The following is a 56,905-nucleotide window of genomic DNA, read 5'->3' on the forward strand; positions in this document are numbered from 1 at the left end:
CTGCAGCTGTATGCCGAGCTGCCAGACATTGCCGAGCAGTTCTTTGCGGTCACGCTCCAGCGCCACTTTGGCCTTGGCATTCTGGATGAACTGCTGAATCCGTCATGATTGTTAGAGATGAAATATCAACCCGATCTCTAATGTCATTGGGTCCTGGTTCATTCACAAATACTTAACGGCCGCTTCTGGAACTTTTGAGCCAAACTATGCCCTCCAAAACTGAAATGATTTGCAAAACTTGAGTGATTGAGAAGGTCCACACACACCTCTAGATTCGCGTCCGCAACGCCGGGCCCCTCTGACAGCTAACCGCTGCCATGTCGGAGTTGCAGTTTGTACAACTTCGACACTTAGAGGAGGGGCTCATGACTGCCCTAGAACCGTTCTTCCTAGCCGAGTTCCTCGGCACCGCCACCTGGTTGTGGCTCGTTTTTATCAGCATCGTCATCAGCCTGTTGGTCTTCGACCTCGGGGTGCTGCACCGTGAGCATCGAGAAATCGGCGTTCGCGAAAGCCTGTTGCTGTCCGCCGGCTATATCAGTGCCGGTTTGCTTTTCGGCCTGTGGGTCTGGCAGGTCAAGGGCGGCGACGCCGGCATGGATTTCTACACCGGCTTTCTGATCGAGAAATCGTTGTCGATGGACAACGTATTCCTCATGGCGATGATCTTCAGCTTCCTGGCCATCCCGCGTAAGTACCAGCACGAGGTGCTGTTCTGGGGCATCCTCGGGGTGATCGTGCTGCGCGCGATCATGATTGGCTTGGGTGCGGCGCTGATCGCCGAGTTCAGCTGGATTCTCTACGTGTTCGGCATCTTCCTGCTGCTGACTGGGGTGAAGATGCTGTTCAGCAAGGTCGATGCCCACCCTGACCTCAGCGAAAACCCACTGGTAAAGTTCCTGCGTAAACACATGCGGGTGACCGATCGTTTGCATGAAGGGCGGTTCTTCGTCCGCCAGGCGGATGCCAATGGTAAATCCGTGCTTTGGGCAACGCCGTTGTTCCTGGCCCTGGTGCTGATCGAGTGTGCCGACTTGGTGTTCGCGGTAGACAGCGTGCCGGCGATCTTCGCCATTACCCAGGATCCTTTTATCGTCTACACCTCGAACATCTTTGCCATCCTTGGTTTGCGTGCTTTGTACTTCGCCTTGGCGGCGATGATTCACCGCTTCGCTTACCTCAAGTACGCACTGGCGTTAGTGCTGGTGTTTATCGGCGGCAAGATCTTCCTGGTTGGCATCATCGGCAAAATTCCAGCTGTCATTTCCTTGAGCGTGACTCTGGGCCTATTGCTGGGCGGTGTGCTGCTTTCACTATGGAAAACCCGTGGTCAGCCCCCAGCTAGCCCGCAGGTGTGAATCCATATGGGTGGCGGCCGTCAGTCGGCTGCCACCATCGAATTGGATAGCCACTGATTTAAAGGCACCAGATGACCGCTTTTGGCCGGTTTCTGCCTGTCACGACCGCCCGCTTTAGGTCGAAGGAGTCATTTAAGTAGTCGCTGGATTTGCACACCCTGGAGTTCAAGTCGTCACCGGCAGCTCACCCCACCGGCTAATATACCCCGGCGATTTCAACTGCTGCTTCATCGCCCAGCCTGCCGCGTGCGGCACCCGCGCCAGGCGCAGGGTGCCTCTGCCCAGGTTGGTGTTGACCTTGTCCAGGACGGCCATGAGTTCTTCGCTGCGGGCGGGGCTTGGGGGCGAACAGATCGCCCTGAGTGTGGCCGGGGCTGACGAAGTTCATCAGCTGCACACCGGCTTTCTGGTAGCGGTACCCGGGCAGGTAGATCGCCTCCAACCCGGCCAGAGCGGCTTGCACCAGGTCGCGGCTGTCATTGCTGGGATAAGGCAACGGCACGCTGGCCGTGCGCGCGTAGCGCTTCTTCAGGGGATTGAACTCACCGGTGCGGATGTATACCTGCAGCAGCTGGCAGAAATCGCCCTGGACACGCAGCTTCTCCCCTGCCCGGCTCGCATAGGTGGCCACCGCTTCGCGCAGCGGTTCAAGTTCGGTCACCCGCTCCGAGAATGAACGGCTGCAGATAATCATTTGTTTGGGTTCTGGGCCATCGTCCAGGCCGTAACAGGCCTCGCCGCGCAACTCGCGGATGGTCTTCTCCACCACCACGCTGAATCGCTTGCGCATGGTCTTCGCATCCTGCTGAGCCAGATCCCAAGCCGTGCGCACGCCCATTTCGCCCAGGTGATGCTGTAGCTTGCGGCCAATGCCCCACACCTCGGCCACTGGCGCATCCTTGAGCAATATCGCCTGTTGCTCTGGCCGTGTGGCTACGACTACACCGCTCTGGCTGCGTCGCTTCGCGGCCCAGTTGGCCAGCTTGGACAGCGTCTTGGTGGTGGAGATGCCCACCCCTACCGGGATGCCGGTCTGCCGGTACACCTCGGCCTTGATCATGCGCCCATACGGGGCCAGCGGCTGATGAAAGCCCGTGAGGTCCAAAAAACTTTCGTCGATTGAATACACCTCGATGCGAGGCGCCATGTTGCGCAGCACACTCACCACTCGCGCGGATACGTTGCCATACAGTGCGTAGTTGGAGCTGAATACCTCGATCCCGTGCGGCTCGATCAGCTCACGCATCTTGAAGTACGGCTCGCCCATGCCGATGCCCAGCGCCTTGGCCTCGTTGCTGCGACTCACCACGCAGCCGTCGTTATTGCTCAGCACCACCACCGGCAGGCCGCGCAGATCCGGGCGAAACAGCCGCTCGCACGACACGTAGAAGTTATTGCAGTCCACCAGTACACCGGGCGCATGTCAGAACACCGGCAGTTTGTGGATGCAGAAGACGACTACCCCGAATACTTCCAGCTCCTCGCCCTCCCCCAGGCGAATATCCGGGTAGTTCGGGTTGGCGGCGCGCAACACGGGCAAGCCCCGCTCCAGATCCAGCCGCTTGCAGGTGAAGTCCCCGCGCACTATTGCCACCACCACCATGCCGGGCAGCGGCGGCACTGAGCGATCCACAACCAGGATGTCGCCATCGAATATGCCCAGGCCGGTCATGCTGTCGCCGGACACGCGCAGGAAAAAAGTCGACGCTCGGTGACGAACGCACAGCTCATCCAGGGACAACGTAGCCTCGATGTGGTCATCCGCAGGCGAGGCAAACCCAGCCGCGACGGTGCAAGTAAAGAGAGGCAGTGGCGTATTGGACGGCTCGACAGGGCCAATAAATGCGACAGACATGGCAAACGCCCGGACTACTGTATAGATAAACAGTATTCTGCCATGCACAGTATGGCAATGGCATCAGGACAGGAGGCATTCCATGTGTGGAGGCGTCGAGATTGCAGGCCAGTACACCAACACAGGCCTGCCGGTGCGGGTTTATTTTCCCAACCCCAAGGCCGCCCTCCCCGTACTGCAGGCGGACGGCAGCGTCGAATGGATTGCCTGGGGTCGCCGACGGGAACAACCGGGACGGCTGCCCGCCACAGGCTGGGCGCGGGTGGATTCGATTACTGCAGGGAAATGGGCACGCTACCAGCCGCAGGAGGTGCGAATGCCAGCGGTGCGCTTTATGGAGAAAGACCCAGCGCGGCAATCGCATTGGTTTGATCTGCGGCCCGGCCAGATGCTGGAAGGGCTGTTGTTGGAAGGAGGAGAAGAACGGCGGGTGTATGTGGTGACGTCGGACCCTCCGGAAGGATTGGAATGGGTGCATGATCGCTGGCCGAGACTGGGATAGACGCGCCTGTTGGCCAAGCAAAAAATGCGCAGACATCAATTTCAATTTATGAGCTGAATACATTTTTGATCTCGGCTAAAGCTGTGCGCGTTTCCTTACGGATGACGCGCCCATGGCCAGTCTTGCCTTTAGCTCACGAGCTACCCAGCCTCACCCTGCACATCCGCAACGATATTGGCTCCTCAGTCTGGGGGCATTTTCGCTACCGGCCTTGGCACTCAACACCGCCAACCTGACCCAGTCGGCTCTCTCCCCCGCCTGCCTCGCCTACAAGATTATCGGCATGTGCTTCTGGCTGTCCTGCTCCCCGTTCAGCTGTGAAATCGAAACCTCCATTCGCGTTCAGCACTTCAATCCCGACCTGGTCGTGGCCAGCTACGCCACCACGGGAGAAAACCCCTGGACGGAAATGGCCGCGCTGTCTGCACCTCTGCCTGGTGCCGAAGGTGGCGGCAACCTGATTACGCCGAATACCCGTCGCGACAACCTGCTCCGTTTCAAAAACGTCGATGCCATCGGCCATCCCGGCGGCTGGGCGGTTTCGCAGTTGGCGTCGCAGTCGGGACTGGCGTGCGCCAGCGGCGCCCTGGCCTTCCAGCCCTACTTTCTCAGCACGCTGGATACCCTGGCCTGGCGCCACGCCATTCCGGAAAGCCTCTACCCCGAGGCGCTGACACCCGGGCTGCGCGAGGTGGGCAGCCAGCTCGCGGGCGACATGTGGGGCAACGTCTACCCGCGCCACGGTTTTCTGGTGCAGCCCGATGACTTCAAGGCCGCAGCGGTGATGGCGCAACGAGCGGCCGACTTGGTCACCCGTAACGGACAGCCGCATGTCTACCTGCCGCTCACTCCCGCTGCACGCGCCGGCTACTGGCCACCGCCGCCAATACTGGAAAACGATCCCGCCACGCACCGCTGGCAGCCACTGGCTCCCGAAGTCCAAGACAGCTGCGCAGTGTTCCCGACTGAAACCGTGCAGGCCGAAGACGGCGCCTATGCCTGGGCGCTGTGGCGTCCCTACAGCTGCTGCGAGCGCAAGGGCCAGGTGTTGCTTGGCACCGTCGCTTTTTAGGAGAACCCGACATGGGCCGACTTGCCCGCACCCTCCCCTTGGCAGCCATCATGCTTTGGCCCGTCGCAAGTGCGACCGCCGATGACTACCGTCTCGGCACCCGCGGCGAAGTGCTGGATGACCGCGTGCTCTATACCCTGGGTGGCGGCTCGGCGGTGGGTGCCCCCACCTCGCTGTACCGCCCCGACGGACTCGGGGTTGGACTCACCTGGCGCGCCAACCTGATGTGCGGAAACATGGACCTGCAAACCACCCTGCGTAACCAGCTCAATGGCGTCACCGAAGGCTTTCAGCAGATCATGGGCAGCGTGGTGCAGAACGCCACCCAGGCGGTGATGTCGCTGCCCGCACTGATCATCCAGCGCGCTAACCCCGGCCTCTACGAGCTGCTCAGCAACGGTGTGATGCAGGGCCGCATTGATTACGATCGTTCGCAACTGACCTGCCAGGCCATGGCGCGGCAGATGGCCGAGGCCATCGATCAGGGCGCCTGGGGCTCTCTGGCTAAGGGTCAGGCCATGCAGGCGAACCTGCAGCAAAGTCAGGACGCGATCAGCGTGGTGAGCGCCACCGAAACCACCAGCGGCAATCAGGGCGTTACCTGGGTGGGCGGACAACAGGCCGGCGGTAACGGCCAGCCGCCGATTCGGGTCACCCGCGACCTGGCGCACTCCGGCTACAACCTGCTGCACCGTCGTTCGGCCAGCGATACGCAAGGCATCATCGACGCGGACTGTAACGGCGCTGCCCTGTGCAGCACCTGGAGCACACCGCAGCAGGCGGCGGACTGGGCCGTGCGCGTGCTGGGGGAAACCGAGATCGCCACTTGCAATGACTGCGAGACCCTGCGCGCGAGCGCCGGCACAGGCCTGACGCCACTGATCCAGGAGACCTATCACGAGCACCTGCAAGCGCTGCAAGGCTTGGTGGACGGCTCGCAGCCGATCACCGCCGACAGCCTGGCCAGCGCTTCCAGCCCACTGCTGATGATTAGTCGCGGCGTCATCGAGGCACTGCGAGACGATCCCGACCAAATAACGCTGGCTCGGCGCCTGGCCAGCGAAACCGCCCTGTCCGACGTGATCGGCAAGGCCCTGCTGCTACAGCGTACCCTGCTGGCCGGCCAGCACGAGCCGCACATCGAGTCCGCCACGCCGGCGCACACGGCGGTGCAGCGCCAGCTCGCCACCCTGGAGCGGGAAATTCAGGCTCTGCAACTGGAGATGCAGCTGCGCCAGATGCTGGCCGGCAACACCGCAAGCCTCATTATCGAGCGTCAGGAAGCTGCGACATCCGCCGCGCGCGTCGTTCACCAGGGCGACCCCGAGCCGGGCCGTTTGCGCGAAGCGCAGTCCGGGTCGAGTGGCCAACCGTGAGCCGGCGCGGGCTGACGGTTCTGGGTACCAGCATGGCAATGTTCGTGCTGGCTGCAGCATTGCTAAAGGCCCCACTGGGCAGCCTGGCGGGCATGCCGAACCCGCACAAATTCCTCTCACCTTACTCACCCTTTCTGCTGGCCTGGCGCGTCCTGCTGTACGTCGGCATCGCCACGCTCTGGTTGAAGGTGGATCAGTTGCAAACGAACCCAGCGGCGCGGAGCCAGTGGCGCCGACTCGGAGTCGTCTGTGGACTGTTGATCCTGGCGGTCGAAATCGCGCGCTGTGGGCAGGCATAGGAGACAGCCATGAGCACCAACAGCTATTTGGAGTTCTACCTCACCCTGCTCGGCTGGATCATCAACAACGGCCTGTGGAACGTGCTGCTGGACACCGGACTGTTTGCCGCACCACTGGGCGCGATCATCCTGCAGGAATGGCTGTCGGCGCGGCAGCAAGGCGCCGATGAAGGCAACAAGGGTCTGCTCTCGGTGGCCCGCGTCGAGAACCGCCTGTGGCTGGCCTATCTGGTGTTGATGTTCGCCTGCGCACCGCTGTTGCCAGTGAACCTGACCAACCTGCGCCTGGATGCCCAGGCCAGTCAGCGCTGCGGCATCAGCGTGGCCCAGCCCAACGAAACCGCCTGGGGGGTGACCTTCGACACCCTCGGCGAGCAGTCCGCCAACGTGCCGGTCTGGTGGTACCTGGTGCACACCCTCAGCAAAGGCGTCACGGCGGCCGGCACCGCCGCCATTCCCTGCACGCCGGACATCCGCCAGATCCGCATGGAGATCGACGAGACGCGCATCCATGACCAGGTGCTCTTGCAGGAAGTCGCCGACTTCACCCGCGACTGTTACGGCCGCTCCCGCGCTCGGCTGTTCACCCAGCATCCGGTGCTCAGCAAGGAGGAAGATTTCGCCGCCTCCTGGATCGGTTCGGCTTATTTCCTCGACACCGCAGGCTTCTACGACCGCGACCGTTCTCGCGCACCTCGTCCCAGTTGGCCCTACGATGACGTGCGGGACGCCACCCTTCCCCGTCTCGACAATGGCGCGGGTTATCCCTCCTGCCGTCAATGGTGGGCGGACAGCGGCATCGGTCTGCGCAGCCGGTTGGTCGAGCAGGTCGACCCCAGCCTGTGGACACGCCTGAGCGGATGGCTGAGTGGCCGCTCGACGGCTGAGATTCAGTACGTCACGCTACGCGAGTTGGTCAGCCCCCGTCTGCAATCGCTGACCATGTCCCCCGGGCAGATCTATCAAGAGTACGGCGGTAGCAGCCGCGGCGACTCGCTGGGCCACCGCCTCAACAACCTGGCCACCAACAGTGGCCTGGCCCTCGGCGCCCTCGGCAACTACGCCTCGATGAATGCCCTGCGCACCGCTTTGCCGATGGTGCAGGCCTTCCTGATCCTGGCCACCATTATCTGCGTGCCTCTAGTGCTGTTAATCAGCACCTACCAGCTCAAAGTGCTGATGACCCTGACCTTCGCGCTGTTCACCCTGCACATGCTGACCTTCTGGTGGGAGCTAGCCCGCTGGGTGGACTCGAGCATGCTCGACACGCTGTACCGCAACGTGTCGCTGGGCGACCGTCTGCTGCTGTCGATTCCGCCGGCGGGCTTCGAGGATGGCACCCTGTCGGCGCAGGTGATCATGTATGTGATGGGTGCGATGTTTATCGTGCTGCCGATGTTGTTTCTCGGAGCCATGAGCTGGGCGGGGTATTCGGTGGGGTCTGCAATGCAAAACGGGCTGACCCGTGGAAGCCAAGCCAGTCACGACGCCGGTTCCCAGGGAATAAGCCAGAGCATGGCTCTCTTGAAGGGCGGAAGAAAATAGCGCGATTAACGACATCAATCGTCATGAAGTTCAGGCCAATAAATTCGATGGTTTGGATGATCTATTTCATCAATAGATGGGCCTGACGCCTCAAGCTCATCCGCAGGCATACGGGTCGCCATATAAACGAACCCTATAACCAACACTACGGGCAGCAGTACCCAGTACCCCGCCAGCAGCAGGCCGGCCAGTATCAGTAGATCACCGCCTCTAAATGCACAGCGGACCAACAGCCTGCCATGGCGCATGCCGCTCACCTGAACCCGTTCCAGCTGACGCGCTTCAAGAGCGCGCCAGCGCCGCCACCACGACCCTGCCCAGGCACCGAAGCGATGCGCCTGGGTTGCCTTACCCTGCTCAGCCATAAAGCCCCTCCAGAGCGCCGACTCGATTCATTCCCGCAAGCTTGGCCGGCGCGGCGAAACAATCCATGGCATACCGCGCCGTTGGTCGCTTCGCTTTCAAGTATCAGAACGCAGTGGAAGCCCATGGATTTGAGCCTTCTTCGCCGTCTTGCCAAGGCTGTCGATCCCAACTAACTACCCCTAACGACTCGCTGCCGCTGCAGCACGTCCCAGGTAGCCAGGATCTTCAAGGCTACGCCCTAACCGGGTGATTCGACCCAAGTGCGATCAGCGTTCGGCGGCTCGCACAATCACTTCGGTGATGAACGCCACTTCACCAGCAGTCTTCGCGGCGCCATAGGCCGCTTCCCTACCCACCGGGCACCCATTCCCGGTCGGGCATGGGCATGCCTTCGCCGAGGAAAACAGCATGAGTGATATTTACCAAGAGGTGACCCACAAGATCGTCGAGGCTCTGAAACAGAAGGTGGTGCCCTGGATCAAACCTTGGCATCCCGGTCGGCCTGTGAGTTCTCCCTTTCCCAGCAACGCGGTCACCGGACGCGCCTACCGGGGCGTGAACATTCTGCTGCTCTGGGCCGAAGCACGATTGCAGGGCTATAGCCAGGATCGCTGGCTCACTTACCATCAGGCAAAAGAGGCTGGCGGTCATGTCCGCAAAGACGAACGCAGTACCCTGACCGTCTTCTACAGCTACAAGGAGCGCGAAGCTCGAGATCAGTCGGGCAACATCATCAGCGATGTAGATGGCCTGCCCAAGCTGGAGCGCATTCCGGTGCTCAGACGCAACTTTCTGTTCAACATTGAACAGACCGAGGGCGTGGAAGCGTCACCGGAGGAGATCACGGTTCCGGCCGACTTTTCACCCCACGATGAAGCCGAAAGCCTGATGCGTCGCTCCGGGGCATGCATCATCCACCGCAGCGAAAACAAGGCTTTCTATTCACCCACGCAGGACTTCATCCAGCTGCCCTGCCAGCAGCAGTTCAGCTCCACCGGCGGCTATTACGCGACGGCCCTGCATGAATTGACCCACTGGAGTGGTCATGCGCGTCGTTTGAACCGCGAGGGGATTGTGCTGCCCACCCCGTTTGGCTCGCCGGAATATGCCTTCGAGGAGCTGATCGCGGAAATCGGCGCGGCCTACCTGTGCGCCCTGACGGGCATTCAGGGCGAGCTGCGCCACGAAGGCTACATCGAGTCATGGCTGAAGGTTCTGCAAAGCAACAAGCAGGCGATTTTCCGCGCCAGCGGTTATGCGCGCGATGCCAGCGAGTACCTGCTGAACCTGAAGGCTGACTGTCTCACCGCGTAACGATTGCCCCGGTTCTGCCGGGGCTTTTTTACATAATGCGATGACATCGATTTCAATTTAATCGATGCGGAGTCGGGCAGCAGCTGATAACCGTTGCATTGTTCAACAACATGGAGCGTGACCGACATGGAAAACCAAATCCCTTCGCTGCAGCACCCAAGGCCTCAGTCTCGATCCGTAGCAGACGCGTCGGCCGCGAACGAGCCAAGAAGAGTTGATCCGGATGAAGCGGTGGCAGATTCGAGCCCGAGATCCTTCGGCTTTTTCGCTGCCGACGACCTGTCCGTGCAGCCCATTAGATGGCTGGTGGACGGCTACCTCGAACAGAACACCATGGCGGTCTTGTACGGCGGATCCGAGACGGACAATTGGATCCTTGCCCTCGATCTGTCCTGCTGTGTGGCAACCAACACGCTGTTTCACGGCCAGACGGTGCACCAAGGCGCCGTGTTCTACATTGCCGGTGCGAGCCACGGGGGCATTGCCCGACGTTTGCATGGCTGGTCGGAAAACAACGACGTCAGCCTCAAGAATGCCCCCCTTTATATCTCCAGCCATCCGGTTGATCTGACCATCGCGGCTCATATCACACAGGTTGCCCTGGAAATTACTGCGCTATCCGAAGCTACCGGTCACGCACCCGCGTTGATCGTGATCGACACGTTGTCCCGTCGTTTCAGCGGGAACGAATACAGCGCAGCCGATATGGGTCGCCTTGTGCGCCTGGTGGATGAGTTGCGCAGTCGCTTGAATGCGACCGTCATGGTGCTCAGCGACCTGAATAGCACTCGTGGCTCCTCGACGCTCGATAGTGCGGCTGATGCCGTGTACGAGCTGAGCCGGACAACGGGCGACCGGTTGATCACCCTTAATGCGCGCAAGATGAGAAACACCCCGGAGCCCGCGCCCAAGACCTTCGATCTGGTCAAGTTTCTGGTGGAGACGTAAGTCAGGATTCTCCGCTTGGTGAGGCTCATGGCTGGCTTCCAGGACCCCAGCAAAACCGCCCGGTGCTTCATCACCGCAGCCCCCGGCAATTGCCTTCGGTTCACTGGAGGCAGGCCGCAGGCCTCCCCGATTGCGATACCAATCGCCCCCCGCAGCCAACCCGGCTCTTGCCTGAATATAAGAGTCTCATCGCGTAACGGCTGCCCCGGTTCTGCCGGGGCATTTTTCCTGCTGGGGTACCCATGCGCTGGCTTCGCAGGTTCTCAATAGCAAGCCGATCCCGGTTGCTCACCGCCTCCTCAGACGAAAATGAGCACGTCGCTGATAGGGCGCTATGGATAGCCGACCGCGGTGATCACCTGGATCGCATCTATCAGCAAACCTCACTGCCGAAAGCATGCTTCGAACAGCTCTTCCTGGTCCCCCTCACACGCTACGCGGCACGGGTACAGCAGATGCCAGCCCAGCAGAAAACCTACGCCTACCCGGGAGGGTTTCTGGACCACAGCCTGGCCTTGATCGAGAGTGCCCTCTGCCTGCGCCGCTCACGACTGCTTCCCGCCGGCGCAGCCCCGGAAGAGCAGGCACACCAGACCGAGGCCTGGTCCGCGGCGCTCGTGTATGCCGCGCTGCTCGATGAACTGAATACGCTTGCCCAGGCAGACGTTGGAAACGGCCACGGTTTGGCCCTGCTTGTCGACCAAGGCATCTGTAACTGGCTTCAGGGGTTCCCTGAGCTATGGAACCAACTCGCTATCGCCTCCATCAACCCTCGCCCCCAGGCAAGTGAGCTGGGCGAGCTGATTGACCTGGCGCGACGGGCGCTGGACGGTTCCCCACCCGCAAGCCAGGGCCAGACAGACGTCGCTTCCGCATCCCGGGACGCGATGGTCAATGATGACCATACCCCTCAAGCCCCTGCCGTCGCGCACCACGAGGAAGACCGCACCGCTGAAAACCCCGGGCTGGCGTTTCTCCTCTGGCTGAGGAGGCTCATCGCCCAACAGCAATTGTCGGTGAATGAGGACAACTCAAAGGTGCATGTCGTTGATGGCCAGGCATTCCTTTGCAGCCCCGCCCTTTTCCAGCGTTATTGCCGCGACCTGAAAGCAGACAGCCTGCCAGGGTCAGGCAGGTTGGAGTGGCGAAACCTTCAACGCCGCTTCGAGGCACTGCAGCTCCATCGCAAAGGCCCGGACGGAATGAGTCTGTGGAACGGCTCATTGGCGCGGCCAGGCCGCACGTCCCGTCGGTACAGTGGGTATCTGCTGAAAGCAGATGCGCTCTTCTCCATCACCCCACCAGACAACCCCAACCTTTGTTTAATTCAAGATATGAAAGTCGATTAGCTCGGCACTCATATTAATCGGCTGGATATACATATAACACTAAACCACCCAAACGCTTGGCTTGTTACCCACTAAACTTCGAAACCGCTCACGTTCCAAACCAAAATAACCGCAATACACTTTCAGCCTTCCGTGCATCTGCTAACAAATACTCCCGAACCATTCGCTCAACCGAACGACGATGTCACAAGGAATTGTCATCGTAGAAAAGGATATTCGACTGATGCCATACAATCCCGATTCTAAAATCTATTACCGTCCTCTTGAAGCCGCTCTGCGTTGGTGCAACCTGTCCGAGCACGAGGAGCACATACTCACCGAAGCGGCAAAGTCACCTGCCTTCCAGCCCTGGAGCTGTTTTGCGAAGTGGCCATGTCTGCAGGTCAACAACGAGAAAATCCTCGATGCCATCCATAACGGCGAGCTGCGCTACGGTTGTATGGGCACTACTGTCACCGCTGGTTCCTGCGTCGAATCTCACTACCTGACGGTCCGGCATACCGACCTTAAAAACTGGATGTCCGATTATTATCCGGATCAGAAACCAAGTTTTCTTTTTGATGCCATTGAAAGAAAGACTCACAGCCGTATTACCTTGAGCGCATTTCAGGTAATCAAGGCCGAACATGATTCGTTGCTTAGAAAGATAGAGTCGCAATGCGCAGAGTGTCAGTTTAAAAATTCAACGATTGCCGATATATCTCTGGAAAGTGGCATTATTAGTGGAGCTTCAAGAGTTCCCAGCGAACGCAGCGAAAAAACCAATCTGAATATCATCGGCTCCCTCCTCAACTTGTTACTCGGGAAATCCCCGTCGGGCATTCCCTACTCCAATTTTGAAACGCAAACCGCCGTGATTTCTTCATTGCTTGCGCATCACACCGGGCGCCTGGGCATCACGCAACGAACCCTTGAGCGGAAGTTCGCCGCAGCTCGGCAAAGTCTCGGGGCGGGCAGGACGCCCTTACCGCCAATACGGTAAGCCGTACCGCCAATACGGTTTACCGTTGGGCAATGCTTGTCTTTCTTCAGGTCACCATCACACGCCACAAGGCGCCAAGGAGTGACCTCATGCAAGATCTCAAGCAGGCTTTCGCCCACCCACGCCATATTCTTCGCCTCAATGAAGTCATGCGCCGAACCGGTTTCCGGCGGGCGCACATCTACAACCTGATGAAACTCGACAAATTCCCGCACGCCAGGCGTATCGGCCTGCGGGCAGTGGGTTGGGATTCACAAGAAATCGAGCAGTGGATCGCCGCCCGCCTGGACAGGAGCTGATCGCATGTACGTGCTTTCGGTCATGTCCACCAAGGGCGGCGTGGGCAAAACCACTATCACGGCCAACCTGGGCGCCATGCTCGCCGATGCGGGCTTGCGCGTGCTACTGATTGATCTGGACAGCCAGCCGACCCTGTCCAGCTACTTTCCCCTGAATAACCGGGCGCCGTGTGGGACGTTCGAACTTATCGCCCAGCACCAGTTGGATCCGCACCAGGTCGTATCACGCACCGATGTCGCCGGGCTGGACCTGATCCGCTCCAATGATCCGACCAGCCAACTGTCCACTCTCCTGCTCCATGCCCCCGATGGTCGGGTCCGTCTGCGCAACCTGCTGCCCCGGCTGGCCAGCGCCTATGACCTGGTCCTGATCGATACCCAGGGTTCGCGCAGCGTCGTACTGGAGATGGCAGTGCTGGCAGCGGATCGGGCGCTTTCGCCGGTGCTCCCGGAAATGCTCGCCGCCAGAGAAGTACATGGCGGCACCCTGCAATTGCTGGCCGACCTGCAGCCGCTGCAACGGATGGGCATCCGCACGCCACCGCTGGCCCTGCTGCTCAATCGCACGGAAAGCATCAGCAACGACGGCCGCCTGATTACCGCTGGCCTGCGCCGTTCGTTCAGCAATACACCGCCCTTGCTGCTCCTCAATACCAGCATCCCCGGCTTGGTCGCCTACCGGCAGGCCGCCACGCTCGGGCTACCGGCCCACCGTTTCGAGCCTCGCCAGCCCCACGGCCGCAAGGCGCCATCCTGCCTCGCCTCGCTGCAGGCGCTGGCCGTCGAGCTGTTTCCACAGTGGCACCGGCAACTGGCTCAGTTGTCTCCGGATGCGGGAGACTCACAATGACGATCACTCCCGTTTTGCCGCCCCACTCCGATGAGGCGGAACAGTCCGTCCTCGGCGGCCTGCTGCTGGATAACAATGCCTGGGACCTGGTTGCCGACCTGCTCTGCGGCGACGACTTCTTTCGCGCGGAGCACCGGCTGATTTTCCGCGCCATGGAATCACTCGCCCAGCAGGCCTTGCCGTTCGATGTGGTCAGCCTGGCTGAACAGTTGAAGAGTCAGCCGGAAGCGGGAGGGTTGGCGTACCTGGGTGAACTGGCCAAGAACATTCCTTCGGTGGCCAACATAAAGACCTATGCAGGGATCGTTCGCGACCGCGCCCATCGGCGCCGCTTGATGCAATTCGGCTTCGCCTGCTACCGCGAAGCCAACGAGCCCGACGGGATCGCCACCGCGTTGCAGGAGCAATTCGAGCAACGTTTGTTCAGCCTGGGTCAGCACCTTCAAACCCACGACTTCATCGATTTGAACCAGTGCTTGTCGATCGTCATCGATGAAATCGACACACACTTCAATGCGGGCAGCGCAACCACCGGCCTTCCCAGTGGCCTGGCAACCTTGGATGAGCACACGGCGGGTTTCCAGCCGGCCGACCTGATCATCGTCGCGGCGCGGCCGTCGATGGGCAAGACCAGCTTGGCACTGAGCCTGCTTGAAAGCGCCCTGCTCGCCCGCCCCGAGCACAGCGTGCAGATCTATAGCCTGGAGATGCCGGCGCGCGCACTGGTCTATCGCTTGCTGGCCATCCTTGGCCAGTTGTCGCTGTCCAACCTGCTCAAGGGCGCGTTGCAGGATGACGATTGGCCACGCCTGAGTGCGGCGGTGGGCAAGCTCAGCCAGTTCGGGGAGCGGCTGATTATCGATGACACGCCCGCGCTGAGTTGCACGGCCCTACGCGCCCGGGCACGGCGGGCCAGCCGGCGCTTCGGCATGCCAGCGCTGGTGATGATCGATTACCTGCAGCTGATGCGCTCATCCCCACGGGAAAACCGCAACCTGGAAATCACCGAGATCACCGGCGCACTCAAGGCCCTGGCCAAGGAGCTCAACTGCCCCGTGATCGCCCTGTCCCAGCTCAACCGTGCCCTGGAGCAGCGCAGCAACAAGCGCCCGCTGCTGTCCGACCTGCGCGAATCGGGGGCCATCGAGCAGGACGCCGACCTGATCCTGTTCGTCTACCGCGACGAGGTCTACCACAAGGACAGCGAGGCGCGCGGCACGGCGGAACTGATCATCGGCAAACACCGCAACGGCCCGACCGGTACGGTGTACTGCGCGTTTCTTGCCGAACAGGCGCGCTTCGCGTCACTGGCCACGCCATCCAGCTGGAGGCCGGAATAATGCAGCCTCGCCATGCCCACCCCTCCCTGGACAGCATTGCCCAGCAGTTGCGGTCGACCCAAGGCGAGGCGTCCCGAGAGATTATTCTGGCCGACCCGCTAAGCGACACACCCATCCGCGTCAGCCTGGAGCAACTGCGCCCCTACGAACACAACCCGCGCATCCTGCGCAATCCGCTCCACGATCAGCTCAAAGCCTCGATCCGCGAGCGCGGGCTGGATCAGCCCCCCACCGTTACCCGACGCCCTGGGGAAACCCACTACATCATTCGCAACGGCGGCAACACCCGTCTGGCCATCCTCAACGAGCTCTGGACCGAAACCGCCGATGAGCGCTTCTTCTACCTCGATTGCCTGTTCAAGCCGTGGACGGATGAATCCAGCGCGCTCCTCGGCCATCTCGCTGAAAACGACCTGCATGCCCAGCTCAGCTTCATCGAACGCGCCCTCGCCGTGGGGCGCATCAAGTCCCTCTATGAACAGGACGGTCCCGCACTCAGCCAGCAGGAACTGGCCAGACGCCTGTCCGCAGGCGGCTATCCGGTCTCGCAATCGCACATCAGCCGCATGCTCGACACGCTTGAACACCTGCTGCCGGGACTACCCCTGGCGCTGCGAGCAGGCTTGGGAAAACCCCAGATCGCACGGCTGCTGGCCTTGCGCAAACAGGCGCAGGCTCTCTGGGAGCAGCAAAAGAATGCTGGAGAAGACTTCGGCACATTCTGGACACGCACCCTGCAAGCGTTCGACACCGCGGGCATCCCGCCCATCGAGGCGCTGAGCGAGCATCTGCTGAGCCAACTGGAGCAGCCGGACACTCCGCCTGCCGAATCGGCCCCCCTGCTAACCTCCACAGAACGCCCAGCCGAGACGCAACCGGACAGAGAGCCGTCCAGCATCCCCCCACCGCACCGCGTCGAGCACATACGCCAGCACCCCAGCCAACCTGAGGCCGATAGCGAACGCGCCCTCGGTACGGAGTTGTGGTCCATCAATCCTGAACTCGACAGCCCGGTGCGGCTGCGCGCGGACATCCACCGCCTGGCCAGCACCCTGGCCACAGCCGCCGGCAGCGCCGAGGCAGTCTTCCCCACCGACTACGGCCTGGGGTTTGCCTGCCGGCCCAGCCCCAACGAGTCGCCTCTGGCGCTGTCCGTGCAGTTGCTTCTGGGCGCCTTGCTGCGTGCACATGATGCTCTCGACTGGCAGGACCGCCGTCATCTGCCGGCCGCGTTGTTCGGGCAGGTGCTGCTGGGCATTTATCAGTTGCCACTGCCCGACCAGCCCGCCGAGGACATCGGTCTGGCCCGCCTGCCGGATACGCTGCTGATGCAGCTCCTGCGCCTGATCCGCCTGAGTCGCCGCCTGATCGACCTGGAATCCCCGCCTGCCATCTGAAAGGAGTACCGCGATGAGTCTCTCCTTCAACATCCTCAACAACGCCATGCTGATCCAGCTTCTGCATGACCTGCGTGCCGGCAACCTGCAGCGCTGCAAGACGCTGGGCCTGAGTGAGGATGACCTGCAGCTTCTGCAAACACTGCCCTACAGCATTATGGCGAGTCTGGCGCACGCAGCGGTGCCCTGGGTGCACGTGCGCATCGATGTACAGACGTTCCGGCGCATCATTGCCCAGGGTGAACGGGACGAGCAGCTCGAGCGGCTGATCAACCGGGCGATCCGCCTCGGCGCCAGCAGCGCCATCATGTACGAGTGCTTCGGCCTATTGAATTCGGAAACCGCACTGCGCAGGCGGCTGCTGAACGTCCCGGTCCGCAAGGGACGCCCCCAGCAACTCAGCGAGGCCCAGCAACATGCCCTCTGGCTGAGATGGCGCCAGTTGCGCCCCAAGGAGCACAGCAAGGATTCATTGGCGCATTTTGAAGCCATGCTGTTGCTGGCCGAAGAGCAGCAGATCAGCGTGTCCCACATCTGGCAGCAAGTGGCATTACACGGCGAACGACAATGAGCACCGCGCGCTGGATGCGGATTATTCAGCACGCCACCCGACTGCCTGCCACCTGGGAGCCGCACCGATCCGACGCAGGCCATTCCAGCGACAATCAAAGCGACAGGCACCGCGTCATCCTTTACAGCGGCAAGCCCCACGGCGCTGTGCCACGCGCCCTGCTGCTCGACAGGCGACTGACCCCACTGGAGCGCAATGCTTGGCTGGTCATTCACCTGCTGGCCCACGAGTCTGAAACGGCCACAGAACGCCATGGCGATCTGCAGCACTATCTGTCCAGCGTGCCAGGCGGCACATGCGCCTCGCGAGAAACCGTGGCGCGCGTGCTGTCCCTGCTGCGCCTGACCCGCTGGCTCAGTCGGGTATCACAGGGGCGTGACGCCCACACAGGTCAGTTACGCAAGGCGGTGTACGTCCTGCATGATGAACCGCTGAGCCCTGCCGAAGCCCTGAAGCTTGATCCTCAGTACGCTGAGCTGATCGGCAACAGTCTGGTGCATGCGGCCAAGGCGGTACGCCTGGTGGCCGAACAGGTGCTCGACGAGCTGAAACAGGACCCCGCCGTTGGCCCCTCACAGGTGCCAACACCTCATGCAAGTCGGCCACTGCGTCCTCACCAACGCGCCAGACCAAGCATACTTATGCCACCGCACGAATCCGAACCAGGTGATTTTGCTCAGTTCGGAATCGCGCAAGCCCTGGTTCGGAATCGTGCAGCGCCCAGTTCGGAAACCGAACCAAGCCTGAAATCAAGGACTTACCACCCAGTTCGGAATCCGAACTCACCCAGTACAGTACATACAAATACAAGTATTGATATCTGTACTGTACCGCGCGCGCAGGAGGACGCAGCGCTTGGCTTTTGCCTCGATGGGCTGAATACCCTGAAGCTCAGCCCCAGCGCACAGCGGCAGGTCATCCCGGCGTTGATCAGCCTGGCACCGGCACAACGTCAGGCCGTGCTGGACGAGGCCGCCGCACGCTGCAGGGCCGGTGGCATCCGCGAGCCCGCGGCCTACCTGACGGCACTGATCCAGCGGGCCAGGCGTGGCGAGTTCATGCTGTGGGCCGGCGCCAGCGAGACAAGCACAGCGCCCCCTGCTAAACCGCCCGAACGCCCTTGCACTGCACAGCCCAAACGCCAACCCGGCGACCCGGTGTCCGCACAGGTGCAGGCCTGCCTGGATGAACTTCGCCAACACAGCCGATTAAGGCCCGAGACCTGATGCGTTATGCCAGTGGAATAAACCCGCCGCCCGGCGCAATGACCGTTATGTCAGTGACATAACGGTCCGTATCTCAAGCGGTAATAACCGAACAAAGCACTTTCGGTTTTGTGGCTGCATGGGCTTTCGGCATTGCGCATCATCCCACCACTTACGCCGCCGCGAGGACCTGCCAGTGGACGCGTTCCATCCGCTCGAATTGGGCGCTTTGCGCAGCAACATCAGTCTGACCCTGCACACCTTCCATGCCGCCCTGATCTGGCGCGGTCGCACGGCGCGCCCCGGCGCTCGGCCAATTCTCGGCATGGCCGGGTATATCCAGGTCACCAATCGGCTCAAGCAGGCGGCGGCCCGCGATGATCCCTATGCCGACTGGGCCATGTGTCAGCTCGAAGCAAAACTGGAGTCCGCCAAGGCCAGTATCGGCGAACTGATCCAGCACCTGAAGCGCATCCACGAGGACAGGCCCGGACAGGTCTACGTGGGTGAAAATCTGAATCAGCACCCGGTCATCCTGCCGTTGTTCATTGGCAGTCAGTTGGGTTTTCTGGGTGTTTACCTGCTAACCGATTACGACGTGCTGGCTCGCCGCGCCCTGCTGGCCCATCACACCGCGCTGATCACTCAGCAGGACATGGCGCGCATCCTGGACAGTGGCGGCCGTCAGCTACGCGGCCTGTTCGACCTGGCGCAGCGCTGCAAACCATCGGGATTGAGCCGCGAGGACTTTCAGGCCAACCACGCCGAGGCGCAGGCGGTCCGCGCACGCCTGGGAGCACTGCCGGAAGACATCCTCAGCGGAGTGCGGCGCTCGCAGTACGCGCCGAGTATTGTGAGGGCTCGAGCCAGCCCTATTACCAACCTTCACCCTGGCGAGAGTGCAACTTGACGCTTACCAAACATCGTCGAGCTGAATCGCTGCATCACTCGGCGTGACCAGACTGGCATGGTGCATGCCGCAACATTGCTTTTCAGAAAAGCCCCCCCGGCTCGGGAGGCTCCGCATCCCGGGCAAGTGGGGGCTGGAAAATGGCGCATAAACAGCGCAGGGCTCCATTCCCTTACTTCAATCAATTGGTTTGAAACCTCAACTACACCATCGAGCATGTAAATTACAGAAATGTAATTTAACCCTCATGCTTTCGTCAGCGGAACTCACTTATATTAAAAATAACACTTCCCGTTTAAACCTGAACAACAAACAAAATAATGAAGTTTTATTTTCGACCTTACCTTTTCCTTCTACTTTTATTCTCGCTAAACATAAATGTATTAGCGAAAGCAATGCATGAGGAAACCTCCAAACACGATGCGGACATCCGCGTGATGGATGCGCTGAATAACTGCCATAAACAGCAAGATGGGGGATCAGACAAAAACTCTTGCAAAACCAACTTTGAATGCAAGGCCAACCATCTCTTTCAACTTCCCGTTAGCCCATTGTCAACCCTTACTGCGGCTGGCCCCGTTTACGACTTCCCGCCATCCTGCTTTCTTCTCCATGCAAATAACGCCGTATGGCGTCCTCCCATGTCCTGATTCCTGTTCCAAATAAATGCGTCTCGCATAGACGCTCTATGCGCGCCCCTTATGGCGCAGCAGCGCTCACAGGAATCGCTCCCATGTTTTTCCGACAGCTACGATGCGGCCGGGTGCTAATGGCCTTTTTTGCGGCTTGTGCATTAAGTATTCCGACCGCGCTTCATGCCTTGAGTCTTGACGAGGCTCAGCGACTCGCTACCCAAACACCTTCGTTGAAAGCCGAGGCGGCCAAGATAGAAGCCGCTCGTAATGCCGCAATCCCGGCGGCTGAGCTACCCGATCCGAAACTCGTGCTCGGCCTACAAAGCGTCCCCATTGAGGGTGACCAGCGCTGGAGCGTGGACCAGGATGACATGACCATGCAAATGGTCGGCCTCATGCAAGAGGTGCCCAACCGCGCTAAACGCCGCGCCCGAGCCGAGACAGCCAACGCGGCAATCAAGGTCGCTGCGGCCCAGCAACGCGTCGAACAGCTCAACGTGCGTCTGGAAACGGCCAAGGCCTGGATCGCCACCCATACCGTTGAACGGCAGCTCGCACTATTCGATGAGTTATTCGCCGAGAACCGCCTGCTCACCGAAGCCGTGCGCGCGCAAATTGCCGGTGGCCAAGGCCTAGCTGCGGACGAAGTGGCGCCACGGCAAGAAGCCGCGCTGCTAGCCGAGCGCCAAGATGAACTGGAGGAACGTCGCACCCAGGCGCGCACCGCGCTCAGACGCTGGATCGGACCTGCGGCGGACAACCCGCTTAGCGGCAGCGTACCGAATTGGCCGGTAGACGCCCAACGCTATGCACAGCGGCAGACACAGCGCCCTGAACTTCAGCTCTACGACCCCATGCATGACGAAGCCAGAGCACGCATCAGCGAGGCGGTGGCGCAAAAAAAGTCTGACTGGAGTTGGGAGGTCGACTACCTGCGCCGAGGTCGGGAATTCGGTGACATGGTCAACCTGTCGGTGAGCTTCAGCCTGCCCGTGTTCCAGGGCTCACGTCAGAATCCGGCCATTGCCGCTCAATACGCCGCTCTCGATCAGTTGGAAGCCGAACGCGAGGCCGCCGAACGTGCCTACGCCGCGCAGCTTGCCAGCGAACTGGCGGAACAGCAGCGCCTGAGTCGCGCCTTGGAACGCTACCGAAACTGCCTGCTGCCGCTGGCCAGGGAAAAGATTGTGCTGAGCATGGCCGGCTACCGCGCCGCAAAGGGCGAGCTGAATGCGGTACTCACGGCACGCCGGGAACTTCTGGAAACCCGCCTGAAACAGACCGACCTGGAGGGCCTGGAGGCGATTGCCCGCGCCCGCCTGCACTACGCCTATGGGGAGATGAGCGAATGAGCCGCAAGACATTAAAAGGCGTTGCAGTTGTCAGCCTGGCAGCTGTGGCCGGACTGGGCGGCGGTTACTGGCTTGCCCAGCACAATCAACCCGCCGTGGCGCAGACAAGCGCTATGGCGGCAAATGTTCAGCAGGAACGCAAGGTGCTCTATTGGTACGACCCCATGAGCCCGCAGCAAAAATTCGACAAGCCAGGTAAGTCGCCCTTCATGGATATGGACCTGGTGCCGCGCTACGCCGATGAGTCCGGAGCCACCGCTGCTGTAAGCATCGACCCCGGCGTGAGCCAGAACCTGGGAGTGCGTGTTGCCCGCGTGGAACTCGGGAAACTGGACCTTTATGTAGAGGCTTCCGGTGTGCTGGCCTTCAATGCCCGGGACGTCGCACAGCTGCAAGCCCGAGCCGGCGGCTTTGTCGAGCGCGTCTATCGGCGTGCCCCAGGCGATGTACTCGAAAAGGGCGCGCCGCTGGTAGATATGTTGGTGCCGGAGTGGATTGCGCTGCAGGAAGAGTTCCTGGCGTTGCGCCGCATGGGCGATGCTCAGCTGATCGGCGCCGCCCGCCAGCGGATGCGCGTGGCCGGGATGCCGAATGGCTTGATCGAACAAATCGAGCGCAGTGGTCAGTCCCTGCCGATGCTGACCATCGTCAGCCCCATCCACGGCTCACTGGAAGAGTTGAATGTGCGTGCCGGCATGTCCCTACTGGCTGGGGCGGACCTGGCCAAAATCAACGGTCTGCAATCCGTCTGGCTGGAGGTGGCGATACCCGAAGCCCTGGGCGGCGCGATTCGCCCCGGCCAGGAGGTTGAAACCCGTCTGCCGGCGCTACCCGGCGAGCTCATACAGGGTACCGTGACCCAGGTACTCTCTGCGGCCGATGCGGCGAGCCGCACGTTGCGGGTTCGCGTCGAGTTACCCAATCCCCAGGGGCAATTGCGGCCGGGTCTGACGGCCTATGTGAAGCTCGCTTCCGGAAGCAACGAGCCGGTACTGCACGTACCCAGCGAAGCGGTGATCCGCACCGGAAAACGCTCCCTGGTCATGCTTGCCGAGCCCGTGGGCCGCTACCGGCCGGTGGAGGTTCGCCTGGGCCAGGAGGGCAACGGCCGTATCGCCATTCTCCACGGTCTGGAAGAAGGTCGGCAGGTGGTCGCCTCTGGCCAGTTTCTACTCGACTCGGAAGCCAGCCTGAGAGGCATCGTTGCAACCGAGCCCGACATGGCCGGGCACCAACATGCCACAGCGCCGGCAACCGACCCCGTCCTACCAGGACACGAGCCTTCCCACCACTCAACCCATGCCAGCCACTCCATGACCCATAACGGCCATGGAACTGATCCCACTCATGCGGCCCATACCCAACCGAACGCCGTTACCTCGGCTCTGCATGAGGCCGAAGGACACATTCAGCATCTGGGATCGGACAGCGTGCGCATCGCGCACGGCCCGTTTCGCACCTTGGGCATGCCGGGTATGACCATGACGTTCCGAGCTGCCACACCCACGCTCTTGCAACCGCTGAAAGTTGGCGATGCGATTCATTTCGCCGTGCGGGAAACCGATAACGGCCTGCTCATTGAGCGGATTCAACGCAAGGAGCAGCAGCCATGATTGCCGCCGTCATTCGTTGGTCGCTGGCCAACCGTTTTTTGGTCTTGTTGGCCACCGTTTTCGTGACCGTACTGGGTATCTGGTCGGTGAAAAACACGCCAGTCGATGCGCTACCGGACCTCTCCGACGTTCAGGTCATTATCCGCACCACCTATCCTGGCCAGGCGCCGCAGATCGTGGAGAACCAGGTCACCTATCCGCTGACCACCACCATGCTGTCCGTACCTGGAGCCCAAACGGTACGCGGCTATTCTTTTTTCGGCGACAGCTTCGTCTATGTGCTGTTCGAGGACGGCACCGACCTTTACTGGGCGCGTTCCCGTGTCCTGGAGTACCTGAGCCAGGTACAAAGCCGCCTGCCGTCAACAGCGCAAGCCTCGCTGGGACCTGATGCCACCGGCGTCGGCTGGATTTACCAGTACGCGTTGGTCGATCGCAGCGGACGTCACGATCTGGCCCAGCTACGTTCGCTCCAAGACTGGTTCCTGAAATACGAGCTGAAAACCCTGCCCAACGTGGCCGAGGTGGCCACCATCGGCGGCATGGTCAGGCAATATCAGGTACAGCTCGACCCGCTCAAGATGGCAAGCCTGGGCATTACTCAGGCACAGGTCGTCGAAGCGATTGGCAAGGCCAACCAGGAAGTCGGCGGGGCCGTCATCGAGATGGCCGAAACGGAATACATGGTGCGCGCCTCCGGCTATCTGGCGACGCTGGCCGACTTCCGCGCCATCCCCTTGCGACTTGAGTCTCGGAGCGTGCCCATCACCTTGGGCGATGTCGCGCATATCCAGCTTGGACCGGAAATGCGCCGTGGGATTGCCGAGCTGGATGGCGAAGGGGAAACAGTCGGTGGCGTGGTTATCCTGCGCAGTGGCAAGAATGCTCAGGAAACCCTGTCGGCGCTGCATGCCAAGCTCGCTGAGCTGAAGAAAAGCCTGCCTGCCGGTGTGGAAATCGTCACCACCTACGACCGCAGCACGCTCATCGAGCAGGCCATCGAAAACCTGGGTTTCAAGCTGCTCGAAGAATTTATTGTCGTGGCGCTGGTCTGCGCGCTTTTCCTTTGGCACCTGCGTTCTTCACTGGTCGCCATCGTTTCGCTGCCTATCGGCGTGCTGATCGCCTTCGCCGCCATGCATTACCAGGGTATCAATGCCAACATCATGTCCTTGAGCGGCATTGCCATCGCCATTGGCGCCATGGTGGATGCCGCGGTGGTGATGATCGAGAACGCTCACAAGAAAGCCGAGGCCTGGCGGCATGCCCATCCCGGCAAAAAACTCGAAGGCGACGAACATTGGCGCGTGATGTCCGAGGCCGCCCAAGAAGTGGGACCGGCTCTGTTCTTTTGTCTGCTTATCATCACGTTGTCATTCATTCCGGTGTTTACCTTACAGGCCCAGGAAGGGCGTCTGTTTGCGCCTTTGGCCTTCACCAAGAGTTATGCCATGGCGGCGGCGGCCGGCTTGTCAGTGACCCTGGTTCCGGTGCTGATGGGTTACTGGATTCGGGGACGTTTGCCAGATGAAAAACAGAATCCACTCAACCGCTGGCTAATCCGCCTCTACGGGCCCGCATTGGACAGCGTGTTACGCCATCCGAAAATCACGTTGGGCATCTCCCTGCTGGTCTTGCTCACGACGTTATGGCCGATGGCCCGACTGGGTGGTGAGTTCCTCCCCCGCATGGACGAAGGCGATCTGCTTTACATGCCTTCGGCTTTGCCCGGCCTCTCCGCGCAAAAGGCAGCACAACTGCTGCAGCAAACCGATCGGCTGATCAAGAGCGTGCCCGAGGTCGCCCATGTGTTCGGCAAAGCCGGGCGCGCCGACACCGCGACCGACCCGGCGCCTCTGGAAATGTTCGAAACCACCATCCAGTTCAAGCCGCGCGAGCAATGGCGGGCGGGCATGACGCCTGAGAAATTGGTGGCTGAACTGGATCGCACAGTCCAAGTGCCGGGTATTACCAACATCTGGATACCACCGATCCGCAACCGTCTCGACATGCTGGCGACTGGCATAAAGAGTCCAATCGGAGTCAAGGTGGCCGGCAGCGACCTGGCCGAAATCGAACGGGTCTCCCTTGAAGTGGAAGCCGTCGCCAAGAAAGTGCCAGGGGTCAGTTCGGCGTTGGCCGAGCGCCTGACCGGCGGCCGCTATCTGGATATTGATATCGACCGCCAGGCTGCGGGGCGCTATGGGCTGAACATCGCCGATGTGCAGGCCATTGTCTCCAGCGCTGTCGGTGGGGAAAACATCGGGGAAACGGTGGTAGGTCTTGCACGCTACCCCATCAGCGTTCGTTATCCCCGCGAATGGCGCGACTCCCCCACCGCCCTCGAACAACTGCCGATTCTGACCCCTGAAGGCAGCCAGATCACCCTGGGTAGCGTGGCGCGGATCGGCGTCAGCGATGGGCCGCCGATGATCAGGAGTGAGAATGCCCGGCTCAATGGCTGGGTATATGTCGACGTCAGAGACCGCGATATCGCTTCAGTAGTGGCCGACCTACGCCTGGCGATCAGCGAGCAGGTTGAACTACCAGCAGGCATGAGCCTGGGCTATTCGGGCCAGTTCGAATACCTCGAACGCGCCAATGCCCGATTGAAACTGGTGGTGCCGGCCACGCTGCTGATCATTTTCGTGCTGCTGTTCCTGACCTTCAGCCGCTTTGACGAGGCCCTGTTGATCATGTTGACGCTGCCCTTTGCCCTGACGGGTGGCGTCTGGTTCCTCTACCTGTTGGATTTCGATTTCTCCATCGCCACCGGGGTCGGCTTCATTGCCCTGGCCGGAGTGGCGGCGGAATTCGGGGTCATCATGCTGCTCTACCTCAGGCATGCCTGGAGCGACCGCATGCAAAACGGGCGCAACGACGACGGCGCGCTGCTCGAAGCCATCCACGATGGCGCAGTGCAAAGGGTGCGCCCCAAGGCGATGACGGTGATGGTCATCGTTGCCGGCCTTCTACCGATCCTCTGGGGCGACGGCGCCGGAAGCGAAATCATGCGCCGGATTGCCGCGCCCATGGTGGGCGGCATGCTCAGTGCGCCGTTGCTATCGCTGTTCGTTATCCCGGCCGCCTATCGCCTTATGCGTCGCCCCCAACAACTTCCACTTCCCACCGAAAGAGGAAATCAGCAATGAAATACGCACTGATCGCGTCTGTAATGCTGGTCGTAAGCCAAGGTGCCATTGCGGGCCAGCAAAACATGCCCTTGACGTATACGGGGACAGCTAATAACGCCTATGTGGCCCAAAACACCAGCACTGCACTGACTGCAGAGGCAAGAGGTACTGTCAAAGCCGTAAACACCCGGCAAGGTACGGTTTCAATTGCCCATAACCCAGTACCTGGCCTGCAGTGGCCGGCGATGATCATGGATTTTGACGCCACTCCAGAACAACTGAAGAGATTGTATGTGGGAAGTGTGGTGGAATTTGAATTCATCCCGAATGGTTTGACAGGAAAAATTAGCACCTTGCGATCAGTGCGAAAAAAACATCAACATAAGAAATGGTAACGCCTCATAATTAAAAAATGCCCGTCACTGAAAACAGGACGGGCATTTACTGACAGCATTTAGTTTACGTCATAGTAAAATTTTCAGAATCCCAAGGCCTTACGTTCCTGAACGTCACCTAACTGTTGCCCCTTCCCTCCTGCTCAATAAATCCAGCCAACCTGATAATAATGTAATGTTCTAGTCAGCATTACGACAGCTTCCTCTGCCTATTATTATAGGACCCCTTATCTTCCCTACAAGGTTCTTCATGATTAAGTCAATTCCCTTCATTGCTGCTTTTGGTTTGATTTTCGGCACTACGAGCGCGCTGGCCAGCCCTAGTCATAGTCATGGAACTGCGGGTATCGGGCATCCAGGAGATCCTCAGAGAGTAGACCGCACCCTTGAGGTACGAATGGGAGACCACTTTTTTGAGCCTAAGGCAATGAATTTTAAGCCCGGCGAAACGGTCCGTTTTGTTCTGAAGAACGAAGGTGTCGTCTTACACGAATTTAGCCTTGGTGAAGCTGCGGCGCATGTCGCTCATCAAAAGGAGATGGCGGCCATGTTTCAAAATGGCATGTTGTCTCTGACTGGAGCACATGACATGAGCAAGATGGGGCATGGCGCGGGAGACGAGACAATGGCTGATATGGTTCACGATGATCCAAACAGTGTTCTGCTTGAGCCGGGCGCTGACGGCGAACTGATCTGGACTTTCTCAGAGCAGACCGAACTAGAGTTCGCCTGCAACGTTCCCGGGCATTATCAATCGGGGATGGTCGGTAAGTTGACTGTGCGCTAAAACAGCGTCAACTCTGGCAGATCATGGATTCAACCAGTCCAATGATAATTGAAGCGAGGCTAATATATGGTTCACTCCCATCATCCCAACACTAAAGAGCGCTTTTTTGGAAAAGGCAGAATTGTGATCGCGCTGATCATGGTTGGAATAATTGGTATCTTTTATGTGGCGCGGGAGCATTACGGTCATCTTTCTCAGGCTCTATTCTATTTCATACTTCTACTTTGCCCGTTGATGCATCTGTTTGGCCACAATCATGGCGGGCATTCCCATTCCCAAAGCACCAATGACTCCAAAGAGAATCAAAAGCCTTAGGCATGCTTCGACAAAAAGCGTCTATAGCGCCCCCAGGCAGTACCGAGCACGCCGACCGCTGCAGTCCATCTGGGGCAATTATGTTCAGCCGCAGAGCCCCTCTGAGGCTGAGAAATCAAGAACATTTTCTCTAATGGTGTGCAGAGGACTTTCACTTATTAGTCATCGGCTCACCACAATAGAGAACCGGACAGCGCCACTCACGGCGCACGATAAAAAAAGGCGCTTTTCAGCGCCTAAAGGTACACCTCAATGGGAGCATGAGCATTACTTCAAAGAGGTGAACAACCAAAGTTGAAGACTATGAGCTTTTATCCACCAGTTTTGCTTCATCCTCATTTTTAGCCTGATCGCTCTGATCAGTTATTTTTGTCCCTGCCTCCCACAGCAACCCTTGGTTAGCGCGGAGCTTCTGGTTCATTTCTATAGATTTGGTAGACCCTTCCTCTGCTATAGCAGCACCGCTTGCCAGGAACATAGCCAAAATTGAATATTTAAGTATTTTCATTTATCAGCCTCTCAACTTTCTATGGATTGTTTTCACTATAACAACCCGCAAATTACAAGAGACTGAACCCAACATTACTTATTTGAAATGCGATAAAAACGGAATTTTATGGCAAATACTCTTTTCGGCCCACCCTTGCCATTCAACGTGCCGCTGGCTTCCTTACTTACCTCTGCGGCTGAGTCCCGCTTTGCAGGGCGATCATCAGAATCCATAGAAGGCGGTATAGGCGAGCCACGGAGGTGGAAAAAATCAGACCACCCACGTTAAACGCGAAATGCCAGTTCGAATGTGGTACAGCCCTCGGCGCTGCGGCACTGGATGCTCCCTTGATGGGCCTCGACGATTGAACGGGTAATGGCCAAGCCCAGACCGGCATTTCCGGGCTGGCCCTCACGCCGAGCCTTGTCGACCCGGTAAAAACGGTCGAACAGACGCTCCTGGTGTTCAGGTGCAATGCTCTCACCGGGGTTGCTCAGCGTCAGTCGCACTTCGCCCATCTCCTGTCGAATCGACACGAGGATCGCCGCACCCTCCGGGGTGTAGCGCAGCGCATTCGACAACAGGTTGGACAGCGCGCGGCGCAGCATCAGCGCGTCGCCGTTGAGTGTTGCTGAACCGGTGAGCACGAAACGGACTTTCCACTCCTCAGCGACCATTTCGTAGAATTCCAGCAGACTGGCGCACAGCCGATGCAGGTCCACCGGCTGGCGCTCGGGAATAATCAGCCCGTTGTCCGCCTTGGCTAGAAACAGCATGTCGTCGATCATCCTCGACATGCGCTGCAGTTCTTCCAGGTTCGAATGCAGGTTTTCCTGATAGTCGTCCAGACTTCTTGCGCGACTGAGCACCACCTCGGTATGCGTCAGCAAGTTGCTGACCGGCGTGCGCAGCTCATGGGCGATGTCCGCCGAGAAGTTGGACAGCCTGACGAAGGACTCTTCCAGACGAGCGAGCATGTCGTTGAAAGCCAGCACGAGCGGTATCAGCTCAACCGGCACGTTCTGCGTGGGGATGCGTTCGGTTAGCGATCTGGCCGACACCGAGGCCACCACCTGGGTCACGTCGCGCACGGGTCGCAAACCGCTTCTGGCCAGCATCCAGCCGAGCAAGGCGCTGAGCAGGGCGAACAGGATCAGAACCGCCCACAGCCAGCCGGCCAGAACATGGAAAAATACCTTGTGAGTAGTCACATCGAGCATCAGCAGCACGCTCAAGCGCTGGCTGCCTCGCTCAATTACTCGCGCCGCGCCGCGCAAAACCTGACCATTGAGATGCCATTCACCGGCTTCTCGCGTGGCCAATTGCCGATACTGCTCGGGCACCACGTTCAGCGACGGCATGCTGAACAGGATGCGGCCCTCGCCATCAAGGATTAGTACGGACAAGTCGCGATGCCCGCCAAGCATGGCGTGCAGCTGTGGTCGCACTGGATCGAGGCGCTGCAGGTCGCCGAGTCCGAGCAGCAGTTGTTCGGCGGCAACCAGCTTATCAGCCAACACCTGGCGATCCAGCTCGTCGAAATGGTGCTGGCTGAGCTGATTGAACAACACGCCGGCCAGCGCCAGCACGCTGGTGACGGCCAGCATAAATAGCAGGCTCAAGCGCGTGGTCAGGGACAGGCGGCTCACGACTGCTCGGGCTCGTCGAGCATGTAGCCCATGCCGCGCGCGGTGTGGATCAACTTGGGCTCGAAGTCGTCGTCGATCTTGGCCCGTAATCGGCGAATGGCTACCTCGATCACGTTGGTGTCGCTGTCGAAATTTATATCCCAGACCTGCGAAGCAATCAGCGACTTGGGCAACACCTCGCCGCGCCGGCGCATTAACAGTTCCAGCAGGGCGAATTCCTTGGCGGTCAAATCGATGCGCCGACCGGCGCGTATGGCGCGGCGCTTGAACAGATCGACTTCCAGATCGGCGATGCGCAGGTGTGTCGCGATCGCAGCCGTGTTGCCGCGCCGCAGCAGGCTGCGCACCCGGGCCAGCAGCTCGGAGAACGCGAAGGGTTTGACCAGGTAATCATCGGCCCCCAGTTCCAGACCCTTGACCCGGTCCTCCACACGGTCCCGCGCGGTAAGAAACAGCACGGGCATGTCCTTGCCGGCCGCTCGCACCAGGCGCAGTACCTCCCAGCCGTCCAGACCGGGCATCATTACGTCAAGGATCAGCAGGTCATAGGGTGTACTCAGCACATATTGCAGGGCATCGATGCCACTGGTGACGCGATCGACGGTAAATCCGGCCTCGCTGAGCCCTTGCTGTAAGTAAGCGCCGGTTTTCGGTTCATCTTCCGCGACCAAAAGTTTCATGGGCAGGACTCAAATGACAGAGCGACTAGTGTGCCCCGCAGAAAGGACGCGGACCAGAAGCTGACAGCAATGTAATCCTGATGTCAGGATGACGTCAGCCCCGCGCAGGTAAATTATCGAAAATGCCCTTGCTCTCCAGGATGCGCACAAGGGTCTATACAGGAGCGGTTAATGTCCAACGCAATTCAACCCCCCTCGCTGCACCAACTGCCCAGTGATCGGGATCCGGTCTGCGGCATGACGGTGAACTCCGACAGCCCCCACCAGGCCAGCCACGACGGCCATCGGCTGCACTTTTGCAGCAAGCACTGCTTGGACAAGTTCAATGCCAAGCCGCGCCAGTATCTACCCGCGCCGGGCAAAACCTCCAAGTGTGCCGAACATGTCCATCATGGCGACCACGCCCATACCGCTGCCCAGGCGTCGGCCGCTGTAGCCGATCCCGGTGCCGAATACACCTGCCCGATGCACCCGGAAATTCTTCAGATCGGCCCTGGCACTTGCCCCAAATGCGGCATGGCCCTGGAGCCGGTCATGCCCGATCTGGAAGAAGAGGAAAACCCAGAACTCAAGGACTTCACCCGCCGTTTCTGGTGGACGCTACCGTTGACGGTGATTGTCACCGTGCTGGCCATGGGCGGTCATGCCCTCAGTCTGTTCCACGGCGTTACGCAGAACTGGGTCGAGCTTGTATTGACCACTCCGGTGGTGCTCTGGGCTGGCTGGCCGTTCTTCGTGCGCTGCGTACGCTCGTTCCTGCTGCGCAGCCCGAACATGTGGACGCTGATCGGCCTCGGCACCGCCGCCGCCTACCTGTACAGCCTGGTCGCCACCCTGGCGCCGGGCGTGTTTCCCGCCGACTTCATCCAGGATGGGCGCATCGGCGTGTACTTCGAGGCGGCCGCAGTCATCATCTCGCTAACCCTGCTCGGCCAGATTCTCGAACTCAAGGCGCGTTCGCAGACTTCGGCGGCGATCAAGTCGCTACTCGGCCTGGCGCCCAAGACCGCGCGGCGCATCAATGCCGACGGCACGGAAGAAGACATCCCGCTCACCCATGTGCACAGCGGTGACAAACTGCGAGTGCGACCAGGCGAGAAGGTGCCGGTCGACGGCCTGGTGTTGGAAGGTGAAAGCGCAGTGGACGAGTCGATGCTGACCGGCGAGCCGGTGCCGATCATGAAGCGCGCTGGCGACAGCCTCATCGGGGCCACCCTGAACGCCCATGGCAGCCTGGTGATGGAGGCGCAGAAGGTTGGCAGCTCGACCATGCTTGCGCAAATCGTGCAGATGGTTGCCCAGGCGCAGCGCTCCAAGGCGCCAATGCAGCGGCTGGCCGACGTCATCGCCGGTTACTTTGTGCTGGTGGTGATCGGTATCGCCATCCTGACCTTCCTCGGTTGGGGCCTGTGGGGGCCGGAGCCAAGCTGGGTGTTCGGCCTGATCAACGCGGTGGCGGTGCTGATCATTGCCTGTCCGTGCGCCCTTGGCCTGGCCACGCCGATGTCGGTCATGGTCGCCACCGGCAAGGCGGCCGGCAGCGGCGTCCTGTTTCGCGATGCCGGCGCCATCGAGAACCTGCGCAAGATCGATACCCTGATCGTCGACAAGACCGGCACCCTGACTGAAGGTCGCCCGGCCTTCCACAGCGTGGAAGCGGCGCCCGGTTTCACCCACGACGAGGTGCTGCGACTGGCTGCCAGCCTGGATCAAGGCAGCGAACATCCCCTGGCCCACGCGATCGTCGATCATGCCCGAGCACAGGGCTTGGTATTGAGCACGCCCGAGGCGTTCGAATCGGCTTCCGGCATCGGCGTGCGTGGCCAGGTTGACGGCCACCACTTACAGTTGGGCAACACCGCGCTAATGAATGATGCCGGCGTGGATGCCAGCCCCCTCAAGGCACGTGCTGAACAGCTGCGCGGCGAAGGCGTGAGCATCATGTTCCTGGCGGTGGACGGCGCGCTGGCCGGCCTGCTGGCGGTTGCCGATCCGATCAAACCGACGTCGAAACTGGCGGTCCAGCGCCTGCAGGCAGACGGCGTGCGGGTGATCATGGCCACCGGCGACGGCCTGACCACTGCCCGTGCAGTGGCCCGCGAGTTGGGCATCGAGGAAGTGCACGGCGAGGTCAAACCGCAGGACAAGGAACGCCTGGCCGCCTCCCTGCAACAGCAAGGTCACCGCGTGGCCATGGCCGGCGACGGCATCAACGACGCCCCAGCCCTGGCGCGCGCCGATATTGGCATTGCCATGGGCACCGGCACTGACGTGGCGATGAACAGCGCCCAAGTCACGCTGGTCAAAGGCGATCTGCTGGGCATCCTGCGCGCGCGCAGCCTGTCGGTGGCCACCGTGCGCAACATGCACCAGAACCTGACCTTCGCCTTTCTCTACAACGCCCTGGGCATTCCGCTGGCGGCCGGCCTGCTGTACCCGCTGACCGGCCACCTGCTGTCGCCGATGATCGCCGCGCTGGCGATGAGCATGAGCTCGGCCTCGGTGGTGTTTAACGCCTTGAGGCTGCGCAAGGTAGCAATCGATTGACACGCTTGACCTTGCCAGTCTGGCAAGGTTGAAGATTGGCACAACCCTAACAGCGACCCCCCGCCAGGAGATTGTCATGAGCACCATTGAACTGAGTGTCGAAGGCATGAGCTGCGGCTCGTGCGTCAAGCATGTCACCGAGGCGCTCAACACTGTGGAAGGCGTCACCACGGTGGATGTCGACCTGCAAGGGGGCCGTGTGCGGGTCAGTGGCCAGAGCGACAGCCATGCACTCATCGCCTCCCTGGCTGAGGCTGGATATCCCGCCCAGCTGACCAGTCCGGCCGCCGCGTCAAGCAGCGAGAAAAGAGCTGGTTGCGGTGGCAGCGGTGGTTGCTGTTGCAATTGAACACGCGATTCAAGAAAGAGGTTCTTTATGTCAAGAAAACTGACTACCGCAGCCCTCGCCGTCCTGCTGATGAGTGGGACTGTCCAAGCCGCCGAGCGCCTGACCATTGATGTGCACCGCGACGCCAACTGCGGATGCTGCAAGGACTGGATCACCTACTTGAAGGACAACGGCTTCGAGGTCCGCGACCACGTCGAACGCAACATGAGTGCGATCAAGCAAGATCTGGGGGTGATGCCGCGCCTGGCGTCCTGTCATACAGGCCTAATCGATGGCAAGTTCGTTGAAGGTCACGTGCCTGTGGCGCAAATTCTGGAACTGCGCAAGCGTCCCGACCTGCTGGGAATCGCCGTGCCTGGCATGCCGGCCGGCTCACCCGGTATGGAGTACGGCGACGTCAAACATCCCTACCAGGTGATCGGGTTAGCCCGCTCTGGCCAGGAGGAGACCATCGCCCGTTACCCGTTGGATCGAGTTCCGCGCCGCTGATAGCGGCTGGGCGGGCCCGGCACTGGAGTGCGTAGTAGACGCAATCCGCCGCCGGCCCGCATTCTGAAGGACAGCTCCCGCGTAAGGGCCGAATCCTGTTATCCCCTGTTCACACGCTTTTGGCCCGCGAGATGCCCATGTCCCGCCTCCTGTTCTGTCTGCTTCTTCTGCTCTCCATGCCTACCAGTGCTGGGATATTTGATCTGCCGCGTGCTCAGCCGGCGTTGTCCAGTGTCCCTCTGAACAACAGCCAGGATTTCCTTCCGGTGGATAAGGCCTTTGGCCTCGACCTGATAGAAGCCGGCCAGGACAGCCTCCATCTGCGTTTCATAAACGCTGATGGCTATTACCTTTACAAGCATCGTTTCGCCTTCACTAGCGATCACCCGCAAGTGTCAATCGGCATCCCCCAATGGCCTGCGGCCGAACCGAAAACCGATGAGTTTTTCGGCGATGTCGAGGTGTTCTACGGCATAACCGACTTGCTGTTACCGATTGACAATCCTCAGAACAGATCATTTACCCTCCAGGTGAGCTATCAGGGGTGTGCTGATTTGGGGCTGTGCTATCCACCGGAAGTTCGTACTTTTCAGGTAAGTGACCCGCCTACTATTGCAGCCCTGCAACAGCGAGTCCCCGTAGACTGGGGCAGTCTGGTGTTGTTTTTCCTGGCTGGCCTGGGCCTGACTTTCACTCCCTGCGTGCTGCCGATGCTGCCGATTTTGTCTGGCGTGGTATTGCGGGGGCAGCTCGGTGGAATGCGAGGCTTGCGCCTGTCGCTTGCCTACGTACTCCCCATGGCTGTCTGCTTCGCTCTGCTTGGAGCACTGATGGGCGTGTTTGGTGCCGGCCTCAACCTGCAGGCGCGCCTGCAATCTCCCTGGGTGCTGGTGCCCTTTGCCACGTTCTTCACTGTGTTCGCCCTGGCCATGTTCGGCGCATTCGAGTTGCGCTTGCCGCGCTTTATCAGCGAACGATTGGATCGTCTGGCCAGCCGAACCCGCGGGGGTTCAATGATCGGTGCCGCCACGCTCGGCGTGCTGTCCAGCCTGCTGGTTTCACCCTGCGTGACAGCACCGCTGGTTGGTGCGCTGCTGTACATCAGCGCCACCGGCGACGCCTTCGGCGGGGGTCTGAAGCTGTTCGCCCTGGGCTTGGGCATGGGCGCGCCGCTGGTCCTGTTCGCCACCGGTGGCGGAGCCTTGCTGCCCAAGTCCGGGACCTGGATGGTCGGTGTACGCAAGGCTTTCGGCGTGATGCTGCTCGCCGTCTCTGTATGGCTGCTGGAACGTGTATTGCCCCCTGCAGTGACTCTGGCTTTGTGGGGCCTTTTGGCGGTTGGCACTGCGCTGTGGCTCGGTGCTCTGGAATTCACACCCAAGTCCGGCCAGCAAAGGCTCGCCCAACTGCTCGGTGTGGCTCTGCTGGTTTACGGTGTCAGCGCCTGGCTCGGCGCTTTGCAAGGTCAATCCGATCCAATGCGACCGCTGGGTCGCTTAGACGCCCAAGTCGTACTTCCGTCCAACGCAAACGCCGGCTGGCAGACTCTGGACACACCGGCCGCCCTGGATGCGGCACTGCTGTCAGCGAAGAATGCCGGCCAACCCCTGCTATTGGACTGGTACGCCGACTGGTGCATCAGCTGCAAGGTCATTGAACGAGAAGTGCTGGAAGCACCCGCCGTGCGCGAGCAACTGATCGGTTACCGACTGGTGCGCTTCGACATAACGCGTAGCGATGCTGAGCAACGCGCCCTGCTCGATCGCTACCGGCTGTTCGGCCCACCGGCGCTGCAATTGTTCGCGCCCAGTGGCGATGAATGGCAAGACCTGCGCACGGTAGGTGAAACCGACGCCGAAAGCTTCGTCGAACTTCTGCGCCAAGCCAACGGCCGAATTCAAACCCTGTAATTCGGTCTTTCCCGGAAAAAACCCTGCTCCTCTCGACCCAGAGCCAACTGACAGAAATGTAATCGCCGCTTCAGCCTGCCGACAGCCAGAGGTCGTTAGGCTGCGGCCTATCGAAAATGCCGGTTCACGCCACAGGCCGGCTTATTGCCAGCCCTGAGGTTGGCAAAGGGTGCCTAAGGCGTGTCCATCGCAATCCGACCGACGCCGGCCCGAATGGAATTGTGGCGCACTGCCCTGCCCTCACCGAATAACGCTTAAAGAGCGGCCTGAGTTTCCTGACGGCGAGCGCGGCTTTGCAAAGCGCGTCGACACGTTTCGTCCAAACCTTTGACAGTAGGGATATCCCAGATGCATTCCACTCCTTCACGTCGCACCGTGATCAAGGGCATGGTCGCCGGCGGCGCGCTCGCCGGCTTCGGCCTGTGGCGCCAACCGGTCTGGGCATTGACCAGCCCAGGCCAGCCGACCGTACTGGCCGGGACCGAGTTCGACCTGACCATCGACGCACTGGATGTCGACTTTACCGGCAAGCGGCGTACCGCCATGGCGATCAACGGCTCGATCCCTGGCCCGCTGCTGCGCTGGCGTGAAGGCGACACCGTAACGCTGCGCGTGCGTAACCGCCTGCCGGTAGACACCTCAATCCATTGGCACGGCATCCTGCTGCCGGCCAACATGGACGGCGTCCCCGGTTTCAGCTTCGCCGGCATCGCGCCGGACGGTATGTACGAATACCGCTTCAAGGTCAAACAGCACGGCACCTACTGGTACCACAGCCATTCCGGCTTCCAAGAACAGCTGGGGGTTTACGGCCCGCTGATCATCGATCCGCTGCGACCCGAGCCCTACCGCTATGAGCGTGACTATGTCGTGATGCTCTCTGACTGGACCGATGAGAATCCGGCGCGCGTACTGGCCAAGCTGAAAAAGCAGTCGGACTACTACAACGAGCATCGTCGTACGGTCGGCGACTTTATCAAGGATGTCACTGACAAGGGCTGGAGCGAAACCCTGAGTAACCGCTGGGCCTGGGCGAAAATGAACATGAGCCCCACGGATCTGGCCGACGTCAGTGGGGCTACCTACAGCTTTCTGCTCAACGGCCATACACCGGCAAACAACTGGACCGGCGTGTTCAAGCCAGGCGAACGCATTCGCCTACGCCTGATCAACGGCTCGGCCATGACCTACTTCGACTTCCGCATCCCCGGCCTGAAACTGACGGTTATCGCTGCCGACGGCCAGCCCGTGGAGCCGGTTGAGGTGGATGAACTGCGTCTGGCAGTGGCGGAAACCTACGACATCCTGGTGGAGCCCACGGACCAGCAGGCCTATAGCTTGTTCGCCCAAGCCATGGATCGCAGTGGGTACGCCTGCGGCAGTCTGGCGACACGTGAAGGGCTACGCGCGCCGGTACCCGCGGTGGATCCGCGCCCCGAACTCACCATGGAAGACATGGGCCACGGCAATCATGGGGCCCATGGCAACTCCATGGATCACGCCGCCATGAGCGATATGGATCACGGCTCAATGGCCGGCATGGACCACAGCCAGATGTCCGGTATGGATCATGGCTCGATGGCAGGCATGGATCACGGCGCCATGATGGGTATGGACCATGGCTCAATGGCAGGCATGCAGCGGCATCCGGCCAGCGAGGCCGGCAATCCCTTGCTGGATATGCAGACCATGATGCCGGTACCCAAGCTGGCTGATCCCGGCATCGGGTTGCGCGATAACGGGCGCCGCGTACTGACCTATGCCGACCTGCGCAGCCGTTTCGCCGATCCGGATGGCAGGCAGCCGAGCCGCACCATCGAACTGCACCTGACCGGTCACATGGAGCGCTTCGCCTGGTCCATCGACGGCGTGGAGTTCGCCCATGCCGAGCCGATCCGCCTGAAATATGGCGAGCGCATCCGCATCGTGCTGGTCAACGACACCATGATGCACCACCCCATTCACTTGCATGGTATGTGGAGCGATCTGGAGGACGAACAGGGCAACTTCCTGGTGCGCAAACACACCATCGACCTGCCGCCGGGCGCCAAACGCAGCTACCGCGTCACCGCCGATGCCCTTGGCCGCTGGGCCTACCACTGCCACCTGTTGATGCACATGGACCTCGGCATGTTCCGCGAAGTCCGTGTGGACGAGTAAGGAGAGACACGATGAATGCCACCCCACGCAGTCTCCTGACTTCCGTATTGGCCCTTGGCCTGGCGGGGGCACTGCAACTGCCGCACGCCATGGCCCAGGACGAACACCAAGGCCACCACCCGCAGGCTGCTCCCGACACCAAAACGACAGATAAGCCACGCGGCCCCGCAATGGATCATGGCCAGCCGATGCAGGAGATGCATCGCCAGCACATGAAGGACGGGGGAATGGACCATGGCGACATGGACCAAAAGATGATGCAGAGGATGCAGGAAATGCATCGTCAGCACATGAAAGATGGGCAAATGAACCACGGCGACATGGACCATAAGCAGATGATGGAACACATGCGCCAAATGAAGCCTGGCGCGATGCACCCCGGTTCAAAAACATCCATACCGCGACACACTCAAACACCAGCCGGCCACCCGGTTCCGGCGTTAACTGACGCCGACCGGGCCGCCGCCTTCCCCGAGTTGCCACCACAGGCCATGCACGAAGGTGGAATGAACTACCTTGTGCTCGCTGAGCAACTGGAATGGCAGGACGCGGACGACGGCAACGCGCTGGCTTGGGACATCAACGGCTGGATCGGCAGCGACATCGATCGCTTGGCGTTCCGCTCAGAAGGCGAGCGCGTCGATGGCCACACCGAAGAGGCCGAACTGCAGTTGCTGTGGAGCCACGCCATCGGCCCCTGGTGGGAAACCGTGGCCGGTGTACGCCAGGACTTCAAGCCCGGCTCGCCGCAAACCTGGGCGACGTTCGGCGTACAAGGCATGCCGCTGTTTGGCCTGGAAACCGAAGCGACCGCGTTCCTCGGCGAAGGCGGTCAAAGCGCTGCTCGGCTAACCGCCGACTACGACATCCTATTGACCAACCAACTGATCCTACAGCCCAGCCTTGAGGTCAATCTGCATGGCCGCAACGACCCGAAACGTGGCGTGGGAGCAGGCCTTAGCGACACTGAGCTGGGCTTGCGCCTACGTTATGAAATCAACCGGCAATTCGCGCCCTATATCGGTGTGAATTGGTATCGCGCCTATAGTGATACCGCTGATATGCGACGAGCCAACAATGAGGACAGCAGTGAAAGCCGCGTAGTGGCCGGGGTCCGTTTCTGGTTTTGAAATGACTTAATTAACGACACGGGCATGCGGTACTGGAGTGCGCTTGGACTGTCACTCCGTCTTTTCCGTCGCGAGGATCTGGCCGAGGACTCCACGTTCGAAGTGGATGCATTGCGCAGCAAGATCAGCCTGACCCTGCACGTAGGAAGGCTGGATATGGTCACCTAATCAGTTCAAACAAGTGGCCAGCCAGCGATGGCTCTATACCGACCGGGCCGTATCAGCTCGAAGCGAAACTGGATACCGTCAAGGCCTACATAGGCGAGCTGATTCAGCACAAGGATCGCACCCACCAGGACAGCTCCGGATCGGCTGTCCCATTTGAAAATCTCAATCAGCCGCCGATCATCCTGACAGAGTTTCAGCATCCGGTTGGGTTTTCTTGGCGGGTAAAACACCCAGCGAAGCAGAAACTCACCAAGCGATAATCAACACTGCGAGCGGGCAATGCCCACCGTTTCCTTGAGAGTTTCAGCCTGTCAGCATCCCAAGGGATACCTTAGGCAGGTCGCGCACACCGCCGGTGTGAGTCAGACGCAGTCTTCACCTCCCAAAACTCGAAAGCCCTGCGGGATAACGTCACGCGCCGACAAAGTGTGGGAACAAGTGTGGGAACTACGAACCCCAGAAACGCAAAAGCCCCGTATAACGGGGCTTTGCGTATATGGTCTGGCGGTGAGGGTGGGATTCGAACCCACGATACGGTTTCCCGTATACACGCTTTCCAGGCGTGCTCCTTCAACCGCTCGGACACCTCACCGGATCTCTTCGAGGCGTTCACCCCGTCGAGGCGCGCTAATTTAGTCGAACGTTTCTGCAAAGGCAAACTTTTTTTCAGCTTTTTCATGCGTTTAAGTATCCCCAGCGAAAATAGCTGCATTTTCGCTCAGCTCTGCGACCGCCCAGTCAGTCATCGTGCTTTACCTGTGCAGGCCGGCTGGGTAACGTCAGCGTCACTTATCACAAGGAACCCCCCGCCATGAGTGAGCTGCTTTCCTATCAATGCACAGACGGCATCGCCACCCTGACCCTGCATAACGGCAAGGTCAACGCGATTTCACCGGACCTGATCGTCGCCTTCAATGCGGCGCTGGATCGCGCCGAGCAGGACCGCGCCGTGGTGATCATTACCGGGCAGCCGGGCATTCTTTCCGGCGGGTACGACCTCAAGGTCATGACGTCCGGCCCGCAAAACGCACTGGACCTGGTCGCCGCCGGCTCGACATTGGCCCGACGCATGCTTGCTCACCCCTTCCCGATCATCGTCGCCTGCCCAGGCCATGCAGTAGCCAAGGGTGCCTTTATCCTGCTCTCCGCAGACTATCGCATCGGTGTTGAAGGTCCGTTCAGCATCGGCCTGAACGAAGTGCAGATCGGCATGACCATGCATTACGTCGGTATCGAGCTGGCCCGTGATCGCTTACGCAAATCCGCTTTCCACCGCTCGGTGATCAACGGCGAGATGTTCGATCCGCAGGGCGCGCGCGAAGCCGGCTTCCTGGACAAGGTGGTCACCCCCGAGGCGCTGATGAGCACCGCACTGGAGACAGCGAATCAGTTGAAGAAGATCAACATGACCGCTCACCGCAACACCAAGCTCAAGGTACGCAAAGAATTGCTTGACGCCCTTGAGCAGGCTATCGAGTTGGACAAGCGCCACGGTCTCTAACAGACCGTTTGGGACCGTTGCCAAGGCGAGTGGATTGCCGAGCACAGTGGACGTTCGTACACTCGACGTCCCTTTGCTGGAGATCCTGCCATGCTGTCCGTTCTGCGCTTGTTGTTGCTGAGCGTGTATTCCGTTATTGCCAGCTGCCTCGGCGCGTTGCTTGGCGTGCTCCGCCCTTTCAATCCCAACAATACGTCTTTGTGCGCCCGTTTGTTCGCCACCCCGAGCCAATGGTTGCTGCGCATCAAGGTCGAGACCGAACTGGAGCACCTGAACAGTCAAACACAGGCCTGTGTGATCATTGCCAATCATCAGTCCAATTACGACCTGTTCGTCCTCGGCGGCACGGTGCCCTCACGCACCGTGAGCCTGGGCAAGAAAAGCCTGAAGTGGATTCCAGTGTTCGGCCAGCTTTACTGGCTGGCCGGCAATGTCCTGATTGATCGCAGCAATGCCTGCAAGGCCAGGCAGACCATGCTCACCACCACCGAAACCCTGCAAAAGCGCCAGACGTCTATCTGGGTGTTTCCGGAAGGTACGCGCAATGGCGGCCAGGAGCTGCTGCCGTTCAAGAAAGGGGCGTTTCAGATGGCCATCGCCGCTGGGGCTCCGATCGTGCCGGTGTGCGTCAGCCGCTACACCCAAACACTGGATCTGAATCGCTGGGACAGTGGGCAGATACGCGTCCGCGCGCTGCCGGCCATTCCAACCGCACACCTGAGCCTGGAAGACATGCCGGCGCTGATCGAGCAATGCCATGCCCGCATGCAGGCATGCATTGACGAGCTGGATGAACAATTGGAGCAGCGCCTGGCCGCGGCGCAGCCGCTTTAGGTCGGTAGCGTTGCGTTGAGCGAGACAATGCCCATCATTGATGGGCATTGATGGGGCTCGGCGCGATGCACGGGACGAACCCAATTCCCTGCTGCCGCGCCCCTTAACCCTTACAGCAGCTAACACATATTGAACGTTACGCTTCGCGCCCCTGGGCGATAAAGCGCAGCATCCACTCGCCCACCACACTGCCGTGATGCGGCAGATGAAGGCTTTGCAAGGCATTCTGATAGAGCGTCTCGCCCAGGGTTTGCTGGCGCACGTCGAGCAGTGCCCGTGAATAATCCGGTACGAACTCGGGATGCCCCTGGAAGCACAGTACGCGGTCCTCGATGCGGAACGCAGCAATTGGGCAGAACTCGCTGGAGGCCAGCACCGTGGCGTTTTCCGGAGCGCGGGTGACCTGGTCCTGATGGCTGATCAGCAGGGTCAGTTGATCCAGCGCCGGCTGCATCCAGTCCAGTTGCTCCTGAACGCTGTAATGATGCATGCCCACGCCCCACCCTTGACCGGCCCGCTCGCTCTGGCCACCGAGCAACAACGCCAGCAACTGATGACCGAAGCAGATGCCCAGCAGCTTGTCGCCGTTCTGGTAGCGCTCCAGCAGATAAGTCTTAAGCGTCTGGATCCACGGATCGCTGCCGAACGAGTCCGCCTTGCTGCCGGTAACCAGATAGGCGTCATAACGCTGGTCATCGGCCGGGTAATGGCCCTCAACCACGTTGAAAATTTCAAACTGCGCGGCAATCGGTTGGTTAGCGAATAACCGTTCGAACATATGGCCATAGCCGGTGTACTGCTCGACGAACTCAGGACGCAGGTGATCGGTTTCCAGAATACAGATACGCAACGACATGGGAATTCCAAAAACATAAAGGTATGGAGCGGTTGTCACCCTTCTTACCATAGCCCGTGCGTGGTGAGGAATAGCCCGCGCCCGCCAGACACAGCCGTCAATCGGCTACACTGCGCAACCTTTTCTATTCTGGAGCCTGACTGTGCTTATCAAGGCCTTACGGGTTGGCTTGGGCCAACTGATCGTTTTTATTGATTTCCTCACCCGCCCGAAAAAAATGCAGCGCAGCGCGGAGGCGCAAGCCGAGGTCAAGGCACGCACAGCCAACCTGGCGCTTTATCAGTTTCACGGTTGCCCGTTTTGTGTGAAGACGCGGCGTGCCCTGCATCGGCTGAACTTGCCGATCGCCCTGCGCGATGCCAAGAACGACGCCCAGGCCCGCCAGGAACTGGAAACCCAAGGCGGAAAAATACAGGTGCCCTGCCTGCGTATTGAAGAAAATGGCCAGGTTTCCTGGCTGTACGAATCCAAGGCAATCATTGCCTGGCTGGAACAGCGCTTCGCCTGAGCGGCAATCGCCATGTAGGGCCGATTTCACATCGGCAAACCAGCACTGCGGATGCCGGCATGCAGCCGGCACCGCAGGGTCATCAGTGTTTTTTTAGAAGGTTTCCCCTCGCGCCGCCTTCTCCAGCAACAACGCCGGCGGCGAGAAACGTTCGCCGTACTGCTCCGTCAGGTACTGAGCACGGGCGATGAAGTCGGCCAGGCCGTACTGGTTGATGAACTGCAAGGCACCACCGCTCCAGGCCGCAAAACCGATCCCGAACACCGAACCGATGTTGGCGTCGGCGGTGGAGCGCAATACGCCCTCCTCCACACAGCGCACGGTCTCGATGGCCTGGATGAACAGCAGACGATCGCGCACATCCTGGGGTGAAATCTGTGCCCCGGCTTTTTCGAAGCGCGCCTTGAGCTCCGGCCACAGATGTTTCTTGCCCTCTTGCGGGTAGTCGTAAAAACCGCCACCGGCGGCCTTGCCGGGACGCTGGTACTCGTTGAGCATCAAGTCGATCACCGCGAATGCCGGATGCTCGGGCGCCGTCTTGCCTTCGGCAGCCAGGTCACTGACTGCCTGCCGGCGAATATGCTCCATCAGGCTCATCGACACTTCATCGGAGATCGCCAGCGGACCGACCGGCATGCCCGCCTGACGGGCCTGGTTTTCGATCATTGCCGCCGACACACCCTCGCCGAGCATGGCAATGCCTTCATTGGTAAAGGTGCCGAACACCCGCGAGGTGAAAAAGCCGCGACTGTCATGCACGACAATCGGCGTCTTGTTGATCTGCAGCACGAAGTCGAACGCCCGCGCCAGAGCTTCGTCGCTGGTTTGCTCGCCGCGAATGATCTCCACCAGCGGCATCTTGTCCACGGGACTGAAGAAATGCAGGCCGATGAATTTTTCCGGATGGCGCACGGCGCTGGCCAGGCCGGTAATCGGCAGCGTCGAGGTATTGGAGGCGATCAGCGCCTCCGGCAGTGCGCAGGCTTCGGCGGCGGCCGTGACACTGGCTTTGAGGGCGCGATCCTCGAAAACCGCCTCGATGATCAGGTCGCACTCGGCAAAATCAGCATCGTCAACGCTCGGGGTGATGCGTGCAAGGATGGCGTCGCGTTTCTCTGCACTCAGCTGGCCACGGGACACCTTCTTGTCCAGCAGGGCGGCCGAATAGGCTTTACCCTTCTCGGCGGCCGCCAGCGAGACATCCTTGAGTACCACCTCGATGCCAGCCATGGCTGACACATAGGCAATGCCGGCGCCCATCATGCCAGCCCCAAGCACGCCGACTTTTTGCGTCGCATAGGTGGGGAAACCCTGGGGCCGCGAACGGCCGGCGTTGATTTCATTGAGCTGGAACCAGAAGGTGCCGATCATGTTCTTCGCCACCTGCCCGATGACCAGCTCGGTGAAATAGCGCGCCTCGATCAGCTGCGCGGTGTCGAAGTCCACCTGAGCGCCCTCGACTGCGGCGCAGAGGATCTTTTCCGGCGCCGGGAAACAGCCCTTGGTCTTGTCACGCAACACGCTGGGCGCGACGGCCAGCATCTGCGCCACGGCGGGCGAGGATGGGGTGCCGCCGGGAATCTTGTAGCCCTTCACGTCCCACGGCTGTACGGCGACGGGATTCGCCAGGATCCACTGCCGCGCCTTAGCCAGCAACTCGTCCGGGGTGGCGGCCAGCTCATGCAGCAACCCGGCCTTGAGCGCCTCCTGCGGGCGCAGCTTCTTGCCCTCAGCCAGATACGGCAGCGCCTTCTCGATGCCCAGCAGGCGCACGGTGCGCACGATACCGCCGCCGCCCGGCAGCAGGCCGAGGGTCACTTCTGGCAGCCCGAGCTGGATACGCGCATCGTCCAAAGCGATGCGGTGATGGCAGGCCAGGCAGATTTCCCAACCACCGCCCAGCGCTGCGCCATTGATTGCAGCGACCACCGGCTTGCCGAGGGTTTCCAGCCGTCGCAGCTGGCTCTTGATGTTCAGCACCATCTGGTAGAACGCCGGCGCGTCCTCGCGGGTGACCTGGATCAGTTCATTGAGATCGCCGCCGGCAAAAAAGGTCTTCTTCGCCGAGGTCAGAATCACTCCGGCAATCGCGTCCTTCTCCTCCTCCAGGCGAGTCACCGTGCGGCCCATTGCCACACGGTAGGCGGCGTTCATGGTGTTGGCGCTCTGGCCCGGCATATCCAGGGTCAGGACGACGATGTTGTCCGGGCCTTTTTCGTAGCGAATGGCGTCAGTCATGGTTCTTTTTCTCCGCCTTAAAGTCGTTCGATGATGGTGGCGATGCCCATGCCGCCACCCACGCACAGGGTGGCCAGGCCGTAGCGCTGATTGCGCCGCTCCAACTCGTCGAGCAGGGTGCCGAGGATGATGCAACCGGTGGCGCCCAGCGGGTGGCCCATCGCAATGGACCCACCATTGACGTTGACCTTGTCCTCCGGCACGCCCATGTCCTTCATGAACTTCATCACCACTGAGGCAAAGGCTTCGTTGACTTCGAACAGGTCGATATCGCCCACCGACAGCCCAGCCTTGGCCAGCGCCTTGCGGGTGGCCGGACCCGGACCGGTGAGCATGATGGTCGGGTCGCTGCCGGTGACTGCCGTGGCGACAATGCGCCCGCGCGGCGTCAGCCCCAGCTCACGGCCCTTGGCCGCCGAGCCAATCAACATCAGCGCTGCGCCATCGACAATGCCCGAGCTGTTGCCCGGCGTATGGACATGGTTGATGCGCTCGACCTGGCTGTATTTGCGCAGCGCCGTGGCATCGAAGCCCAGCTGGCCCATCATCTCGAAGCTCGGTTTGAGGGCGCCGAGGCCTTCCAAGGTGGTTTGCGGGCGTATGAACTCATCATGATCGAGTACTACCACGCCGTTCTGGTCGATGACCGGCACCAGTGATCGGGCGAACAACCCTTCGGCGCGCGCCTGGGCGGCTTTTTGCTGGGAGCGCAGGGCGAACGCATCGACATCCTGACGGGAAAAACCTTCCAGCGTCGCAATCAGATCGGCGCCAATGCCCTGCGGCACGAACTGTGTGCTCAGGTTGGTCTCCGGGTCCAATGCCCAGGCGCCGCCATCCGAACCCATGGGCACGCGGGACATGGACTCCACGCCGCCGACCACCACCAGATCCTCAAAGCCGGAGCGTATTTTCATGGCGCCGAGATTCACCGCCTCCAGGCCCGAGGCGCAAAAGCGGTTGAGCTGCACGCCCGCAACCTGTTCGTCCCAACCGGCCACCAGAGCCGCCGTCTTTGCGATATCGGCGCCCTGATCGCCCACCGGGGTCACGCAACCCAGCACCAGGTCATCCACCTGGGCGGTATCCAGCCGGTTGCGTTGTTGCATGACGCGCAACAGCCCGGCGACCAGGTTGACTGGTTTGACGCTGTGCAGCGCGCCGTCCTGTTTGCCTTTGCCGCGCGGCGTACGCACCGCGTCGTATATCAATGCTTCGCTCATGGCCTGGTCTCTTGTCATTGTTCTGGCATCCGGAATTCCGGTTCGCCCGTTACCTTAGACCCGGCATGACTATCGGCAATGACCAATACGCTCAGCTGCGTTGACGCCTGCGCTCAGACGAATGGCGCTGCGTGGCGGCTGGCCGGGCAACCCGTCTGCCGCACGCTTTTACCACGGCTGAGAAGTCCGCGCTCTGCACCCCTGCGGGCTGAGAACCAAGGGGTCTAACAGAACGTAGAGACCCAGATAGAGTCAATCAACAAGGCCCTGCGAAGCCCAACAACAAGAAGAAGGAATAAAATCATGCACAAAGAGCCGAAGAAAATTCGCCAGGCGGGCTGGATCGTGTGTGCGGTCGCCCTGGTCCTGATCCTGCCCAATCTGACCCGGTTGTTCAGCTAAAGAGGCAGCACCGGCAGCAACCAGGCCAGCAACAGCGGCAGGAACAGAAACGCCAGCAGCGTCGAACACAGCACCAGGCTTGCCACTTCTTCCGGTGACCGATTGGCGCGCACGGCGAACAGGTAGTTGAATACCGCCACCGGCATGGCCGATTGCAGAATCATCACATTCAGGGTCAAGGGTGGCAGCTCCAGCCAGGTGCCCACCAGCCAGGCCAGCGCCGCCCCGCTGCACACCCGCAGGCCGCCCTGCAGCATGCCGTTGCCCAGATGCCGCACGCGGATCGAGGCCAGCGACACGCCGAGGGTCAGCAGCATCAGCGGGATGGTCATGCCGGCCATTAGCCCCAGGGTGTTATCCAACCATCGCGGCAATGGCACCTGGAAGATCACCACTATGAGCGCGAGCATCACGCTGAGCATGGTCGGATTAAGCAGCAGCTTGCGCGGCGAACGTTCGCCGGCCAACAGCGCGCCGAGGCTGAATTGGCTGACGCACAGCACCATGAAGAACACCACGGCCAGCGCCAGACCCTGTTCTCCAAAGGCATACAGGCTGATGGGCAGGCCCAGGTTACCGGTATTGGAAAACAGGAAGGCCGGCACCAGCACCCGCCAGTCCTGGCGCCACAACCGGCTGGCCAACCAGCCGACCACGCCCATGAGGACGGTGACCAGCACGCAACCGAGCACCATTTCGGCAAACGCCTGCGGCTCCACACGGGTGCGCGTCAGCGCGGAGAGCACCAGGCAGGGCGTGCCGACATTCAGGGTCAGCTGTGCGATAAATGCCGTGGGGAACGCCTGCCCGCTACGCGCCCAGCCATAGCCGATACCCGCGGCAATCAGCACGGGAGCCAGAATGGCAAACAACTCGGCTAGCATGACGATCTCCACTAGAAAAACCCGTGCGATGCTATCACGCTGGAGGATGCTCTAGCCGCCCCTCAAACCCTAACGGAACCGTCTACCATGCGCCATTTACTGTTTGCCGCCGTCCTCGCGTTCAGCCTGCCGGCGTTGTCCGCGGAGGTTGACCAGGAAAGCGCCTTGCGGGCACTTGAACAACCCAACGCAGTCTTGATCGATGTCCGCAGCGACGCGGAATACGCCGCCGGCGCGCTGCCCGAAGCCCGGCATATCGTGCACACCCGAATCGCCGCACAGATCGCCGACGTGGCCCCTGACAAGGACACGCCCATCGTGCTCTATTGCCGCAGCGGCAGCCGCTCATCCATTGCCCAGGACACCCTCCGCGGACTGGGGTATCACCAGGTATTCAATGCCGGCGGCTATGACGAATTGAAAACCGTGCTAGACAGTCGCGAGTAGCGCTCGTCACGAATGCGTCCTGACCAGGCGGCCGGTTCCGCCACGATGAAGACCGCAGGGCCGAGGCTGATTATTTTTTGTTGAAGGCTGCTTCCAGTGCATCGTTGATCGTGCGCAGCACCTTGACCCGGGCAAAACGCTTGTCGTTGGCCTCCACCAGCGTCCAAGGAGCGATTTCCGTGCTGGTGCGGTCGACCATGTCTTCAACTGCCTCGACATAGGCGTCCCATTTTTCACGGTTGCGCCAGTCTTCCTCGGTGATCTTGAAGCGCTTGAATGGCGTGGCTTCGCGCTCCTTGAAGCGCTGGTACTGGGTGTCCTTATCGATCGACAGCCAGAACTTCACCAGCACCACACCATGCTCCACCAGGCTTTCCTCGAAGTCGTTGATCTCGCCATAGGCCCGCAGCCAGTCGGCTTGCGCGCAGAGTCCCTCGACCCGCTCGACCAGCACCCGGCCATACCAGGAACGGTCGAAAATGGTGAATTTGCCGCGCGCCGGCACGTGACGCCAGAAGCGCCACAGGTACGGCTGGGCAAGTTCTTCGTCGGTGGGCGCGGCAATCGGCACAATGCGGTATTGGCGTGGGTCCAGGGCACCGGTCACGCGGCGGATAGCGCCGCCCTTGCCGGCCGCGTCGTTACCTTCGAAGACCGCGACCAGTGCCTGGCGGCGCATGCGCTTGTCGCGCATCAAATGCGCCAGCCGTGCCTGCTCGGTCGCCAGCTGCGCCTTGTAGTGGTCTTTGCTTAGCACCTGGGTCAGATCCAAGCTGTTGAGCAGGCTGCGATTGTCCGGACTGGCCACCAAGGGCGCGGCATGAGGTGCCGGCGTGGCACCCCGGCCCGACTGCAGCGCCGCCTGCAACCCCTGGAGCAGAATGCGCCCGGTGGTCAGGCTGCGATAGTACGGATCCACCCCTTCAATCACATACCAGGGTGCGTAATCGCGGCTGCTGCGGCGCAAGATTCGTTCGCCATGATGAACGAAACGGTCATAGGTTTTCGACTGTTGCCAATCCAGCGGACTGAGACGCCAATTGTGCAGAGGATCATCGGCCAAGCTTTTCAGGCGAGCCTGCATGTGGTGCCTGGACAGGTGAAACCAGAACTTGAAGACCAGCGCGCCTTCATCGCACAGCATGCGCTCCAGGCGCAGGGCGCGATTGATGGACTGATCCAGCTGGGCATCCTTGGTCCGTCCGTTGACCCGGTTCTGCAGCATCTGGCTGTACCAATTGCCGAAGAACACCCCGATCCGGCCTTTTGCCGGCAGCTGCCGCCAGTACCGCCACTCCGGCGGGTGCGCCAGCTCTTCATCGGTCTGGAGGTCGAAGGTTTCTACTCGAATCAGGCGCGGGTCCATCCACTCGTTGAGCAGTTTGACCGTTTCGCCCTTGCCGGCGCCTTCGATGCCATTGATCAAAATGATCACCGGAAAGCGCGCCTGCTGGCGGAGTTCATACTGGGCTTCCAGCAGCGCCTCACGCAGGGCGGGCTCGGCGGCCTCATAGGTTTTCTTGGCGATGGCGTGGCCGATTTCGGCGGATTCGAACATGGGGGCATTCCTGGACTGCAGGGCGTCAGACTAACGGAACGCGACTCCATCGACAAAACCGAAAATGCCAGCGTGGGCGTTACACTACGCGTCTCGTTTTTCCCGGTGCCTGCCATGTCCGACGCTTCAGAAGCCCACCTCGATTGGGATGATCACGGCCAACCGCTGTCGCGGCAGTTCGGCGATGTCTATTTCTCCCGCGCCAGCGGCCTGGAGGAAACCCGCTACGTGTTCCTGGCCAACAATCAGTTGCCAGAACGTTTTGCCGCCCTGCCGGTGAACGGACGACTGGTAATTGGCGAAACCGGTTTTGGTACCGGGCTGAATTTCCTCTGTACCTGGCAAGCCTTCGCGCAGCATGCCCCGAGCAGTGCCCGCCTGCATTTCGTCAGCGTCGAAAAGTATCCGCTCACACGCGACGATCTCGAGCGCGCCCTGGCCTTGTGGCCGGAGCTGCAGGTTTTCAGCGCCCAGTTGCTGGCTCAGTACGTCGGCATCCAGCCGGGTTTTCAGCGCCTGCTGTTTGACGACGGCCGGGTGGTGCTGACCCTACTGATTGGCGATGTGCATGACTGCCTGCCGCAGCTCGATGCGCGCATCGACGCCTGGTTCCTGGATGGCTTCGCGCCTGCCAAGAATCCGCAGATGTGGACGCCCGAGTTGTTCACTCAATTGGCCCGACTCTCAGCCCCCGGTGCCACACTGGCCACCTTCACCTGTGCGGGCCTGGTGCGCCGCGGCCTCAACGAGGCCGGTTTTGTCATGGCCAAGGTGCCCGGCTTTGGTCACAAGCGGGAAATGCTCGCCGGGGCGTTTCACGGCCAGGTAAACGACATTCAAAAACCCTGGTTCGCGCGTCCGCCCCGGCCGAGCGAACGCCGTGCCCTGGTGATCGGTGCTGGGCTGGCCGGCTGCGCCAGCGCCGCCAGCCTGGCGGCACGGGGCTGGCAGGTGACGGTGCTGGAGCGCCACGCCGCGCCCGCCCAGGAAGGTTCCGGCAATCCCCAGGGCGTGCTGTACCTGAAGCTGTCCGCCCACGGTACAGCGCTCTCGCAATTGGTGCTCAGCGGATTTGGCCATACCCGTCGCCTGCTGGAACGCCTCGAACGCGGCGTCGACTGGGACGCCTGCGGCGGGCTGCAACTGGCCTTCAATGCCAAGGAAGCCGAGCGCCAGGCCCAGCTCAGCGCCGTTTTTCCGCCCAGTCTGTTGCACGCTGTGGATCAGTCGGCCGCCGAACGACTGGCGGGTGTTGCCCTGCCCAGCGGCGGGCTGTTTTTCCCGGAAGCCGGCTGGGCCCATCCGCCCGCGCTGTGCCGGCTGCTGAGCAGTCATGCCAACATTCAGTTGCTTACCCACCATGACGCCTTGAGCTTGCAGCGCGAGAACGGCGAATGGCGGGCGCTGGGCGCTGACGGCGTGCTGGCCAGCGCACCAGTGCTGATCCTGGCCAACGCCGCCGATGCCAAAGCCTTCGCCCAGACCGCCGAACTGCCGCTCAAGCGCATTCGCGGACAGATCAGTTGCCTGCCCGCTACCGACGCCAGCCGGGAGCTGAGCACCGTGGTGTGCGCCGACGGCTATGTGGCCCCGCCGCGCGCCGGTGAACACACCCTGGGCGCAAGTTTCGACCTGAAGAACCAGCATCAGGGCGTCACCCCGGAAGAACACCAGAGCAACCTCGAGCTGTTGCGAGGGATCTCCGAGGATCTAGGCCAGCGCTTGCACATCGATCAGCTCGATCCCGCGCAGATGCAAGGGCGGTCCGCCTACCGCTGCACCAGTTCCGACTACCTGCCGCTGGTGGGACCGCTGGCCGACAGCAGGGCATTCGCTGAGGTCTATGCCGCGCTTGGCAAGGATGCCCGGCAAACGCCCGATCTGCCCTGTCCCTGGCTTGATGGCCTGTATCTCAATCTTGCCCACGGCTCGCGCGGTGTGGTCACCGTGCCCTTGTCCGGAGAATTGCTCGCTGCCTGGCTGGAAGACGAGCCGTTGCCGCTGCCGCGCGCGGTGGCCGAAGCCTGCCATCCCAATCGCTTCGCGCTGCGCCAACTGATTCGCGGCCAGGACTGAACACGCCATGGAATGGATGATCATCGAGGGATTAGGCATCGGCCTGATCCTCGGCCTGCTGTTGGGGCTCACCGGCGCGGGCGGCTCGCTGGTCGCCCTGCCGCTGCTGCTCAGCCTGCAACTGCCGTTGCGCGACGCCATCGGCGTCAGCCTGGGCGCCGTGGCCATGTCCGCGCTGATTGGCGCGATTCCCCGTGCCCGCCTTGGCCAGGTGGCTTGGCGCCCAGTGCTGTTGCTGGCGATCTGTGGCCTACCGGGCAACGCCATCGGCCAGTGGCTGGGTCGCCACCTTCCGGAAAACGTCCTGATCGTCTGCTTCTGCGTACTAGTGCTCTGGTCGGCCCGGCGCATGTGGCGGGGTGCCGGCCTGGATCGACAGGCTGTGACTCACACCCGGCCTGCTGCGTTGCTGTTGGTCGGTCTGGCCGTAGGTGTGCTGTCCGGACTGATGGGGGTCGGCGGGGGGTTCCTGATCGTCCCCGCTCTGCTCTGGTTTACCTCGTTGTCGCTGCTCAGCGCCATGGCTACGTCCATGGCAGTCATCGCGCTGGTCAGCGGCGGTGGTTTTCTCCTTTACCTCACCGATGCTCACCCACCGCTGTTGTTGCTCGGCGGCCTGGCCGCCGGTGGTGCCAGCGGGGTGCTGACCGGCAACCTGTTGGCGCAGCGGCTCAACAGCCAGATCCTGCAACGCCTGTTTGCCTTGATGCTGGTGATCGTGAGCATCTCCCTGGCAGTGCAAAAGTTAAGCACGGCGACCTGAGGCTTCCCCTCTCCAACTAGACCAAAGGCCATCATGAGTCCGATAAAGGTTGTGAAGCGAATTGGCGCTGCATTATTGTGCCCACGGCCTCGACCTTGATCGCAGGCTCTGCCTCGCCCCCTCAGGCAATTCAGGCGGCTGCAGCGGCCCTCACCGCCGTCCGCCGCGCCGACTGAGAGGGCATTCACACTCTTGGGGAAAACTGTTCATGAATCGACGCCACCTGCTCGGTGCAACCACCGCGCTCTTGATGGCACTCGGCCTAACCGCGTGCAAAGACGAACCCACCCAGAGCGCCGCACAAACTGCCGCTGCACCGGTCGAGACCGTGCACTGGAAAATGGTCACCACCTGGCCAAAGAACTACCCGGCCCTGGGTACCGGCGCCGATGACTTCGCCAAGCGCGTCAACCGCATGAGCAATGGCCGCCTGAATATCAAGGTGTACGCCGCCGGTGAACTGGTACCGGCCATGGAAGTCTTCGACGCGGTCTCCCGTGGCACTGCGCAGATGGGCCACGGTCCTTCCTACTACTGGAAAGGCAAGGTACCAGCCGCGCAATTCTTCACCTCGGTGCCCTTCGGCCTGGCCACCCATGAATTCCATTCCTGGCTGAGCTTTGCCGGCGGTATGCAGTTGTGGGAGGAAGCCTACGCCCCGCACGGCGTGAAGCCGCTGCTTGGCGGCAACTCCGGCATGCAGATGGGCGGTTGGTTCAACAAGGAAATCAACAGCGTCAATGATCTCAAGGGTCTGAAGATTCGCATGCCCGGCCTGGGCGGTGAAGTGATCGGCAGCATCGGCGCCACCCCGGTCATCGTCCCCGGCAGCGAAGTGTTTACCGCGCTGCAGACCGGCATGATCGACGCCACTGACTGGGTCAGCCCGTACAACGACCTGGCGTCCGGCATCCACAAGGCCGCCAAGTACTATTACTACCCGAGCTGGGCGGAACCGCAGGCGGCCATTGAGCTACTGGTCAACAAGGAAGCCTGGGACGCGCTGCCCGACGATCTGCACGCGATTCTCGAGGAAGCCGCCCGCGGCTCGGTGCAGTTGATGCTCGACGAATACGTCTATCACAACGCCAAAGCACTGCAGGAACTGCAAAAGCAGGGCGTACTGCTGAAGAAATTCCCCGATGAGGTCATCGCTGCCCTGCGTGAGCAGTCCGAGGTGGTGATGGATCAGTTCGCCCAGACCAGCGACCTCAATCAGCGCATCTGGACGTCCATGAAGGCGTTCCGTGAAGAAGTCGGCCCGATGAGCGACGTCACCGACAAGCAAATCTACAACTGGCGTTAATCCTCGCGGCCTCACTGCCGCAACGGTAGGGAGGCCGGCAACGCCGGGATTCAACGTTTCCGTTCGTTATGCCCCAGGTCGCGCGCCGGATCGATACGGTCGCGCACCCGCTGCTTGAGCACCTTGGCTTCCGGAAAGCCGCCGTCTGCCTTGCGCTCCCAGATCTGCTCGCCGTCACAGGTAATGCGAAAGACCCCGCCGCTCGCCGGCTCCAGACTCACCCTGCCCAGATCTTCGGCAAAGGTACTGAGCAGCTCCTGCGCCAACCAGGCGGCCCGCAACAGCCATTGGCATTGCGTGCAATAAGTAATGACGATTTCGGCTTTGTGTTGCTGCATACAGCGCTCTGAATAAAAAATCGGGGCCCCTATAATAGCCAGCCCTCCCCTTCGGCGTTTGCGGATGTGTCCATGCGTCGCATGCTGTTTTGTCTGTTGTTGATCCTTTCCCTGTGTATTCCACGTGTGCAAGCCGCCGAGAAAATCGGCCTGGTCCTGTCCGGCGGTGCGGCGCGCGGCCTTGCCCATATCGGTGTGCTCAAGGCCCTCGAAGAACAAGGCGTGCCGATTCATGCCATCGCGGGCACCAGCATGGGCGCGGTTATCGGCGGCTTGTATGCATCCGGCTATCGCGCGGAGGAAATCGAAGCGCTGGCCCTGCGCATGGACTGGCAGCAGGTATTGTCCGACTCACCGCCGCGCAAGGACATCCCGTTCCGGCGCAAGCAGGACGATCGCGACTTTCTCGTTCAGCAGCAACTGAGCTTCCGCGACGACGGCAGCCTGGGCCTGCCGCTGGGCGTGATCCAGGGTCAGAACCTGGCCCTGTGGCTGGAAAGTCTGCTGGTCAACAGCAGCGACACCCGTGATTTCGACCAACTGCCGATTCCCTTTCGCGCCGTGGCTACCGATATCGCCAGCGGCGAGAAGATCGTGTTCAACACCGGACATCTGCCCCTGGCGATCCGTGCCAGCATGTCAATTCCCGCCGTCTTCGCGCCGGTCGAGGTTGACGGCCGGCTGCTGGTCGACGGCGGCATGGTGGACAACATTCCCATCGACGTGGCCAGAAGCATGGGCGTCGATCGGGTCATCGTCGTTGATATCGGCACGCCGCTTATGGAGCGCAAGGACTTGCTCACCGTGGTCGACGTACTCAACCAATCGACCACGCTGATGACCCGCAGCAATTCCGAAGTCCAGCTCGCCACGCTGAAAGCCGACGACATCCTCGTGCAACCGGAACTGAGTGGCTATGGTTCCACCGATTTCGGCCTTGTTTCACCCCTGATCGCCGCCGGCTATCAGGCCACGCAACGCCTCGCCACACGCCTGGCAGCCCTTGTTCCTCCCATGGCGCCCGCCGCGAGCATTGCCGCCCGCCAGGCAGCCGAAGACCGCAGCCCGCTGATCACCGCCGTCCATATCGAAAACACCTCCAAGGTCGACAATCAGGTGATTCGCCGGCACATCCGCCAGCCGGTGGGTCAGCCACTGGATCTGCAACGCTTGCAGGTCGACATGGGTACGCTCTACGGCCTCGATTATTTCGAGCAGGTGCAGTACCGCGTGGTGCGTCACCGGCACCTGGAGAACACGCTGGTGATCAGCGCGCGGGGCAAGCGCGCCGGCACCGATTACCTACGCCTGGGTATCAACCTGTCGGATGATTTCCGCGGTGACAGTGCGTTCAACATCGGCGCCAGTTACCGGGTCAATGGCATCAACCGCCTGGGTGCCGAATGGCTGACGCGCGTTCAACTGGGTGATCATCAGGATCTGTACAGCGAGTTCTATCAGCCCCTGGATGCCGGTTCACGTTACTTTGTTGCGCCCTATCTGCAAGCCACCGCGCAGAATATCGAGTCGATCCTCGACCGTGACCCGATCGCTGAATACCGCCTGGAGCGCTATGGCCTGGGTTTCAATGTGGGTCGGCAGATCGGCAACTCCGGCGAAATCCGCCTGGGCGTTGGCCAGAATTGGGGCGAGGCCAATGTCAGAATCGGCGATCAGGACCTGCCCAGCTTCAGCTTCAACGAGGCTTACACCGAGCTGCGTTACTCCTTCGATACGCTGGACAGCCTCGACTTTCCCCATTCCGGCGAAGACCTCAGCCTGGTCCTGCGCCATCACGAGCCGCAACTGGGCGGCGACCTGCGCTATCGGCAATGGCAACTCAACGCCACCAAAGCGCTCAGCCATGGCGCGCATACCCTGCTCATCGGCGGTCGCTACGCGCGTACCCTCGACGATGCCGAGGTGGTGACCTCGAGCTTCCTGCTCGGCGGTCCGCAGCAATTGTCTGGCTTCAGCCAAGGCGCCATCTCCGGGCAGAACATCGGCCTGGGCCGGCTGGTGTATTACCGGCGCATGACCCAACAGGCATTTCTGCCCCTGGATTTTCCGGTCTACCTGGGAGCGTCACTGGAACGAGGCCGCGCCTGGAACCGCGACAACGACTTCGACAGCGGCGTGATCACGGCCGCCAGCCTGTTCCTCGGCTACGAAACCCCGCTCGGCCCGCTGAACCTGGGCTATGGCTTCAACGATGAAGATGAGCAGGCGCTGTATTTCAACCTGGGTAGCAGCTTTTAACCAAAGCCGCAGGTCGCGAGCTCATGACGTCTGGCTCTGCACACGCATACCCCACGCAGCGACTGTCGCCAGCAGGAAAATCGCGGCGCTCAGCCAGAAGGTGTGCTGGAAGGCCAGCACATCACCGACCGATGCGCTGCGCCACTCGAGAAAGTAGGTCAGCAGGTTCACGCCGAACGCACCGCCGAGCTGGCGGATGAAGGTGATCGCCCCCGCCCCGGAGGCCAACTCGTCCGCCGGCAAGCCGCTCAGCGAGCCACTGGTCAAGGCTGGCAGCAGCAGGCCCAGTCCGCCGCGCCCGATACTCGCCCACAGACAGAATGCAAAGAATGAAGCCGTGCTGGGCAACAGGCCGAACACCAGCGATGACA

General features: G+C 60.9%; 51 protein-coding genes, 1 tRNA gene and 1 pseudogene (2 of these 53 cut by a window edge). 39 read left to right on the plus strand and 14 right to left on the minus strand.

Annotated elements, in window-relative coordinates; all coding sequences use genetic code 11:
• A protein-coding gene (locus ACTV8E_RS15575) for a LysR family transcriptional regulator (protein ID WP_003245859.1) crosses the window boundary here: on the plus strand, window positions 1-108 show its 3' portion. Its footprint begins 765 nt before the window's first position; the window shows 108 of its 873 coding nt (coding positions 766-873); its start codon lies off the left edge, out of view; its stop codon occupies window positions 106-108.
• A gap of 257 nt (window positions 109-365) precedes the next feature.
• On the plus strand, window positions 366-1,358 hold the full coding sequence (locus tag ACTV8E_RS15580) for a TerC family protein (protein WP_169971103.1): 993 nt from the start codon (window positions 366-368) through the stop codon (window positions 1,356-1,358).
• A gap of 165 nt (window positions 1,359-1,523) precedes the next feature.
• On the opposite strand, the pseudogene umuC reads toward ACTV8E_RS15580, so the two are convergent.
• Window positions 1,524-2,766: pseudogene (gene umuC, locus ACTV8E_RS15585) on the minus strand (translesion error-prone DNA polymerase V subunit UmuC).
• Between the two features lie 15 nt (window positions 2,767-2,781).
• On the minus strand, window positions 2,782-3,213 hold the full coding sequence (locus ACTV8E_RS15590) for a LexA family protein (protein WP_443200097.1): 432 nt from the start codon (window positions 3,211-3,213) through the stop codon (window positions 2,782-2,784).
• Between the two features lie 82 nt (window positions 3,214-3,295).
• Here ACTV8E_RS15590 and ACTV8E_RS15595 point away from each other — a divergent pair, with 82 nt between their 5' ends.
• The 5 genes from ACTV8E_RS15595 to ACTV8E_RS15615 all read left to right on the plus strand — a co-directional run bounded on the left by ACTV8E_RS15595 (window position 3,296) and on the right by ACTV8E_RS15615 (window position 8,007).
• Entirely contained in the window at window positions 3,296-3,715 is a 420-nt protein-coding gene (locus ACTV8E_RS15595) for a hypothetical protein (protein ID WP_443200098.1), read from the plus strand.
• Window positions 3,716-3,827: 112 nt separating this feature from the next.
• Complete coding sequence (locus ACTV8E_RS15600; RefSeq protein WP_443200099.1) at window positions 3,828-4,787, plus strand: TIGR03756 family integrating conjugative element protein; 960 nt, start codon at window positions 3,828-3,830, stop codon at window positions 4,785-4,787.
• 11 nt (window positions 4,788-4,798) lie between these two features.
• On the plus strand, window positions 4,799-6,163 hold the full coding sequence (locus ACTV8E_RS15605; protein ID WP_443200100.1) for an integrating conjugative element protein: 1,365 nt from the start codon (window positions 4,799-4,801) through the stop codon (window positions 6,161-6,163).
• 32 nt (window positions 6,164-6,195) lie between these two features.
• The gene (locus ACTV8E_RS15610) at window positions 6,196-6,462 is read left to right on the plus strand and encodes a hypothetical protein (RefSeq protein WP_443200101.1); all 267 of its coding nucleotides are present in this window, start codon (window positions 6,196-6,198) and stop codon (window positions 6,460-6,462) included.
• Window positions 6,463-6,471: 9 nt separating this feature from the next.
• Window positions 6,472-8,007, plus strand: a complete 1,536-nt coding sequence (locus ACTV8E_RS15615) for a conjugal transfer protein TraG N-terminal domain-containing protein (protein ID WP_443200102.1) — start codon at window positions 6,472-6,474, stop codon at window positions 8,005-8,007.
• 14 nt (window positions 8,008-8,021) lie between these two features.
• On the opposite strand, the gene ACTV8E_RS15620 is transcribed toward ACTV8E_RS15615, so the two are convergent.
• Entirely contained in the window at window positions 8,022-8,372 is a 351-nt protein-coding gene (locus ACTV8E_RS15620; protein WP_443200103.1) for a hypothetical protein, read from the minus strand.
• Between the two features lie 409 nt (window positions 8,373-8,781).
• Between ACTV8E_RS15620 and ACTV8E_RS15625 the strand changes: the two genes are divergently transcribed.
• From ACTV8E_RS15625 to ACTV8E_RS15705, 17 genes are all read left to right on the plus strand, one after another.
• Window positions 8,782-9,687 carry an ArdC family protein gene (locus ACTV8E_RS15625; RefSeq protein ID WP_443200104.1) on the plus strand — a complete coding sequence of 302 codons (906 nt, stop codon included), beginning with the start codon at window positions 8,782-8,784 and terminating at the stop codon, window positions 9,685-9,687.
• 126 nt (window positions 9,688-9,813) lie between these two features.
• Window positions 9,814-10,635 carry an AAA family ATPase gene (locus ACTV8E_RS15630; protein WP_443200105.1) on the plus strand — a complete coding sequence of 274 codons (822 nt, stop codon included), beginning with the start codon at window positions 9,814-9,816 and terminating at the stop codon, window positions 10,633-10,635.
• A 242-nt stretch (window positions 10,636-10,877) separates the two neighbouring features.
• A complete protein-coding gene (locus ACTV8E_RS15635) occupies window positions 10,878-11,984 on the plus strand; it encodes a TraI domain-containing protein (RefSeq protein WP_443200106.1) in 1,107 nt (368 codons plus the stop codon).
• 181 nt (window positions 11,985-12,165) lie between these two features.
• Window positions 12,166-12,966 carry a hypothetical protein gene (locus ACTV8E_RS15640; protein ID WP_443200107.1) on the plus strand — a complete coding sequence of 267 codons (801 nt, stop codon included), beginning with the start codon at window positions 12,166-12,168 and terminating at the stop codon, window positions 12,964-12,966.
• A gap of 89 nt (window positions 12,967-13,055) precedes the next feature.
• Window positions 13,056-13,265 (plus strand): AlpA family phage regulatory protein, encoded by a 210-nt coding sequence (locus ACTV8E_RS15645; protein ID WP_443200108.1) that lies wholly within the window; start codon window positions 13,056-13,058, stop codon window positions 13,263-13,265.
• A gap of 4 nt (window positions 13,266-13,269) precedes the next feature.
• Window positions 13,270-14,115: a ParA family protein gene (locus ACTV8E_RS15650; RefSeq protein WP_443200109.1), complete on the plus strand. Its 846-nt coding sequence runs from the start codon at window positions 13,270-13,272 to the stop codon at window positions 14,113-14,115.
• Window positions 14,112-15,455 carry a replicative DNA helicase gene (gene dnaB, locus ACTV8E_RS15655; RefSeq protein ID WP_443200110.1) on the plus strand — a complete coding sequence of 448 codons (1,344 nt, stop codon included), beginning with the start codon at window positions 14,112-14,114 and terminating at the stop codon, window positions 15,453-15,455. Before ACTV8E_RS15650 ends, dnaB begins: the two co-directional genes overlap by 4 nt.
• Window positions 15,455-16,852: a ParB family protein gene (locus ACTV8E_RS15660; protein WP_443200111.1), complete on the plus strand. Its 1,398-nt coding sequence runs from the start codon at window positions 15,455-15,457 to the stop codon at window positions 16,850-16,852. Before dnaB ends, ACTV8E_RS15660 begins: the two co-directional genes overlap by 1 nt.
• 13 nt (window positions 16,853-16,865) lie before the next feature.
• Window positions 16,866-17,423, plus strand: coding sequence for a DUF2857 domain-containing protein (locus ACTV8E_RS15665; RefSeq protein ID WP_443200112.1), 558 nt, complete (start codon window positions 16,866-16,868; stop codon window positions 17,421-17,423).
• Window positions 17,420-18,649: an STY4528 family pathogenicity island replication protein gene (locus tag ACTV8E_RS15670; protein ID WP_443200113.1), complete on the plus strand. Its 1,230-nt coding sequence runs from the start codon at window positions 17,420-17,422 to the stop codon at window positions 18,647-18,649. The genes ACTV8E_RS15665 and ACTV8E_RS15670 overlap by 4 nt, the downstream gene beginning before the upstream one ends.
• A gap of 175 nt (window positions 18,650-18,824) precedes the next feature.
• Window positions 18,825-19,538, plus strand: coding sequence for a PFL_4669 family integrating conjugative element protein (locus tag ACTV8E_RS15675; RefSeq protein ID WP_443200114.1), 714 nt, complete (start codon window positions 18,825-18,827; stop codon window positions 19,536-19,538).
• Window positions 19,539-20,271: 733 nt separating this feature from the next.
• Window positions 20,272-21,525 carry a TolC family protein gene (locus tag ACTV8E_RS15680; protein WP_443200115.1) on the plus strand — a complete coding sequence of 418 codons (1,254 nt, stop codon included), beginning with the start codon at window positions 20,272-20,274 and terminating at the stop codon, window positions 21,523-21,525.
• Window positions 21,522-23,138 carry an efflux RND transporter periplasmic adaptor subunit gene (locus ACTV8E_RS15685; protein ID WP_443200116.1) on the plus strand — a complete coding sequence of 539 codons (1,617 nt, stop codon included), beginning with the start codon at window positions 21,522-21,524 and terminating at the stop codon, window positions 23,136-23,138. The genes ACTV8E_RS15680 and ACTV8E_RS15685 overlap by 4 nt, the downstream gene beginning before the upstream one ends.
• Window positions 23,135-26,290 (plus strand): efflux RND transporter permease subunit, encoded by a 3,156-nt coding sequence (locus ACTV8E_RS15690; protein WP_443200117.1) that lies wholly within the window; start codon window positions 23,135-23,137, stop codon window positions 26,288-26,290. The genes ACTV8E_RS15685 and ACTV8E_RS15690 overlap by 4 nt, the downstream gene beginning before the upstream one ends.
• Window positions 26,287-26,667 (plus strand): copper-binding protein, encoded by a 381-nt coding sequence (locus tag ACTV8E_RS15695; RefSeq protein ID WP_443200118.1) that lies wholly within the window; start codon window positions 26,287-26,289, stop codon window positions 26,665-26,667. Before ACTV8E_RS15690 ends, ACTV8E_RS15695 begins: the two co-directional genes overlap by 4 nt.
• Window positions 26,668-26,917: 250 nt before the next feature.
• Window positions 26,918-27,454, plus strand: coding sequence for a cupredoxin domain-containing protein (locus ACTV8E_RS15700; RefSeq protein ID WP_443200119.1), 537 nt, complete (start codon window positions 26,918-26,920; stop codon window positions 27,452-27,454).
• Window positions 27,455-27,592: 138 nt separating this feature from the next.
• Window positions 27,593-27,769, plus strand: a complete 177-nt coding sequence (locus tag ACTV8E_RS15705; protein ID WP_443200181.1) for a DUF2933 domain-containing protein — start codon at window positions 27,593-27,595, stop codon at window positions 27,767-27,769.
• A gap of 301 nt (window positions 27,770-28,070) precedes the next feature.
• Here ACTV8E_RS15705 and ACTV8E_RS15710 read toward each other — a convergent pair whose 3' ends face one another.
• The 3 genes from ACTV8E_RS15710 to ACTV8E_RS15720 all read right to left on the minus strand — a co-directional run bounded on the left by ACTV8E_RS15710 (window position 28,071) and on the right by ACTV8E_RS15720 (window position 30,588).
• Window positions 28,071-28,277 (minus strand): hypothetical protein, encoded by a 207-nt coding sequence (locus tag ACTV8E_RS15710; protein ID WP_443200120.1) that lies wholly within the window; start codon window positions 28,275-28,277, stop codon window positions 28,071-28,073.
• A 266-nt stretch (window positions 28,278-28,543) separates the two neighbouring features.
• On the minus strand, window positions 28,544-29,908 hold the full coding sequence (locus ACTV8E_RS15715; RefSeq protein ID WP_443200121.1) for a heavy metal sensor histidine kinase: 1,365 nt from the start codon (window positions 29,906-29,908) through the stop codon (window positions 28,544-28,546).
• On the minus strand, window positions 29,905-30,588 hold the full coding sequence (locus ACTV8E_RS15720; protein ID WP_443200122.1) for a heavy metal response regulator transcription factor: 684 nt from the start codon (window positions 30,586-30,588) through the stop codon (window positions 29,905-29,907). The genes ACTV8E_RS15715 and ACTV8E_RS15720 overlap by 4 nt, the downstream gene beginning before the upstream one ends.
• Before the next feature lie 171 nt (window positions 30,589-30,759).
• On the opposite strand from ACTV8E_RS15720, the gene ACTV8E_RS15725 reads away from it, so the two are divergent.
• From ACTV8E_RS15725 to ACTV8E_RS15755, 7 genes are all read left to right on the plus strand, one after another.
• The gene (locus tag ACTV8E_RS15725) at window positions 30,760-33,135 is read left to right on the plus strand and encodes a heavy metal translocating P-type ATPase (protein WP_443200123.1); all 2,376 of its coding nucleotides are present in this window, start codon (window positions 30,760-30,762) and stop codon (window positions 33,133-33,135) included.
• A 76-nt stretch (window positions 33,136-33,211) separates the two neighbouring features.
• Complete coding sequence (locus ACTV8E_RS15730; protein ID WP_443200124.1) at window positions 33,212-33,484, plus strand: heavy-metal-associated domain-containing protein; 273 nt, start codon at window positions 33,212-33,214, stop codon at window positions 33,482-33,484.
• A 27-nt stretch (window positions 33,485-33,511) separates the two neighbouring features.
• Entirely contained in the window at window positions 33,512-33,973 is a 462-nt protein-coding gene (locus tag ACTV8E_RS15735; RefSeq protein ID WP_443200125.1) for a DUF411 domain-containing protein, read from the plus strand.
• 137 nt (window positions 33,974-34,110) lie between these two features.
• Entirely contained in the window at window positions 34,111-35,883 is a 1,773-nt protein-coding gene (locus ACTV8E_RS15740; protein WP_443200126.1) for a protein-disulfide reductase DsbD, read from the plus strand.
• A gap of 348 nt (window positions 35,884-36,231) precedes the next feature.
• Complete coding sequence (locus ACTV8E_RS15745) at window positions 36,232-38,043, plus strand: copper resistance system multicopper oxidase (protein WP_443200127.1); 1,812 nt, start codon at window positions 36,232-36,234, stop codon at window positions 38,041-38,043.
• Window positions 38,044-38,270: 227 nt separating this feature from the next.
• On the plus strand, window positions 38,271-39,173 hold the full coding sequence (locus tag ACTV8E_RS15750; protein ID WP_443200182.1) for a copper resistance protein B: 903 nt from the start codon (window positions 38,271-38,273) through the stop codon (window positions 39,171-39,173).
• A 24-nt stretch (window positions 39,174-39,197) separates the two neighbouring features.
• A complete protein-coding gene (locus ACTV8E_RS15755) occupies window positions 39,198-39,341 on the plus strand; it encodes a hypothetical protein (RefSeq protein WP_443200128.1) in 144 nt (47 codons plus the stop codon).
• A 502-nt stretch (window positions 39,342-39,843) separates the two neighbouring features.
• Here ACTV8E_RS15755 and ACTV8E_RS15760 read toward each other — a convergent pair.
• Window positions 39,844-39,933: transfer RNA gene (locus ACTV8E_RS15760), tRNA-Ser, on the minus strand.
• 219 nt (window positions 39,934-40,152) lie between these two features.
• Here ACTV8E_RS15760 and ACTV8E_RS15765 point away from each other — a divergent pair.
• Together ACTV8E_RS15765 and ACTV8E_RS15770 are read left to right on the plus strand one after the other, a co-directional pair.
• Window positions 40,153-40,842 carry a crotonase/enoyl-CoA hydratase family protein gene (locus tag ACTV8E_RS15765; protein ID WP_273535827.1) on the plus strand — a complete coding sequence of 230 codons (690 nt, stop codon included), beginning with the start codon at window positions 40,153-40,155 and terminating at the stop codon, window positions 40,840-40,842.
• Between the two features lie 90 nt (window positions 40,843-40,932).
• Window positions 40,933-41,676: a lysophospholipid acyltransferase family protein gene (locus ACTV8E_RS15770; RefSeq protein ID WP_443200129.1), complete on the plus strand. Its 744-nt coding sequence runs from the start codon at window positions 40,933-40,935 to the stop codon at window positions 41,674-41,676.
• A 136-nt stretch (window positions 41,677-41,812) separates the two neighbouring features.
• On the opposite strand, the gene ACTV8E_RS15775 is transcribed toward ACTV8E_RS15770, so the two are convergent.
• Window positions 41,813-42,532, minus strand: a complete 720-nt coding sequence (locus tag ACTV8E_RS15775) for an amidotransferase (RefSeq protein WP_251836813.1) — start codon at window positions 42,530-42,532, stop codon at window positions 41,813-41,815.
• Window positions 42,533-42,674: 142 nt separating this feature from the next.
• Here ACTV8E_RS15775 and ACTV8E_RS15780 point away from each other — a divergent pair, with 142 nt between their 5' ends.
• Window positions 42,675-43,040, plus strand: coding sequence for a glutaredoxin family protein (locus tag ACTV8E_RS15780; protein WP_251836814.1), 366 nt, complete (start codon window positions 42,675-42,677; stop codon window positions 43,038-43,040).
• 93 nt (window positions 43,041-43,133) lie between these two features.
• On the opposite strand, the gene ACTV8E_RS15785 is transcribed toward ACTV8E_RS15780, so the two are convergent.
• From ACTV8E_RS15785 to ACTV8E_RS15795, 3 genes are all read right to left on the minus strand, one after another.
• Complete coding sequence (locus ACTV8E_RS15785) at window positions 43,134-45,278, minus strand: 3-hydroxyacyl-CoA dehydrogenase NAD-binding domain-containing protein (protein WP_443200130.1); 2,145 nt, start codon at window positions 45,276-45,278, stop codon at window positions 43,134-43,136.
• A 17-nt stretch (window positions 45,279-45,295) separates the two neighbouring features.
• Entirely contained in the window at window positions 45,296-46,501 is a 1,206-nt protein-coding gene (locus ACTV8E_RS15790; protein WP_443200131.1) for an acetyl-CoA C-acetyltransferase, read from the minus strand.
• Between the two features lie 398 nt (window positions 46,502-46,899).
• A complete protein-coding gene (locus ACTV8E_RS15795) occupies window positions 46,900-47,787 on the minus strand; it encodes an AEC family transporter (RefSeq protein ID WP_443200132.1) in 888 nt (295 codons plus the stop codon).
• 87 nt (window positions 47,788-47,874) lie between these two features.
• On the opposite strand from ACTV8E_RS15795, the gene ACTV8E_RS15800 reads away from it, so the two are divergent.
• On the plus strand, window positions 47,875-48,234 hold the full coding sequence (locus ACTV8E_RS15800; protein ID WP_443200133.1) for a rhodanese-like domain-containing protein: 360 nt from the start codon (window positions 47,875-47,877) through the stop codon (window positions 48,232-48,234).
• 70 nt (window positions 48,235-48,304) lie between these two features.
• Here the strand turns inward: ACTV8E_RS15800 and pap are convergent, their stop codons facing one another.
• Window positions 48,305-49,792: a polyphosphate:AMP phosphotransferase gene (pap, locus tag ACTV8E_RS15805; protein ID WP_443200134.1), complete on the minus strand. Its 1,488-nt coding sequence runs from the start codon at window positions 49,790-49,792 to the stop codon at window positions 48,305-48,307.
• Window positions 49,793-49,906: 114 nt separating this feature from the next.
• On the opposite strand from pap, the gene mnmC reads away from it, so the two are divergent.
• The 3 genes from mnmC (at window position 49,907) to ACTV8E_RS15820 (ending at window position 53,937) form a co-directional block, all read left to right on the plus strand.
• Window positions 49,907-51,868 carry a bifunctional tRNA (5-methylaminomethyl-2-thiouridine)(34)-methyltransferase MnmD/FAD-dependent 5-carboxymethylaminomethyl-2-thiouridine(34) oxidoreductase MnmC gene (gene mnmC, locus ACTV8E_RS15810; protein ID WP_443200135.1) on the plus strand — a complete coding sequence of 654 codons (1,962 nt, stop codon included), beginning with the start codon at window positions 49,907-49,909 and terminating at the stop codon, window positions 51,866-51,868.
• Between the two features lie 7 nt (window positions 51,869-51,875).
• Window positions 51,876-52,631 carry a sulfite exporter TauE/SafE family protein gene (locus ACTV8E_RS15815; protein ID WP_443200136.1) on the plus strand — a complete coding sequence of 252 codons (756 nt, stop codon included), beginning with the start codon at window positions 51,876-51,878 and terminating at the stop codon, window positions 52,629-52,631.
• Window positions 52,632-52,839: 208 nt separating this feature from the next.
• Window positions 52,840-53,937, plus strand: coding sequence for a TRAP transporter substrate-binding protein (locus ACTV8E_RS15820; RefSeq protein WP_443200137.1), 1,098 nt, complete (start codon window positions 52,840-52,842; stop codon window positions 53,935-53,937).
• A 50-nt stretch (window positions 53,938-53,987) separates the two neighbouring features.
• Here the strand turns inward: ACTV8E_RS15820 and ACTV8E_RS15825 are convergent, their stop codons facing one another.
• Window positions 53,988-54,275 carry a SelT/SelW/SelH family protein gene (locus ACTV8E_RS15825; RefSeq protein WP_273535840.1) on the minus strand — a complete coding sequence of 96 codons (288 nt, stop codon included), beginning with the start codon at window positions 54,273-54,275 and terminating at the stop codon, window positions 53,988-53,990.
• 72 nt (window positions 54,276-54,347) lie between these two features.
• Between ACTV8E_RS15825 and ACTV8E_RS15830 the strand changes: the two genes are divergently transcribed.
• Entirely contained in the window at window positions 54,348-56,534 is a 2,187-nt protein-coding gene (locus ACTV8E_RS15830; protein WP_273535841.1) for a patatin-like phospholipase family protein, read from the plus strand.
• 21 nt (window positions 56,535-56,555) lie between these two features.
• On the opposite strand, the gene ACTV8E_RS15835 is transcribed toward ACTV8E_RS15830, so the two are convergent.
• On the minus strand, window positions 56,556-56,905 hold the end of the coding sequence (locus ACTV8E_RS15835; RefSeq protein ID WP_443200138.1) for a DHA2 family efflux MFS transporter permease subunit. The gene runs 1,042 nt beyond the window's last position; only the last 350 of its 1,392 coding nucleotides appear in the window; its start codon lies off the right edge, out of view — the gene reads right to left on this strand; the stop codon is at window positions 56,556-56,558.

Origin of the sequence: Pseudomonas sp. B392_1p (genome assembly GCF_052245235.1) — a bacterium.
GTDB classification, from domain to species: Bacteria; Pseudomonadota; Gammaproteobacteria; order Pseudomonadales; family Pseudomonadaceae; genus Serpens; species Serpens gallinarum.

Excerpts from the sequence above, each read along its gene's own strand:
- ACTV8E_RS15660 (WP_443200111.1), top strand. The coding sequence starts at position 15,455 with ATGCAGCCTCGCCATGCCCACCCCTCCCTGGACAGCATTGCCCAGCAG.
- mnmC (WP_443200135.1), top strand. The coding sequence starts at position 49,907 with ATGTCCGACGCTTCAGAAGCCCACCTCGATTGGGATGATCACGGCCAA.
- ACTV8E_RS15830 (WP_273535841.1), top strand. The coding sequence starts at position 54,348 with ATGCGTCGCATGCTGTTTTGTCTGTTGTTGATCCTTTCCCTGTGTATT.
- ACTV8E_RS15775 (WP_251836813.1), bottom strand. The coding sequence starts at position 42,532 with ATGTCGTTGCGTATCTGTATTCTGGAAACCGATCACCTGCGTCCTGAG.
- dnaB (WP_443200110.1), top strand. The coding sequence starts at position 14,112 with ATGACGATCACTCCCGTTTTGCCGCCCCACTCCGATGAGGCGGAACAG.
- ACTV8E_RS15600 (WP_443200099.1), top strand. The coding sequence starts at position 3,828 with ATGGCCAGTCTTGCCTTTAGCTCACGAGCTACCCAGCCTCACCCTGCA.
- ACTV8E_RS15750 (WP_443200182.1), top strand. The coding sequence starts at position 38,271 with ATGGACCATGGCGACATGGACCAAAAGATGATGCAGAGGATGCAGGAA.
- ACTV8E_RS15635 (WP_443200106.1), top strand. The coding sequence starts at position 10,878 with ATGCGCTGGCTTCGCAGGTTCTCAATAGCAAGCCGATCCCGGTTGCTC.
- ACTV8E_RS15685 (WP_443200116.1), top strand. The coding sequence starts at position 21,522 with ATGAGCCGCAAGACATTAAAAGGCGTTGCAGTTGTCAGCCTGGCAGCT.
- ACTV8E_RS15620 (WP_443200103.1), bottom strand. The coding sequence starts at position 8,372 with ATGGCTGAGCAGGGTAAGGCAACCCAGGCGCATCGCTTCGGTGCCTGG.
- pap (WP_443200134.1), bottom strand. The coding sequence starts at position 49,792 with ATGTTCGAATCCGCCGAAATCGGCCACGCCATCGCCAAGAAAACCTAT.
- ACTV8E_RS15670 (WP_443200113.1), top strand. The coding sequence starts at position 17,420 with ATGAGCACCGCGCGCTGGATGCGGATTATTCAGCACGCCACCCGACTG.
- ACTV8E_RS15680 (WP_443200115.1), top strand. The coding sequence starts at position 20,272 with ATGTTTTTCCGACAGCTACGATGCGGCCGGGTGCTAATGGCCTTTTTT.
- ACTV8E_RS15720 (WP_443200122.1), bottom strand. The coding sequence starts at position 30,588 with ATGAAACTTTTGGTCGCGGAAGATGAACCGAAAACCGGCGCTTACTTA.
- ACTV8E_RS15725 (WP_443200123.1), top strand. The coding sequence starts at position 30,760 with ATGTCCAACGCAATTCAACCCCCCTCGCTGCACCAACTGCCCAGTGAT.
- ACTV8E_RS15625 (WP_443200104.1), top strand. The coding sequence starts at position 8,782 with ATGAGTGATATTTACCAAGAGGTGACCCACAAGATCGTCGAGGCTCTG.
- ACTV8E_RS15610 (WP_443200101.1), top strand. The coding sequence starts at position 6,196 with ATGGCAATGTTCGTGCTGGCTGCAGCATTGCTAAAGGCCCCACTGGGC.
- ACTV8E_RS15790 (WP_443200131.1), bottom strand. The coding sequence starts at position 46,501 with ATGAGCGAAGCATTGATATACGACGCGGTGCGTACGCCGCGCGGCAAA.
- ACTV8E_RS15745 (WP_443200127.1), top strand. The coding sequence starts at position 36,232 with ATGCATTCCACTCCTTCACGTCGCACCGTGATCAAGGGCATGGTCGCC.
- ACTV8E_RS15765 (WP_273535827.1), top strand. The coding sequence starts at position 40,153 with ATGAGTGAGCTGCTTTCCTATCAATGCACAGACGGCATCGCCACCCTG.
- ACTV8E_RS15665 (WP_443200112.1), top strand. The coding sequence starts at position 16,866 with ATGAGTCTCTCCTTCAACATCCTCAACAACGCCATGCTGATCCAGCTT.
- ACTV8E_RS15705 (WP_443200181.1), top strand. The coding sequence starts at position 27,593 with ATGGTTGGAATAATTGGTATCTTTTATGTGGCGCGGGAGCATTACGGT.
- ACTV8E_RS15800 (WP_443200133.1), top strand. The coding sequence starts at position 47,875 with ATGCGCCATTTACTGTTTGCCGCCGTCCTCGCGTTCAGCCTGCCGGCG.
- ACTV8E_RS15690 (WP_443200117.1), top strand. The coding sequence starts at position 23,135 with ATGATTGCCGCCGTCATTCGTTGGTCGCTGGCCAACCGTTTTTTGGTC.
- ACTV8E_RS15710 (WP_443200120.1), bottom strand. The coding sequence starts at position 28,277 with ATGAAAATACTTAAATATTCAATTTTGGCTATGTTCCTGGCAAGCGGT.
- ACTV8E_RS15630 (WP_443200105.1), top strand. The coding sequence starts at position 9,814 with ATGGAAAACCAAATCCCTTCGCTGCAGCACCCAAGGCCTCAGTCTCGA.
- ACTV8E_RS15605 (WP_443200100.1), top strand. The coding sequence starts at position 4,799 with ATGGGCCGACTTGCCCGCACCCTCCCCTTGGCAGCCATCATGCTTTGG.
- ACTV8E_RS15590 (WP_443200097.1), bottom strand. The coding sequence starts at position 3,213 with ATGTCTGTCGCATTTATTGGCCCTGTCGAGCCGTCCAATACGCCACTG.
- ACTV8E_RS15820 (WP_443200137.1), top strand. The coding sequence starts at position 52,840 with ATGAATCGACGCCACCTGCTCGGTGCAACCACCGCGCTCTTGATGGCA.
- ACTV8E_RS15735 (WP_443200125.1), top strand. The coding sequence starts at position 33,512 with ATGTCAAGAAAACTGACTACCGCAGCCCTCGCCGTCCTGCTGATGAGT.
- ACTV8E_RS15700 (WP_443200119.1), top strand. The coding sequence starts at position 26,918 with ATGATTAAGTCAATTCCCTTCATTGCTGCTTTTGGTTTGATTTTCGGC.
- ACTV8E_RS15640 (WP_443200107.1), top strand. The coding sequence starts at position 12,166 with ATGTCACAAGGAATTGTCATCGTAGAAAAGGATATTCGACTGATGCCA.
- ACTV8E_RS15815 (WP_443200136.1), top strand. The coding sequence starts at position 51,876 with ATGGAATGGATGATCATCGAGGGATTAGGCATCGGCCTGATCCTCGGC.
- ACTV8E_RS15795 (WP_443200132.1), bottom strand. The coding sequence starts at position 47,787 with ATGCTAGCCGAGTTGTTTGCCATTCTGGCTCCCGTGCTGATTGCCGCG.
- ACTV8E_RS15650 (WP_443200109.1), top strand. The coding sequence starts at position 13,270 with ATGTACGTGCTTTCGGTCATGTCCACCAAGGGCGGCGTGGGCAAAACC.
- ACTV8E_RS15695 (WP_443200118.1), top strand. The coding sequence starts at position 26,287 with ATGAAATACGCACTGATCGCGTCTGTAATGCTGGTCGTAAGCCAAGGT.
- ACTV8E_RS15785 (WP_443200130.1), bottom strand. The coding sequence starts at position 45,278 with ATGACTGACGCCATTCGCTACGAAAAAGGCCCGGACAACATCGTCGTC.
- ACTV8E_RS15645 (WP_443200108.1), top strand. The coding sequence starts at position 13,056 with ATGCAAGATCTCAAGCAGGCTTTCGCCCACCCACGCCATATTCTTCGC.
- ACTV8E_RS15730 (WP_443200124.1), top strand. The coding sequence starts at position 33,212 with ATGAGCACCATTGAACTGAGTGTCGAAGGCATGAGCTGCGGCTCGTGC.
- ACTV8E_RS15595 (WP_443200098.1), top strand. The coding sequence starts at position 3,296 with ATGTGTGGAGGCGTCGAGATTGCAGGCCAGTACACCAACACAGGCCTG.
- ACTV8E_RS15580 (WP_169971103.1), top strand. The coding sequence starts at position 366 with ATGACTGCCCTAGAACCGTTCTTCCTAGCCGAGTTCCTCGGCACCGCC.
- ACTV8E_RS15770 (WP_443200129.1), top strand. The coding sequence starts at position 40,933 with ATGCTGTCCGTTCTGCGCTTGTTGTTGCTGAGCGTGTATTCCGTTATT.
- ACTV8E_RS15755 (WP_443200128.1), top strand. The coding sequence starts at position 39,198 with ATGCGGTACTGGAGTGCGCTTGGACTGTCACTCCGTCTTTTCCGTCGC.
- ACTV8E_RS15825 (WP_273535840.1), bottom strand. The coding sequence starts at position 54,275 with ATGCAGCAACACAAAGCCGAAATCGTCATTACTTATTGCACGCAATGC.
- ACTV8E_RS15740 (WP_443200126.1), top strand. The coding sequence starts at position 34,111 with ATGTCCCGCCTCCTGTTCTGTCTGCTTCTTCTGCTCTCCATGCCTACC.
- ACTV8E_RS15615 (WP_443200102.1), top strand. The coding sequence starts at position 6,472 with ATGAGCACCAACAGCTATTTGGAGTTCTACCTCACCCTGCTCGGCTGG.